At 56.3% G+C, this 57,671-nt stretch carries 40 protein-coding genes and 2 pseudogenes (2 of these 42 running past the window's edge); 13 read left to right on the forward strand and 29 right to left on the reverse strand.

The features are described 5' to 3' along the window. Nucleotides 1-1,361, reverse strand: partial view of a DUF4011 domain-containing anti-phage protein Hhe gene (gene hhe / locus FE788_RS13715; protein WP_138381172.1) — the start only. The gene continues 4,336 nt to the left of window position 1, outside the view; the window shows 1,361 of its 5,697 coding nt (coding positions 1-1,361); the start codon lies at nt 1,359-1,361; its stop codon lies beyond the left edge, outside the window. 331 nt (nt 1,362-1,692) lie between these two features. Between hhe and FE788_RS13720 the strand changes: the two are divergent. From FE788_RS13720 to FE788_RS13735, 4 genes and pseudogenes are all read left to right on the forward strand, one after another. Beyond that, nucleotides 1,693-2,443 (forward strand): annotated as a pseudogene (locus FE788_RS13720) (IS5 family transposase). Between the two features lie 595 nt (nt 2,444-3,038). After that, nucleotides 3,039-4,307, forward strand: coding sequence for a TolC family protein (locus tag FE788_RS13725; protein ID WP_138381173.1), 1,269 nt, complete (start codon nt 3,039-3,041; stop codon nt 4,305-4,307). Nucleotide 4,308: 1 nt separating this feature from the next. Further along, nucleotides 4,309-5,487, forward strand: a complete 1,179-nt coding sequence (locus FE788_RS13730) for an efflux RND transporter periplasmic adaptor subunit (protein WP_138381174.1) — start codon at nt 4,309-4,311, stop codon at nt 5,485-5,487. A gap of 11 nt (nt 5,488-5,498) precedes the next feature. After that, a complete protein-coding gene (locus FE788_RS13735) occupies nt 5,499-8,642 on the forward strand; it encodes an efflux RND transporter permease subunit (protein WP_138381175.1) in 3,144 nt (1,047 codons plus the stop codon). Here the strand turns inward: FE788_RS13735 and FE788_RS13740 are convergent. From FE788_RS13740 to FE788_RS13795, 12 genes and pseudogenes are all read right to left on the reverse strand, one after another. Further along, nucleotides 8,625-9,336: pseudogene (locus tag FE788_RS13740) on the reverse strand (IS5 family transposase); the annotation flags it as partial. The gene FE788_RS13735 and the pseudogene FE788_RS13740 overlap by 18 nt on opposite strands. 811 nt (nt 9,337-10,147) lie before the next feature. Continuing rightward, entirely contained in the window at nt 10,148-12,751 is a 2,604-nt protein-coding gene (locus FE788_RS13745; protein WP_138381176.1) for a M14 family zinc carboxypeptidase, read from the reverse strand. A gap of 33 nt (nt 12,752-12,784) precedes the next feature. Then, nucleotides 12,785-15,520, reverse strand: a complete 2,736-nt coding sequence (locus FE788_RS13750; RefSeq protein ID WP_168190437.1) for a M14-type cytosolic carboxypeptidase — start codon at nt 15,518-15,520, stop codon at nt 12,785-12,787. Between the two features lie 160 nt (nt 15,521-15,680). Further along, a complete protein-coding gene (locus FE788_RS13755) occupies nt 15,681-18,725 on the reverse strand; it encodes a TonB-dependent receptor domain-containing protein (protein WP_210414021.1) in 3,045 nt (1,014 codons plus the stop codon). 170 nt (nt 18,726-18,895) lie between these two features. After that, a complete protein-coding gene (gene dgcA / locus FE788_RS13760; RefSeq protein WP_138381178.1) occupies nt 18,896-19,900 on the reverse strand; it encodes an N-acetyl-D-Glu racemase DgcA in 1,005 nt (334 codons plus the stop codon). Between the two features lies 1 nt (nt 19,901). Continuing rightward, on the reverse strand, nt 19,902-20,912 hold the full coding sequence (dgcN, locus tag FE788_RS13765; RefSeq protein WP_138381179.1) for an N-acetyltransferase DgcN: 1,011 nt from the start codon (nt 20,910-20,912) through the stop codon (nt 19,902-19,904). A gap of 40 nt (nt 20,913-20,952) precedes the next feature. Continuing rightward, nucleotides 20,953-23,103 carry a CapA family protein gene (locus FE788_RS13770; RefSeq protein ID WP_168190438.1) on the reverse strand — a complete coding sequence of 717 codons (2,151 nt, stop codon included), beginning with the start codon at nt 23,101-23,103 and terminating at the stop codon, nt 20,953-20,955. Nucleotides 23,104-23,328: 225 nt separating this feature from the next. Next, nucleotides 23,329-24,243, reverse strand: coding sequence for a LysR family transcriptional regulator (locus FE788_RS13775; protein ID WP_138381181.1), 915 nt, complete (start codon nt 24,241-24,243; stop codon nt 23,329-23,331). Nucleotides 24,244-24,321: 78 nt separating this feature from the next. Further along, a complete protein-coding gene (gene gabT, locus FE788_RS13780; RefSeq protein WP_138381182.1) occupies nt 24,322-25,608 on the reverse strand; it encodes a 4-aminobutyrate--2-oxoglutarate transaminase in 1,287 nt (428 codons plus the stop codon). Between the two features lie 49 nt (nt 25,609-25,657). Continuing rightward, the gene (locus tag FE788_RS13785; RefSeq protein WP_138381183.1) at nt 25,658-27,112 is read right to left on the reverse strand and encodes an NAD-dependent succinate-semialdehyde dehydrogenase; all 1,455 of its coding nucleotides are present in this window, start codon (nt 27,110-27,112) and stop codon (nt 25,658-25,660) included. A 139-nt stretch (nt 27,113-27,251) separates the two neighbouring features. Beyond that, on the reverse strand, nt 27,252-28,103 hold the full coding sequence (locus FE788_RS13790; RefSeq protein WP_138381184.1) for a helix-turn-helix transcriptional regulator: 852 nt from the start codon (nt 28,101-28,103) through the stop codon (nt 27,252-27,254). 61 nt (nt 28,104-28,164) lie between these two features. Continuing rightward, entirely contained in the window at nt 28,165-29,271 is a 1,107-nt protein-coding gene (locus tag FE788_RS13795; protein WP_210414023.1) for an XdhC family protein, read from the reverse strand. 170 nt (nt 29,272-29,441) lie between these two features. Between FE788_RS13795 and FE788_RS13800 the strand changes: the two genes are divergently transcribed. The 4 genes from FE788_RS13800 (at nt 29,442) to egtD (ending at nt 32,720) form a co-directional block, all read left to right on the forward strand. Further along, nucleotides 29,442-30,020 (forward strand): UbiX family flavin prenyltransferase, encoded by a 579-nt coding sequence (locus FE788_RS13800; protein WP_138381186.1) that lies wholly within the window; start codon nt 29,442-29,444, stop codon nt 30,018-30,020. 60 nt (nt 30,021-30,080) lie between these two features. Further along, nucleotides 30,081-30,233: a hypothetical protein gene (locus FE788_RS14175; RefSeq protein ID WP_168190439.1), complete on the forward strand. Its 153-nt coding sequence runs from the start codon at nt 30,081-30,083 to the stop codon at nt 30,231-30,233. 195 nt (nt 30,234-30,428) lie between these two features. Beyond that, nucleotides 30,429-31,724, forward strand: a complete 1,296-nt coding sequence (gene egtB, locus FE788_RS13805) for an ergothioneine biosynthesis protein EgtB (RefSeq protein WP_138381187.1) — start codon at nt 30,429-30,431, stop codon at nt 31,722-31,724. A gap of 9 nt (nt 31,725-31,733) precedes the next feature. Further along, nucleotides 31,734-32,720, forward strand: coding sequence for an L-histidine N(alpha)-methyltransferase (gene egtD, locus FE788_RS13810; protein WP_138381188.1), 987 nt, complete (start codon nt 31,734-31,736; stop codon nt 32,718-32,720). 105 nt (nt 32,721-32,825) lie between these two features. On the opposite strand, the gene FE788_RS13815 is transcribed toward egtD, so the two are convergent. The 4 genes from FE788_RS13815 to FE788_RS13830 form a co-directional block, all read right to left on the reverse strand. Beyond that, nucleotides 32,826-34,628, reverse strand: coding sequence for a phosphoenolpyruvate carboxykinase (GTP) (locus FE788_RS13815; protein ID WP_138381189.1), 1,803 nt, complete (start codon nt 34,626-34,628; stop codon nt 32,826-32,828). A gap of 529 nt (nt 34,629-35,157) precedes the next feature. After that, nucleotides 35,158-36,363 (reverse strand): efflux RND transporter periplasmic adaptor subunit, encoded by a 1,206-nt coding sequence (locus tag FE788_RS13820; protein ID WP_138381190.1) that lies wholly within the window; start codon nt 36,361-36,363, stop codon nt 35,158-35,160. 10 nt (nt 36,364-36,373) lie between these two features. After that, the gene (locus FE788_RS13825) at nt 36,374-38,785 is read right to left on the reverse strand and encodes an ABC transporter permease (protein WP_168190440.1); all 2,412 of its coding nucleotides are present in this window, start codon (nt 38,783-38,785) and stop codon (nt 36,374-36,376) included. 4 nt (nt 38,786-38,789) lie between these two features. Further along, complete coding sequence (locus FE788_RS13830; protein ID WP_138381192.1) at nt 38,790-39,539, reverse strand: ABC transporter ATP-binding protein; 750 nt, start codon at nt 39,537-39,539, stop codon at nt 38,790-38,792. 443 nt (nt 39,540-39,982) lie between these two features. On the opposite strand from FE788_RS13830, the gene FE788_RS13835 reads away from it, so the two are divergent. After that, a complete protein-coding gene (locus FE788_RS13835) occupies nt 39,983-41,356 on the forward strand; it encodes a Na+/H+ antiporter NhaC family protein (RefSeq protein ID WP_138381193.1) in 1,374 nt (457 codons plus the stop codon). A 51-nt stretch (nt 41,357-41,407) separates the two neighbouring features. Here the strand turns inward: FE788_RS13835 and FE788_RS14180 are convergent, their stop codons facing one another. The 6 genes from FE788_RS14180 to htpX form a co-directional block, all read right to left on the reverse strand. Then, on the reverse strand, nt 41,408-41,560 hold the full coding sequence (locus tag FE788_RS14180) for a hypothetical protein (protein WP_168190439.1): 153 nt from the start codon (nt 41,558-41,560) through the stop codon (nt 41,408-41,410). A 60-nt stretch (nt 41,561-41,620) separates the two neighbouring features. Next, nucleotides 41,621-43,222 carry a bifunctional phosphoribosylaminoimidazolecarboxamide formyltransferase/IMP cyclohydrolase gene (purH, locus tag FE788_RS13840; RefSeq protein WP_138381194.1) on the reverse strand — a complete coding sequence of 534 codons (1,602 nt, stop codon included), beginning with the start codon at nt 43,220-43,222 and terminating at the stop codon, nt 41,621-41,623. A 196-nt stretch (nt 43,223-43,418) separates the two neighbouring features. Continuing rightward, nucleotides 43,419-45,122 (reverse strand): heparinase II/III family protein, encoded by a 1,704-nt coding sequence (locus FE788_RS13845; RefSeq protein ID WP_168190441.1) that lies wholly within the window; start codon nt 45,120-45,122, stop codon nt 43,419-43,421. A gap of 167 nt (nt 45,123-45,289) precedes the next feature. Next, entirely contained in the window at nt 45,290-45,982 is a 693-nt protein-coding gene (rpe, locus tag FE788_RS13850) for a ribulose-phosphate 3-epimerase (RefSeq protein ID WP_138381196.1), read from the reverse strand. 39 nt (nt 45,983-46,021) lie between these two features. Then, on the reverse strand, nt 46,022-47,326 hold the full coding sequence (locus FE788_RS13855; RefSeq protein WP_138381197.1) for an RsmB/NOP family class I SAM-dependent RNA methyltransferase: 1,305 nt from the start codon (nt 47,324-47,326) through the stop codon (nt 46,022-46,024). 108 nt (nt 47,327-47,434) lie between these two features. After that, entirely contained in the window at nt 47,435-48,397 is a 963-nt protein-coding gene (gene htpX / locus FE788_RS13860; RefSeq protein ID WP_138381421.1) for a zinc metalloprotease HtpX, read from the reverse strand. Nucleotides 48,398-48,557: 160 nt separating this feature from the next. Here htpX and FE788_RS13865 point away from each other — a divergent pair, with 160 nt between their 5' ends. The 4 genes from FE788_RS13865 to FE788_RS13880 all read left to right on the forward strand — a co-directional run bounded on the left by FE788_RS13865 (nt 48,558) and on the right by FE788_RS13880 (nt 52,685). After that, nucleotides 48,558-48,719: a DUF1674 domain-containing protein gene (locus FE788_RS13865; RefSeq protein ID WP_138381198.1), complete on the forward strand. Its 162-nt coding sequence runs from the start codon at nt 48,558-48,560 to the stop codon at nt 48,717-48,719. A 35-nt stretch (nt 48,720-48,754) separates the two neighbouring features. Continuing rightward, entirely contained in the window at nt 48,755-49,585 is an 831-nt protein-coding gene (locus FE788_RS13870; protein WP_210414027.1) for a sterol desaturase family protein, read from the forward strand. Continuing rightward, a complete protein-coding gene (locus FE788_RS13875; protein WP_138381199.1) occupies nt 49,582-50,097 on the forward strand; it encodes a SixA phosphatase family protein in 516 nt (171 codons plus the stop codon). The genes FE788_RS13870 and FE788_RS13875 overlap by 4 nt, the downstream gene beginning before the upstream one ends. 77 nt (nt 50,098-50,174) lie before the next feature. Beyond that, nucleotides 50,175-52,685 carry a patatin-like protein gene (locus tag FE788_RS13880; protein WP_138381200.1) on the forward strand — a complete coding sequence of 837 codons (2,511 nt, stop codon included), beginning with the start codon at nt 50,175-50,177 and terminating at the stop codon, nt 52,683-52,685. 66 nt (nt 52,686-52,751) lie between these two features. Here FE788_RS13880 and FE788_RS13885 read toward each other — a convergent pair whose 3' ends face one another. The 6 genes in view from FE788_RS13885 to sufB are tightly spaced (at most 50 nt apart) and all read right to left on the reverse strand, a layout consistent with a single transcriptional unit that may run on beyond the window. Further along, nucleotides 52,752-53,087, reverse strand: coding sequence for a HesB/IscA family protein (locus tag FE788_RS13885; RefSeq protein WP_138381201.1), 336 nt, complete (start codon nt 53,085-53,087; stop codon nt 52,752-52,754). A gap of 37 nt (nt 53,088-53,124) precedes the next feature. Further along, nucleotides 53,125-53,586, reverse strand: a complete 462-nt coding sequence (locus tag FE788_RS13890; protein ID WP_138381202.1) for an SUF system Fe-S cluster assembly protein — start codon at nt 53,584-53,586, stop codon at nt 53,125-53,127. Between the two features lie 31 nt (nt 53,587-53,617). Beyond that, on the reverse strand, nt 53,618-54,868 hold the full coding sequence (locus FE788_RS13895; protein WP_138381203.1) for an aminotransferase class V-fold PLP-dependent enzyme: 1,251 nt from the start codon (nt 54,866-54,868) through the stop codon (nt 53,618-53,620). After that, nucleotides 54,865-56,199 carry a Fe-S cluster assembly protein SufD gene (sufD, locus tag FE788_RS13900; protein WP_138381204.1) on the reverse strand — a complete coding sequence of 445 codons (1,335 nt, stop codon included), beginning with the start codon at nt 56,197-56,199 and terminating at the stop codon, nt 54,865-54,867. Before sufD ends, FE788_RS13895 begins: the two co-directional genes overlap by 4 nt. 33 nt (nt 56,200-56,232) lie before the next feature. Further along, nucleotides 56,233-57,000, reverse strand: a complete 768-nt coding sequence (gene sufC / locus FE788_RS13905) for a Fe-S cluster assembly ATPase SufC (protein ID WP_210414029.1) — start codon at nt 56,998-57,000, stop codon at nt 56,233-56,235. A gap of 50 nt (nt 57,001-57,050) precedes the next feature. Next, nucleotides 57,051-57,671: the 3' portion of a Fe-S cluster assembly protein SufB gene (gene sufB, locus FE788_RS13910; protein ID WP_138381205.1), read on the reverse strand. 834 nt of this gene lie beyond the right edge of the window; 621 of the gene's 1,455 nt are visible here — the last part of the coding sequence; the start codon falls outside the window, past its right edge; the stop codon is at nt 57,051-57,053.

Genomic DNA, 57,671 nt, shown 5'->3' on the forward strand with positions numbered 1-57,671 from the left:
CCTGCAAGTGCAGAGCCAATCATGTTTGTAATAGTTTGAGACTTTCCGGTTCCCGGTGGCCCCTCCACGACTAAGTTACGCCCTTGCAAAGCATCAATGATCACGCTGTGTTGGGAGCTATCCGCATCTGTTATCAAAGGAATGTTAGCGGCGTTACCTTCCAGGTTATCCACATCGTATTCCTGAGCAAACTCTAACCCGACGTCTTCCCCTCCAAGGAAAAACCTTTTAACCAAAGGATGATCTATGATATTATTTTTTACAGGCCATCGCTCTGGATCGATATCAAGGTAAAGCAACTGTTTACCAAACTGTAAAATGCTTAGAATGATATGTCGTCTTATTTTCCAGTTGGGCTTATTTCGGATGATCCTCTGCACCTTAGCCCAATATTTTTCAGGCATTTCATTTTCGATTTTTAGGTCAGGAAGATCGATGGCAAACTCTTTTAATTTTTCCTGGAGACTAAGGTTAACCTGCAAATCTTCCCCCGAATAGGATAGGGCATACCTAAACATCCCATCCCTACTCTTTTTTTGCCTTTCTAACTGGACGGGAAGCAAAAGTAATGGAGCAAGGAAGCTTTTTTCCGAATTATCGTCGTCTGTCCATTCTAAAAACCCAAAGGAAAGGAACAACATATTGCTCCCAGTTTCTTCAACAGCGGTTCGACTTAAGGAAGACAACCTTGCTGCAACAGCTTGAAGATCCTTTGGGTACAGCAAGGTTTGTATTTTATTATCTTGATGCTTTCTGGAGTTGGTTTCGTCTGTTTTTTGGGGAAGCTCATAGTCAACACGAATCCCTTTCCAACGCGCGTAGGCCTCGACCGGAGGTATAGGAATTTCTCTTTCGTTCCTGAGTTTTTCTAATTGGTCCGGCGTATCTAGAAGGTGCTTATGTTCTTTCCAAAATGATAGTTTCTCCTTCGCCTTAACCGGCAGAGGAACAGGCTCAAGAATGGATACGCCACCATTTATAAAATTTTCAAACAACTGGTCTGGCAATTCATCAATAACTCTCAAGGTCGAGCGAGCATAATATCGGAAATTCAAAAGGCGGTTGGATTTTGATAAATCTAGTAGCCTTTTGCGAAGTCGCTCCAACCCAGAAGCAACATCTCCCGTCAAATAGTCTGGTTTCTCCACAGATCCAGCATCGGCAATTGGTTTACCTTGAGAGAAATTCTCCGCAAGATTTACATTGTCTACAGCATTTTCACTCATAGCAAACAACCTACTTGTTTTGATTTCATCGCTTCCACAGACTGAAGTCCCCCTAAGATGAACTACATATTTCGGTGTGGAGTTTTTCCAAACAGAAAGGAATTTATCCAGCGTTCTTGGTAAAGCAGCCTGCATGCCCCATACTGTTCATGATCTGCTTCTATTTCGCTTATTCGGCCTTGACCTACCAAGCTGTCTGGAAGAGAAAAAAGCTAGAATCGTTTTCTTGCCCCCACGATCAAGCATTACACAAATTATGGAAACGTTCCAATTTTCAAGTTGTTCTCTTAAACCACCACTCCCCCTCTCTAATATAGTCATTATAAAAAAAACGATAAAACAATCAAAGCATTAAATGGCTAATCTCGGATACCACAACTCTACCTAGGCTCAGGACCTATTAATTTTTTTTAGGCTTCCCAAACAGGTGAAACTCTGATTCAAAGAGGTGGAAGGAGTATCCACCATATCAGATTTGTATTATTTGAGTGAAGAGCAGCTTGCCCGCATTCAGCCTTTTTTCCGCTATCGCACGGCGTGCCCCGTGTTGATGACCGCCGGGTGATCAGCGGGATCATCCATGTGCTGAAGCGGGGGCTTCAGTGGCGTGATGCGCCGAGAGAGTATGGCCCTCACAAGACTTTGTATAATCGCTTCAAGCGCTGGAGCGAGAGGGGAGTGTTCGACAGGATATTCACAGAGTTGGCGTCTCGGGATGTCCCGGACCAGCTCCAGATAGACGCCACACACCTGAAAGCGCACCGGACGGCCGTCAGTCTGGCAAAAAAGGGGATGTTCCCCGCCACATTGACCGCACAAAAGGCGGGTTGAACAGCAAGCTGCATGCTGTATGCGACGGCGAGGGCCGGCCTCGCCTCCTGTGTCTCACTCCTGGCCATGCCAGTGACGTCAAGGGGGCTGCCATCCTCGCCCCCAACTTACCCGCCGCCGAGCATCTGCTGGCCGACAGGGGCTATGACGCCGACTGGTTCAGGGGCCATCTGAAAGAGCGCGGCATCAAGGCTTGTATTCCGCCAAAGAAAAACCGCAAGCAGCCTATCGAGTTTGACAAAACCCTCTACCGCCAACGCCACAAGGTCGAGAATATGTTCGGCAAACTCAAGGACTGGCGCCGCAGCGCGACACGGTACGACCGATGTGCCCATACATTCATGGCCGCCATCAAAATCGCCGCCATCGTTATATGGTGGATTTAATGAGTCCTGAACCTAGGTCGTAAACTCATAAATATGATCCAGTTTAGGCTTGCATCCGTGCCATAAACCTGGTTTATTTGGTCTCGCAGTTGAGGTACATATCGGCGTATAAGGCCGGTAATGGTAATTGGTTATGTACAAAATCATGCCCCGAAGATGAGTTTGAGGCAGAGGGTATTACAGTGGAATGATCAGGTTAATCACATTGCTGATGATGCTTGCCTTGGTGGCAGTCCCGGTCGTTGATATCACTGTTCTGGATGCCGCTCCACTGGAAGTCTCCAATGTACATATAGACGCGAATCAAGATCGCAGTGACATTCCGGAAAACCTTCCCTTTGATAATTGTGTCAACCATTGTGGCTGCCACGCCCTTCATCACATGGCCTATCTTGTTCAGACGGTTAATATGCTCCCCTTACCGTTATCGGGGCCAACTTTACCTCATCAGAGCAATAATCTGGAATCCTTGAATTCGGGACCGCCCGTACCACCTCCATTAGCCTGAACTCTCAGCGTTTCGAATAATGCACGCGTTGTCATCGCTAGCGTGCACTGTCTTTCTAAAGACTTCCTGAAATTGAGAGTTTAATGAATGATCAGATTACAGACTGCGCTGTTGAGCGCATTTTTCGCAAGCATTTTGCTTGTCGGGTTGCCCGCGTTCGTACTTGCGGAAACTACAAAACACATTGATCCAGCTCTTCGCAAGTTCGCCGTTCAAATTCTTACTGAGCATCCTGCAATCAGAGCCGCCGAATCAGAAGTCGAATCGGCCAAGGCACACGCACGTGTTCAGGAACAACCGCTTTATAATCCCGAACTTGAAATCGGCTATGAGGACGTCGGTGACGAAGAGAAAACAAAAAAGCTTGGCCTCTCGCAGACCATTGATCTCTGGGGCAAGCGCTCTGCGCGATATGGTGTGGCCGAAGCAGAACTGAGTGCTGCAAACGCGCGGCTTGCCATCGCGCGCAAAACGCTTCTTGCAGACCTTTTAAAGGCGTTGTCTGGCTATGAAGCAGCAAAATCCACCCTAGCGATAGCGTCAAAACGGGTCTCGTTGAATCAGGAATTTGTAGAACTTGCCGAGCGTCGGTACGAGGCGGGAGACCTGACACAGTCCGATTTTCTCACTGCGAAATTGACTTTTGCTGAAGCGCGGGCCGCCGAGAGTGCTGCGATGGCCGATTTTTCCCGAAGAGAAGAACAGCTCTTGGCCATTACCGGTGGTAAGTTACCGCCTGCACTTCTTTCAGAAAGCCCGCCATTTGAAGATACGCCTTCGCCCGAGACTATCGTTGTAGAAACACTGCCCGAACTTCAAGTCAGCTCAGCCGAAGTGAAGGCTGCGCGGTCGCGCGTCCGGGTTGCTCGCAAGAACAGATACCCCGACCCAACACTCGGTTTCAGTATCGGCGAGCAGGAGACATTCGAGCCTCTAATGCCCAAAAACTCCCAGACAGTAATCGGTTTAAGGCTTTCGATCCCTTTACCGGTAAGAAACACCTATAATGCTGAAGTCGATGTTGCGAGTGCCGATGCGATTACACTGGAGCAAAACTGGCGCAATCTCCGGAGACAAATTGCAGCCCGGCTTGAAGCCAGCCACAAACGATATATGACAGCCCGCACTGCATGGGCGAAATGGGAGCAGCAAGGCGCTGTGCTGCTGGAAGAACAGAGGACACTACTTCAGAGACTCTTTGAATCCGGTGAGATCAACGCCGTCGATTATATCGTCCAACTGGATCAGACATTCGCGACTGAAAGCGCGGGCATTGAACTGCGTGACCAGCTTTGGGTCACTTGGTTTGACTGGCTTGAAGCCTCGGCATCGCTCGGCGAATGGATGGAGAACTGACATGAAAAACAAGATCAAACAACCAATATCCCTTCTAATTTTATGCGCACTCTTGGTTTTCGGTTCATTCTCGATTACGATCCCGGAGACTTCAGCAACAGCGCAGGCTTCGAAAGATACTTATGAGGAGCATGATGAGCATGAGGGGGAAAAAGAAGAACAAAGCATTCTCAGACTCTCTGCTGCCGAACGTAAAGCCAAAGGCATAACCAGCCAGTCGGTAACGTTACAAAACTTGACCGAAGAAGTCGTCGTGCCCGGTGAGGTCACGCTCGATCTATATCGATCAGTCCAAATCACGCCTCGAATTACTGCCCAGGTCGTCGCCCGCCACGCAAAACTCGGCGACAAAATAGAAGCCGGACAACCGCTCGTTACGCTAACCAGCGTAGACATGGCTGAGGCCCAAAGCGCGTTGATCGTTGCAACGCGCGAATGGAACCGTGTCCGTGAATTGGGGCGCAAGGTCGTTTCTGAGCAACGCTTCATAGAGGCGCAAGTTTCCGCCGAAAAAGCGCGGGCCAATGTTCTTGCCTACGGAATGGCCCCGGAACAGGTTGACACCTTTGTCAAAGCCGGGGACGCCTCAAAGGCAAGCGGCACTTTTGAATTGCTGGCTTCTCAGGCGGGAACAGTCGTCAGAGACGATTTCGTTATCGGCGAAGTTGTGGAGCCTGGACGCAAGCTGTTCCAAATCACTGACGAGAGCCAGGTCTGGGTTGAGGCCCAATTTACGCCGGAACAGGCTACTCATGTTGAAATCGGCGCGTCTGCCCGCATCATCATCAAAGACGGGCATGAAGTGCCTGGCAAAATCGTACAGGCGTATCATACGCTGGATGAAACAACACGTACGCAGCCCATTCGCATCGCCGTTGATAATACGCAAGACGTGCTGCATCCCGGCGAGTTTGTAAATGTCGCGGTTTCTATCGGGGACGGCAAGCCGGTGATCGCTGTACCCAAGAAAGCGGTAATACTGATGGATGGAACGCCAACCGTATTTCTGCTTGAAGGAGATGAATTTCACCCGACACCGATCAAAACTGGCGAAAGCCGGGCTGACTGGGTTGAAGTCATCGATGGCTTGCATGAAGGCGATGAGATTGCCGCCACCGAAGTCTTCCTCCTCAAATCGCTCATTCAAAAGTCACAGATGGGCGAAGGCCATGCGCACTGAGGAGAAAAGCAATGCTCAATAAACTTGTTGAAATATCACTACAGTACAAATTTCTCGTCATTATCGCCTTTTTGGTGATCGGTTTTTTCGGGTGGCGTGCTGTCAATACGGTTCCAATTGACGCCTTCCCAGATGTAACGCCGGTTCAGGTGAACATCTATACTGAATCCCCCGGTCTGGCTGCCGAGGATGTCGAGCAGCTTCTTACTTTTCCAATTGAATCCGGCATGGCGGGCCTTCCCGGTGTTGAACAAATTCGCTCGGTCAGCCTGTTCGGACTGTCCTATGTCGCAGTTTATTTTGAAGACGACATGGACATTTATTTCGCCCGCAGGCTGGTCATGGAGCGGCTGGCCGAAGTAGAGGACCGCATTCCCGAGGGTTACGGGACGCCGGAAATGGGGCCCAACACGTCAGGGCTCGGCCAGGTTTTCTGGTACACGCTTGAGCGGGCGGATGAAAAGCTGGTTGGCGACATCACGGACATGGATCTGCGGACTTTGCAGGACTGGTCCATTCGCCTAATTCTACGCACCGCAGCAGGAGTTGATGATGTGACTTCCTGGGGTGGGCAAGAACGTCAGTTTCAGGTCCAGATCGATCCGCTCAAGCTTATTAAGTACGGACTTGGCTATCGTGATGTCATGGAGGCAATTGAGACCAACAACCGTCAGGTAGGTGGCCAGTATATTGATCAGGGGCCAGAGCAATTTCTCGTTCGCGGCCTCGGTCTTGTAAAGAATGAACAGGATATCGGGAGCATCGTTCTCAAGGTCGAAGACGGAACGCCGGTTTACCTTCGCAACGTTGCGGAGATCAAGCAGGCTCCGGCGCTTCGTTTTGGTGCTGTGACCCGCGACGGCGAGGAAGTTGTCCTCGGCATGGCATTATCACGCATCGGCGAGAATGCGAAAAATGTTGTCGATGCCGTGAAGGGTAAACTTTCGATTGCCGAACAGGCCTTGCCCGAAGGCGTAAAACTACGGCCGATCTATGATCGTACAGACCTCGTCGAGAAGGCTGTTTCAACGGCGGAACGCGCATTGATTGAAGGCTCAATCCTTGTGGCTATCGTCCTTTTCCTGTTCCTGGGAGAGCTTCGGTCAGCCCTTGTCGTAATTGCGGCTCTGCCACTGGCCATGCTGATTGCCTTTATTTTTATGGAGCAGGCCGGGTTGTCGGCCAATTTGATGTCGCTCGCGGGCCTTGCAATCGGTATCGGTATGATGGTCGATGGCGCTGTCGTCATGGTGGAAAATTCATTCAGGATCATGGCGGAACGTAAAGCCGAAGAGGGAAAAGTACGACGCACAGCTGCAGTATTGACCGCTGCGCGTGAAGTCGCCAACCCGATTGCGTTCGCGATCCTGATCATCATTGTCGTATTTTTGCCTCTGTTTAGCCTTCAGGGGTTGGAGGGCAAGCTTTTCAAGCCGATGGCGTTCAATATCAGTTTCGCCATGGCCGGATCACTCGTGTTGACGCTCACGATCATCCCTGTACTTGCGGCACTGATTCTCAAGCCTAAGGAAGAGCGTGACACACTGTTGGTACGATGGATCAAACGGGGATACTTGCCTCTTCTGTCCTGGTCACTTGCTAACAAGCGGAAGGTTGTCTTGACGGCTATGGCGCTTCTGATCGGAAGCCTGTCGCTTTTCCCTTTTTTGGGGAAGGAGTTCATGCCGCAGTTGCAGGAGGGATCGATAATGTGGCGCGTCACGTCCATTCCTTCCACCTCACTGGATCAATCAATCAAGATTTCTAAAGACATCGAAATGGCGCTTTCCGAATATTCTGAAGTTGAAACAACTGTTGCCATGATAGGTCGCGCTGAAAAAGGTGAAACCGCCGATGTCAATTACATGGAAATATATACAGCATTGAAGCCTCATGATAAATGGAGCTCGGATCGCTCCTTTGAGGAGTTGGCCGAAGCCATGCGAGAAACGCTTGAAGAGGTTGTTCCTACTTCGGTCGTCGCGTTCACCCAACCGATCCAGATGCGTGTGGAAGAGCTTATCTCGGGTGTGCGCGCCACATTGGCGGCAAAACTGTATGGCGAGGATCTGGGAGAACTCGACCGCCTAAGTCGGAAAATTAAAAATGTGATAGCGGGCGTGCCCGGTGTTGCGGATTTATCTTTAGAAGCGAACCTGGGCAAACCGCAGGTCCGCATCGAGGTTGACCGCTCGCAGCTTGCCCGTTATGGGCTGAATGCCGATGACGTTCTGACTATTGTCCGAACCGGTATCGGGAACGAACCTGTTTCCACTCTCATCGAGGGTGTAAAGAGGTTCGATATCACGGCAAGACTTAGAGACTCTTCAAAGCAATCCGTTGATTCCATCAAAGCCATCCCCTTACGCACAGCGGACGGTGCGGTCATTCCCCTCTCCCGAGTCGCGGATGTTTCTGTCGCAGAAGGCTATTCCTTTGTTCGCCGTGAGCAATTGCAACGCTACTCCGTCATCCAAATGGATGTCCGTGGCCGCGACGTTGACGGCTTTGTGCGGGATGCCAACAAAGCGATTGAGCAGAATGTCAAACTCCCGCCGGGCTATTGGATCGAATGGGGCGGTTCCTTTGAAAACCAGCAGCGGGCGTTGACACGGCTGGCAATCATCGTTCCGTTGACGATTTTCTTTATCTTCGTTCTGCTCTATACGGCGTTCAATTCTATCCGCTACGCGACACTAATCATCGCCAACGTGCCTTTCGCCACAATTGGCGGCCTCATTGCGCTTGCGGTTACCGGCCAATATATCTCTGTGCCGTCTGCAATCGGTTTTATCGCTGTCTTTGGCGTGGCCATGCTGAACGGAATTGTGCTGGTCAGCTTTATCAACGAACTTCGTGAAAAGGGACTCGGCGTTGCGGAGGCGGTCAGGCGGGGGACAGAGCTAAGACTCAGGCCGGTGCTAATGACGGCCAGCGTAGCGATCCTCGGCCTTGTTCCGATGCTGCTGTCATCCGGTGTGGGGGCCGAAACACAACGTCCTCTCGCATCGGTCGTTGTCGGAGGACTGATCTCTTCGACATTTCTCACTCTCGTCCTGCTGCCGGTCGTCTATGAGTGGATGGAAACCCGAGACGCAAGACACAAACTCGAACGAGGACGTAGGTTCATAATTTCTAAGCCAAATGCGCATTGAAGCGAGGTGGAGGACAGCAAGAAAATTTTCCGGCTTTTTGTCGTACCGTGTCGCGCTGCGGCGCCAGTCCTTGAGTTTGCCGAACATATTCTCGACCTTGTGTCGCTGACGATACAGGGCTTTGTCATAGGCGATCTGCTGGCGTCTGTTGCGCTTTGGAGGGATGCAGGGGCTGATCCCGCGCTTGATGAGGACCTCCCTGAACCAGTTGGCGTCATAGCCCTTGTCGGCCAGCAAGTCCCGTGACGGCGGCAGGTGCGGCGCGAGCATGGCCGCGCCCTTGAAATCGCTGGCATTGCCCGACGTCAGGCACAGGAGACGCGGCCTGCCTTCACCGTCACAAACCGCATGCAGCTTGCTGTTCAACCCGCCTTTTGTGCGGTCAATGTGGCGGGGAACATCCCCTTTTTTGCCAGACTGGCGGCCGTCCGGTGTGCTTTCAGGTGTGTGGCGTCTATTTGTAATTGTTCGGGCACGCTGTTCGATAATAACTTTTTGAATATTCTATCGAAACACCCATTTTCAATTCAACGGACGAACCGGTTATAAAGGGTTTTGTGGGGACCGTATTCTTTCGAACCATCTCGCCATTGCAGCCCTCGCTTAGAACGTGAATCATCCCGCGAAAAACCCGACGGTCATCAACTCGTGGGACACCGTGGGACTTGGGAAAATAAGGGGAAATGCGATTAATCTGCTCTTCTGAAGATAATAAATGTCATTGAGGGCAACCTCCTTTGCCATAGTGGATCAGAAATCGGGAAATTGGGGAATCTCCTGATTTAATAGGTCCGGAGCCTAGGACGAATTCCACTGACACGTTGAAGTCTTGGAGACCAAGCACGTCTACACCAAACCGTGTTCCCCCTCAACTCAAGGGAATAGTAGAAAGGTCTCATAGAACCGATCAGGAAGAATTCTATCAATTACTGACATACAAAGATAACGCCGATCTGGAGAAAAGCTGACCGTGTGGGAACAATTCTACAACTTTACCAGACCTCACACAGCGTATATTGGCAAAACGTTCCATGGAGCGATGGGAGATCGGTTATTATGACAACATGAAGTGCCCGGCAATCCCGTACTCCATCACAGAGTCACAGTTAACTTTTTTCAGGTATAGGTTGAATTGTGTGCGTAAATAGGACAATCATATGCAGAATCAGTTTTGTACCAATTTTGTACCAAGATCACCTAACCGATTGAAATATATGAATTTTACTCCGCATTCGTAATGCGTGGGTCGTAGGTTCAAGTCCTATCATCGGCACCACTCCTCTATACCTCTCTTTTTCCCCTTAATTTCATGATCCTTCCCCGATGTCCTGAAGAAGCAATTGTGACACACCATCGGTTTATGACACAAACTCAAACGAACCATGCCCATACTCTGTACCCCCTAAAGTTGGTACATCTGTTGCGCAGCCCCCCGATGGAAAAATAAAGGCCGGGATGGTCCCGGCCTTATTGACAGTTTTACTCAGGAAAGTATCCCGCTTAAGTTAAGAAGGATCTTTTGGCTTTTCAAAAATCTTGGAGAAAAACAGGCTGTTGAGGAACAGCTTTTTGGTGCCATAGAAATAGGCCCGGAAATTGGGATTATCGCTGAACAGCACCACACTGCCCTGTCCGAGCCGTTCGGCCACCGCCATGGCCCGACCCGCCAGCTTGCGCTGATTTTCGGCGGAGGCATACCCGCTAAGCAGGGCGTTTTCCGGGATCTCCACCACTGTGGCGTATGGATTTTTCGGTCGCTCAAAGGCAATCAGCGTGTTGCGATGACTGGCAATATCCCGGCGGACATACCCATAACCAATGGGATGGGTGATATCCAGATCCCCAGCCATGATCGCCCCGCCGATAATTTCCAACGCCTCCAAGTCTTCCTTGTCGCCGTAATCCTGCCGCGCCGGGGGAGTGTCCTTTTCTGCTTCGTCTTTGGAAACAAGGGATGTTTCAAGCTCCAGAAGGTTTTCCCCCGCCCAGCGCGCGCCCTGACGCAACGCCACCAGCGTCCCGCCAGAACGGACCCAGTTATCCACTTTTTTCGTGATCGTCTCGTCTAAGGATTTATAGGAACCGCCCACCATGATGATATGGGTGTATCCGGACAGATCCAGCTTGCCCAGTTTCCGGCGATCATACAACACCACCGGCATTTTCATCTGGTGATCCAGCAGGTGCCAGACCTCGCCCGCATCATAGGCGCTCACCCCTTCTCCCACCAGCAGCAAAACCTTGGGTTTTGTGAGCGCCGCATGATACGGACTGCCCAGGTCCATGCCCGCCATCGGGGTATGGGAACTGTCCAGCGCGTAAACCGGGATCCCGTCCTCACGGGCGATGGTGCGGACCAGCTCATGAATCCTCTCGACATCCTGCCCGGCCTGCCAGCCCACCGGCACCACAATACTGCCCCGGCCCATCTCTTTCACACCATTCCCGGTGGTGATTTTGAAGGGTTTGGTGGCCACGCGCGCATTAACCCCCGCCTTAAGCAGCCGGTACAGCGCCCGCGGGGCGTAATACGGGCTCCAGGAAAAGACATAACCACTGCGGGCCTTTTCCGGCGCCGGCATTACAGGAAATTCCGCCCGGGCCTCCTGGCCCAGCGTATAAGACCGTCCCTTGACCGGCGTATAGTCCAGACCGAAGGCCAGCGGCAGAGTCCAGCCGGACACGTCATAAAAAGTATTGTTCTCAAAGGTAGTGATCTTTTCGAAAATACCCTTGATCAGGCGATACTGATCCTGACCGGTTTCCACCACATAGGAATTGACGGCCCGGAAAAGCTTGCCGTTCACTTTCAGGTCCCGGCCCAACCGATAAGTCCGAATTTGATGCCGTTCCAGAAGATCCAAAAAATGGTAGGCCCGCGCCGAATCCTCGGGCACGGCAAAAACATATGCCTTGATATCGTCGCGGGCCGCCAGCTTGCGGGTCTCGCGCACAAACTCCCGCTGATAATTCAGCAAGTCCTGCCGCATATCCGCGGCGGATTTCAGAAGCGCCAGGCTGGTGCGGAACTGGGTGCGGATATTGTCCCGGAAAGACAGAATGCCATAAGGCGTTTCCAGCAGCCCATTGGTGCGCGCCTGTTCAAACAGGATTCCGATGCTGCCGTTGACATGAGGATAGGTGGAGCCTTTGCCAATATAGAAGTTATCATAGGATTCTTCGTTGAAATACAGGCGGGATTCGTTGTCCATAAAGGCGCGCGGCCCATCCACCACCTTGTTCAGCAACTGCATGGACTTTTCCGGAATCAACGGAAAGATGCGGTCCGGGGCACCGGGATGAAAATAATAGGTCTTGTGAGAGCCCATTTCATGATAATCGGCCAGTATGCTGGGTTTCCATTCGTGGAATTTGGCGACCCAGCCCTTGGGCTCCGGATGCTGCAACAACAACCATTGCCGGTTGAGATCGAACCAGTAATGGTTGGTGCGCCCACCCGGCCAGAAGGTATTGTGGATGCGGGCGTTGGGATCGGTCACCGGCACATCCGCCCCGTGCATCCAGTTCCAGGCGGACTGGCGGCTGCTGCCGTCCGGATTGAAGGAGGCGGTGAGCAAAATCACGCTGTTTTTCAGAAGCCGGTCGATTTCCGCCCCTTGAGCCGCCGCCAGATGATAAGCTACAGGCATGGCGGCGTCGGTGGAGCTGACCTCGGCCCCGTGAACCCCATAATTAAGCCAACTGATGACCGGCGTATCTGGCCCTACCTGCTGCTCCGACTCCGGATCCCTCAGCGCCAAATGGGCCTGTCTGATTTCCTCAAGGCGGGCATGATTTTCCGGCGCCGTGATGGTGAGCGTGACAATGGGACGCTTTTCATGGCTATAAGCGATAATTTCAGAAGATACCCGATCGGAAACTTCCGCCAGTTTCAGCAAATACTGCACCAGCAGATCATTACGGGTAATACGATATCCCAGTTCATGGCCAATAAACGCCTTCGGCGTGGGAATGGCCGGATCATAGGTCACGCCTTGCGGATAAAAACTTTTGTCCCGGGCGGTTTGTGCCTGCGCCCCCACACCGGCGCTGACAACCAGAACAAGGCTGGCGATCACACTAAACAGTATTCGACTGATTTTTCCCATCGTTACAGAACCTTTTATCGGTATTTACATGACTTATTGTTGTTTTTTAAGGGCTTTGCCCGCTAGCATGCCTGTATATCGGCCCTTGTCAATAACAACCTGTCCATTGACCAGCAGCCATTCGACTCCCTCACTCAGTTTTTCCGGCGCCAGATAATCGGCTTTGGGTCGAAACCGGTCCGGATCGAAAATCACGATATCCGCCGCATATCCAGGCGCCAGATATCCCCGGTCCCTAAGCCCGAAAGTCTCCGCTGCAAATCCGCTGCTGCGATAAATAAAATCGGGCAGGGAAAGCAGATGCTCATCGGCCACATAGGTGGCGTATTTTTTCGGGAAGCTGGCATATTTTCGCGGATGCCCCGTGCTGCCATCGGACGAGGTCATCACCCAGGGCTGTACCATGAACCGGCGGATATCTTCCGCCGTCATGTTGAAACTGGCCACCCGGGCATTGCCGGAAAGGACAATATCCAGCGCCACACTCACCGGATCTTTCCCCTGTTGCGCAGCAATTTCCGCCAGGGTGCGGCCGCGCAGATCGGGCCGGCGCGGATCGGTAATCAACAGGGAATGTGCCCCGCCACGTCGGCGCAGATTATCGGTCATCTCGGCCCGGATGCGCTCTGCAAGAGCCGGATCCCTGAGCCGTTCATGGTATTTTTCGGTCGATCCGGCCATCACCCAGCGCGGAATGAGCGCCCCGGCGATGCTGGTGCCGGAAGCGGTCCAGGGATACTGGTCGGCGGTCACCCGAAGGCCATCCGCCCGCGCTTGTTCCACCATCGTAATGATTTCGCGGCTTTTGCCCCAGACATCCGCGCCCAACGCCTTGAGGTGGGCGATATGGACCGGTAGACCGGCGGCCCGGCCCACCTCAATCACTTCCCGAATGGCCGCCACAAGACCAATGTTGTAACTGCTTTCATCCCGGATATGGCTGTCATAAACACCGCCATATTGCCCTGCCACGCGCGCCAGGGCGACAACCTCCTCGGTGGTGGCGTAATTGCCGGGCACGTAATAAAGCCCGGTGGACAGGCCCAGCGCCCCCTCGCCCATGGCCCGGGCCACAAGTTTTTCCATACGGTCCAGTTCCGCAGGCGTCGCGGTCCGGTTTTCAGTGCCCATAACGGCACGCCGCACACTGCCATGTCCCACATACAGCGCCACATTGGTGCCAATGCCCTGGCTTTCATAAAAGGCGAGACGTTCTCCCACATTGACCGGCCCCCCGCCATCATTGCCACAAAAGACGGTCGTCACCCCCTGGGTCAGATAGTTGAGATTGGCCTTGCCGTTTTCCTGATCCAGATCGCCGCAGGCATGGGTGTGAGGGTCGATAAAACCGGGGGCGACAACCTTCTCCCCCGCCTCTATAATCCTGCGGGGCGCCAGCCCCTCGGGCAGGGTCGGACCACGATAGATGACTTGACCCTCATGCACCACAATCACGCCCTTTTCCGGCGCGCCGCCCTCTCCGGCATAAATGCGGCCGCCCCGGATCAGCAGATCAACCGGCCGAGCGGTGGCTGGTTTCCGGGGGCCGGTCTGACCGGCTTTGCGGGCGGCCAACATGAGTTTCATCATTTCCTCGGCCGCGACCACCGCCTGCCGACGCAATCCGGCCCGATCCGCCGTATCGGCAACTTCATAAGTGATGGCGGGCACTCCGAACCGACTATATACATAATTTTTCAGGGTCGGCTTGCCGGTTTGTTTACGCGGTTCCAAGGCTAAGGGCTGATCCGGCAGGCGTTTGCGAATGGCGTGATGCCATTGCCGGGCGAAATCTTCGGGGCGGGTCTTGTCTTCGGCCGCCTGAACATATAACAGGCTGTCCCAGGTGGAATGAAAGTCCAGCACCAGCGCCAATTGCCCGCCTTCCTCCGCCGCGAGCCGGTCCAGTTCCGCCTTGACAAGTTGCGTTTCCGGTTGAGTAAACGGTCCCCAATCCCGATTCAGATCCTTGCCCCGGGCATTGCTGCGCCAATGGCCGGACGCCACCCCGTCCGGATTGAGATTGGGCACGGCCACAATGCGGAAATTCTGGCGGAACTCCCGGGCCAGGGTGGAGTCTCCAAATACTGTTTCCGTAAACGCCAGCATGGCCTGCGCCCCGGTCACTTCCGGCGGATGCTGCCGGCCGATCAACAAAATGGTCTGCGCATCATCTTTATCCGGACGGTTTTCCAGTTTGAAGATTTCCCGTCCTTCACTGGATCGGCCCAGCCGGCTAAGCTCAAGGTCCGGCTTTTCCACCAGTTTCTCCTGCCACAGCATATAGTGCCGGTTGGTGAGAAGTTCCTGCGCGGCAACCCAGAGCGGTGCCTGATCCAGATCCAGAGTCATGGTGACCTGCCGCCCGTCATGTCGTACCGAAACATCCTTGTCCGGCAACCGTCGCCAGTTCTGGCCATCCCGGCTGACCTTGGGCCGATAACGATGTTTGCCCGCCGCGTAGTCCAGGGTCACTGTGATGGTTTGCGATGTTGCAGAATCAATACGGAAAGCATACCAGGGGCTGGGGTTGACGGGCTTCACTTCGGGCCGGATCAGGAGCCGGTAGCCCATCGCCGTCTTTTCACAGGCCGACAGCCGGGCCCCAGGAAAATCCGCGTGAAAGGCGATATCGCCGAAGGCGCACCCCTCAAGCGGCGCAGCCGGCGCCGACAATGCCGCTGCTGCATAGAGGATAATCCCCCCCAGACCCCGCATAACAACAGCCCGGACGAATGAGGGCTTCGTGACAATCCCTGATCTTTTCATCTGTTCCCCCTGTTTGATCTGTATCCTGTCTTTTGTGTGTCTTGTCTTATGTGCAATGGCGTGGGCGCCGCCCCCAAAAGGTGAAGAAAAAGGTGGCGATGGGAATCGCCACCCCAAAGTATACAAGATGCCTCTGATGACAAAGATCATCTTGTCAGACTTAGAAGTTCGCTCTCACTGACGCATAAAAGAACCGGCCTTCGGCGCTATGCAGGCTGGCCTCATAGCCATAGGTTTCATCCGTGACCGGCGGCTGTTTGTCAAAGATGTTCCTCACGCCGAGACGGATGCGGGTGCCTTCCAGCGTCCCTTCGTCAAAGGTGTACTGACCATAGAGGCTGAACGTCATCCAGTCATCCACCCGGAAGAATTCCTTGGTTTCATCCTGCTGCACGGAGGTATCGAAAAATGCCCCGACATATTTGCCGTACAGTCCCGCGCCCCAGTTGTCATACCGCCAGGTGATGGTCCCGGTGGCCTGCCATTTCGGCCGCCCATCCATTTCGATCAGATCGCCGGAATCCGCAACCACAATACCCAGCGCAGAGAGACGTTTCTCCGGCTCGGACGGTTCCTGGAACGCGGTGATCAGATAAGCTGCATTCACCTTGAAGCGGAAGTCGCCAAGCGGGGTATCATGCAGATTGTAATAGGCCCCCAGATCCAGCCCCTCCGTCGTGCGGGCATTCAGATTCTGGAACTGGCCGATCACTTCAATAATATCGCCCACCGGTGCCAGTCCGGACCCGGCATAAAAGTCGATATCGTCCTGGGTCACCTCGTCGCGGATGACAAAGTCGCTGGCCCCACCTTCCAGACGGTCGGCAAAATCCAGCGCCGCAATGGCATCGGCATCCAAAATGCCCACAAGGCCGTCCTGCTCAACCCGCCAATAATCTATGGTCAGGGTCAGGTCCTCGGCAAATTCCGGTGTGAACACCGCCCCGATGGTATAGTTCACATCATTTTCGGGCTCCAGATCTTCATTGCCAAGACGCACATTGGTCACGCTATCATTGCCGCTACAGGTCAGAATATCGTCCCGATCGCCCTTATTGACTTCGGCCTGGCAGCGATAAAAATCGTCTACCGTGGTCTGACGGGTAATTCTCTGGGTATGCAGCTGTTCCAGATTGGGGGCACGGAACCCTTCGGAATAGGCGGCGCGGACCTGCATCCAGGTGGTCGGGAACCAGGACAGGGCGAATTTCGGTTTAAACACGCTGCCTACATCGGAATAATGTTCAAACCGACCGGCAAGCTGCAGATCCAGACTGCGCACCAGCGGAATGTCCATGTCTTCATTCACCAGCGGCACGGCCAGTTCGGCAAAGGCGGAAAACACCTCCCTTGCCCCTTCAGCGTCCGGCGTATCGCTGGAGCCGACCACATCCGACCTGTTGACCAGTTCGCCGGTCACCTGATCCACAAAGGTGATGGTCCCGTCAAGACGATCATCCCGATCGTCCAGGAAAGTCTCGCGACGTCCTTCAACCCCGAGCGCGATGCCCACACTGCCGGCCCACAACTCGGTCAGATCCGGATTCGAGAGCTTGAAGTCCGCCAGTGCCAAGGTGGTTTTGCTGAAACGCGTTACGTCAATCAGAAAACTGTTGATGGTGTCCGGATCGTTGGGGGTCGCGTCTCCCACATTGACATTGTTCGGATCACCCCCATTAAACGGGTTATAGGCTGAAGGATCGGTGCGGTTGATGGCCTGTTGCAGCAGAGAGCTGCTGACCCGGTTATGGGTGGTGTCCAGGGTGGTGGCTTCCGAATAAAGCACCGCACTGTCCCAGTCCCAGGTGCCGAACGTGCCGCGCAGCCCGGCCAGGGTACGGAAGGTTTCGTTATCCACGTCAATTTCTCGCACCCCGGCATCCACCACGCGGTAGCGGGTCATTTCGATATCCAGTCCTTCGGCCGGAATGTCAAAGCCGTCTACCCGGTTCGGATTTCCAACCGCGCCGAGCGGATTCCAGTAGGCATCCTTGGAAATGGTGATCGGTGCCGAACTCAGCATGGCGCTTTCCGCCCGGTTTTTGGTGGATTCGGCCCGGTAATAGCTCAACTCGCTGTAAAATTCCAGACCGCTGTCGAATTCGTGATTAATGAACACGAACGCATTGCCCCGTTCCGTGTCGGGAATCATCTGACGGGAGGTGTTGGTGTCAAACCGCTGATCCCGGCTGATGGTGCCGCTGTCGATACACAGGCCGCCTGGCAACACGCAGTCCTGATTGCTGTCTTCGGGATCCACGGGTTCAATATGGAAAACTCCGCCTGACGTGGTCAGCCCGGGAACGCCCTGCGATGCCTCGAAACGTCCCCAGGGCGTTGTCGTGGACCGGTTGTCAAACTGGGTATCGCCGGCAAATTCCGTATCCTCAAAGAAGGGCCGCCGGTCCGCCGACGCGGAAAAAGGCAATTCACTGGCATCAACTCCCGTGCCTTTGTAATAGTTCAACGCCAGGGAAATATTGGTCTTGTCCTCATTAAGGTTCCAGCCTCCCAGGAAATCGGCCTTGAATTTGGATCGGCTAGTGTTTTCCGCTTCGCCATATTCCACATTCACGCGATAGCCTTCAAAGTTGTCTTGCATAACCGTATTGACCACGCCGGCCACCGCGTCGGTGCCGTAAATGGCAGCGGCGCCGTCATGCAGAACCTCGACCCGCTGGATTCCAGACACCGGAATGGTGTTCACATTCACGGTGGTCACAGGCACGGAATCTTCCGTCTGGGTGCCGGGATGCTGCACCAGACGGCGGCCATTGAGCAACACCAGCGTATTTCCGGTTCCAATACCACGCAAATTGATGGAAGCCACATCCCCGCGTGCCGCGTTCACCCCGCCGCTGACCGTGTCTGTCCCGTTAAAATTGATATTGCCGTTGGATGGCAGGGAGCTGAACAGTTCCGACCCAGAGGTGGCGGCAATGGCGTCAATATCTTCCTGACGGATCAGGGAAACCGGCAAAGAGTCCGTCACCTTGGCGCCCTTGATCTGGGACCCAACAACGATCACTTCTTCCAGTTCCGTCGCTTCATCGACCATTGCCACCTGCTGGAGCTGTTCTTGCTCCTGTTCTTGTTCCAAGGCCTGGGCCTGGGCGGCAGCAAATCCCATACCGCAGACCGACGCCAGCAGCACAGAGGTGAGAGTCCTGTATCCGGATTTGTTGTGTTCTGGTTTATTGCTCATTGTAGCGTGTTTCCTCCATTTTCGGATAAGCTGAATTTTTGTGGCGACGGCCTGAGCGCGGCGCGCGAACTTTTACCGAATTCTGTTATCGCCGATCCGCTCAGCACATACCAATAATAGTCGTTTTGTTTTCCATAACCTCAGGTTATGACATGCAGGCCAGCGGCGCATCAGACAGCCCCTCCGGCCCCGCTTCCCCACAAACCGGTCGGCAGGGGGCCGATGATGCCATCTTGGATACTCAAGCCCGGGGTGCGGTCCCGGGCCATCCACAACGGCCCGTCCAGATCTACAAAATCCGCATCATGCGCCAGCATCAAGGCCGGCGCCATGGCCAGCGAGGTGCCAACCATACAGCCGACCATAATCCCGAACCCCATTTTCCGGGCCTGTTTCTTCAGCGCCAGCGCCTCGGTAAGCCCGCCGCTTTTGTCCAGTTTGATATTGATGACCTGATATTTGTCCTTGAGCCCCGCCAGATCCTGTCGCGTGTGACAGGATTCATCAGCACACACTGGCACCTGTCCCTGAAACTCCGCCAGACCGTCATCTTGTTCCGCTGGCAAAGGCTGCTCCAGGAGATCCACCCCCAGCGCCGCCAGCGGGGCGTCCACCTCGCGCAGGACATCCATGTCCCAGCTTTCATTGGGATCAAGGATCAGCCGTGCCTTTGGCGCAGCCTTACGGATCGCGCTCACTCTGGCAATGATGTCCTCCCGATCCAGCTTCACTTTAAGCAGCGGACAATGGCGCAGCCGGGCGGCTTTTTCCGCCATCCTTTCCGCACTATCGATGCCCAGAGTGACGGCCGTAACCACCTTCTGGTTCTCAGGCACCTCCAGCAGGCGTGCCACCGTCGTGCCTTTCCAGCGGGCCTGTTGGTCCCACATGGCGCAATCCAGCGCATTGCGTGCCGCCCCCGCCGGCAGACTGTCCAGAAGATCCTCGCGGCTGAGTCCCCCCGCCAGGTCATCCCGCAGCCTTTCCACCGCCTCGAGAACCGTCTCCACGGTCTCGTCATAACGGGCATAGGGCACAGCCTCGCCGCGTCCGCGCACGCCCAGACAGTCGAGCATTGCCACCACCACCTGTGCCTCGGTCTTCACCCCGCGGGAAATCCTGAATGGCGCCACCAGCGGCCAGGTTTCGGACATGACAAACAGTTTCTGCTCCATATTACCGGTCACCTCCGTCAAGGCCGTCCACAATTGCCGCCACCCCAAAACGTAGCGGGTCCACGCACGGCACCCCAAATTCCCGGGCATAACGGGCGCAGATGTCCCGGGCTTCCGCTTCCGACACGGCGGAACTGTTGAGCGCAAGGCCCCCCAGCCGCACCCGGGGATTGGTCCGGGCCGCCAGTTTCAGGTTCAGCTCTATCACCTCTCCCAGCGGCGGCACATCATAATCGGGCAGCCCCCGCATATGCGCACGCCCCAGTTCATGACACAATACGATTACATCCGCCTGCGCTCCGTGCAGCAGGCCCAGACTGACCCCGGCATAAGACGGATGAAACAGCGACCCCTGTCCTTCAATCAGGTCCCAGTGGTCCTCCTCTTGGGCCGGGGAAAGATGCTCCACGGCTCCGGAAATAAAATCGGCCACCACGGCATCCACGGACAGGCCGCTGCCCGCAATCAGGATACCAGTCTGGCCGGTCGCCCGGAAGTCCACCTTCATACCGCGGGCCCGCATTTCCTTTTCCAACGCCAGCGTCGTGTACATCTTGCCGACGGAACAGTCCGTGCCCACTGTCAAAAGCCGCCGGCCGGAACGGCGGGCCCCGGTGCCCACGCCCAGCGGAATTTGCGGATGACGCACGTCAAAAATATGGCGCCCCAGCGCAGCCGCCCGGTCACGAATTTCCGGAATATCCGCGAGCTTCTGGTGCAGGCCGCTGGCCACATCCAGGCCAGCCTCAAGCGCCTCAAGCACCACGGCGATCCAGCGCTCGGACAACACGCCCCCGGCATTGGCCAGGCCGAGAATAAAGGTCCTGGCCCCCCGGGCTGCCGCCTCTTTGACGTCAAGCTGCGGCAGCCCTAGGCTTATTTCGCATCCCTCCAACCGCACCTCGCCCACACATTTTTCGGGCCGCCATTGGGCAATCCCGCGCGAGGTTTTCACAGAAAGAGGATCTTTTGCATCACCCAGAAACAACAGATAAGGTGCAGCAATTTCCATAATATGATCAGTCCTTATAATTTTTTGTTGATGATTTATGTTATTTGCCCGCCGCCAGCGGCAGAAGGCGACCCAATATCGTCAGTTTTGTTATGTTATTGTCCGGTTTTTCCGTCCGCAGATAATCAGCCCGCGTAATGGCAACAGGGGCCCGTTCAGAAGAGTCGGCTTCCGGGGTCATCTCTCCATCGACCCCGAACCATTCCACCAGCGCCAGATCATCCAGATACACCATCCCCCCACGATCCAGCTCAACCACCGGCATGAACCCGCGTATGCGACTGTCCGGCAGCCTGAAATCCAGGGCAAAAGGCTGCCAGCCAGACCGGGCCAGGGTCACCTGGCCCACCACATCACCGGCGGGCTGCCGTAAGGCCCTGGCGCGGGAGCTGCCGTTCTCCCACAATTTAAGTTTGACGCTCAGACGCTGCCCGGGCTGTCCGTATACGTAACCGACAAGGCTGAGACGGGCCCCCTCGGCAAAATTCATCCGCCGCAGAAAGGACCTCGGTTCCAGCTGCGCCCCCTTACCGGAAAGCTGATACGCCCAGACGCCGCGATGGACTTGTTCCTGGGTGAACCGGCCCGCGCCGGTGTCCCGCCAGCTGCGATCCTCAAGACCCCACAGGCCCTGTTGCTCAAAATCCCCGAAATACATATGGTTGTGTCCCAGCAGAAAGGGCAGGCGTTGCCCAGCTTCCCCGTCAATCCGGACCGGAAAAATCAGCGGGACGGAAAAACCGGTGCGCTCCGGACTCTGCGCGGCGGCCATGGCGATAATGCCGGTGGACGGCACCCCAACCTCCAGCCGCGTCACGGGAATACTGTCCGGCTGCTGGGGCAGGATCACGCCATGCCCTCCGGAGCGCCCCATTATCAGCCCGTTTTCCCCAGACAGGCTGGCCAGCCGGCGCAATACGGTCCGACGCACCTGTCCCACCGCCGGCGTCGGGCGATAGTTTTTGAGATAAAGCGGCACCACCTCCGCCCGGTGAAAGTGCTCCCCATCCATCCACACATAAAGCAGCAGGGACGGAAAAGTTTCATACCGGTATTGATCAAACACAAAATTTCCCAGGGAATAGGCCAGAAGCTTGCCTTTATACAGATCGAAACCCTGACTGACATGGGGATGATGGCCGATCACCAGGTCCGCCCCCTGATCCACAGCCAGGCGCATGCGCTCTAGGGTGGTTTCACTGGGCCGATAGCTATATTCCCGGGACCCGTGATACTGGACCACCACCGCTTCACCGTTTTTCGCTACAGGACTTACTGCCCGGATAATATTTTCCGCCCGGCCATGCGCCGCGCCACCTTTGGCTTTCCCTTCAGCTGCCTGATGCGGCGTGAAATTGCCTTTCCAGCCCACAAACCCGAGATGATGGGTCATGACCCCGGCGATCATCTCCCGGTGCGCCCGAAGCGCTTCCGTCTCATGACGCCCGCCGCCGGAAAACCCCACAGAGGACTTTTTTAGCGCTGCCAGCGTCGAGGCCATGCCCTCGTCCAGATAATCATAAACATGATTGTTGCCCAGGCTCACATGATCGACACCAGCCCCTTCCAACGCCGCCAGAAAGGCGGTCGGGGAATAAAAGGTATAGGCTTTGCCGGCCTTCTTCCTGGGCGGAGTGTCCATCAATGCGGTCTCCAGATTGACCGAGGCAAAATCCGCCAGTTCCAGATACTCCCGCACAGACGCCAGAACAGCCCGCGCTGCTTCCACCTCATGGCCCGGCCGAAGTATCTGTTCCTCCCCGGCGAAAGGGGTACGATACCGACGCCCCATCATGGCGTCACCGCCAAAGACCATCAACATCCGACCAGCTTGGCGCCGGACCAGTACGACAGGGGGAAATTCCAGCCCCTCCTTGCCGGCAGCCAGTTCGGCCGGGGAAAAACTCTGCACCATATCATAATATCCCGGTGCCGAATATCTAAGCCGCATCACTGCCCGGGCAGTCTCGGAAAACTGGAACCGTCCGCCATGGCCGTCAACCACACGACCGTTTTCCAGCGTCACCTGAAAATTCCGAAGCGGCGCACCGTTTTCGTCCACCACCTGCCCAGCAAAGACTATTGCTGTCGTTTCAGCAGATGCCGGCAGAGACGCGGCCGCCAGAGACGAAACCCAAGAACCTGAGATCAGTCCCCCCCACAGCAACACGCCGGCAACAAACCGTCTCACCTGATATCCGCGCGCTCTATCCTTACACCGGAAAGACGGGGAAGCTGTTTGGGGACCGGTTCCGAAATCTGTGGTGTTCATCATGTTTCCCTGAAACCTGTTGCCTGAGTCTGTCAATGAGTCTGTCAAAGCAGCACTTGTTGCGGCACAAAATTCATGCCCCCAGCTTAACGGCCGTGTCCCGTCCGGAAAAATTCATTCCTTTGGAGCGCTCATAACCGCAGGCTATAGCGCCTGGGCATCCGGAGCCACCAACAGGGTGGATTGATAGGTTGCGCGAAAATAGTCCAGAAACCGCTCACACACCTTGGACAGCGGCCGGTTTTCCGCATACAGCCCCTTGACGGTATAGCGGATCGCCGGATCGAACCCCGTATGATGCACTGTGCCGGGACCCGCCGCCTGGGCCGTCAGGTGATCCACGATCGCCACACCCACGCCATACCCCACCAGATTCTTGGCGATATAATAGGTCTGGGCGGTCACAATGGACTCGAAAGCCAGGCCCCGGGACATGATTTCGTGAAACAGAATGTCTGACAGTGGGCCGCTGTCCTTGATGCTGATCACTTCTTTGCCTTTCAGGTCTTCCAGTCGCAGGCGGGCGGGCGGATCAGGAAAATCCTTGTCGTTATAGACACAAACAAACTCCCCTTCGCCAATATCATATTCGCGAATGCCGGCCACGGCGGGTGGGCTGAACGCCAGGCCGATGTCGTTTTCCTGTTCATAAAGGGAGCCGATCAGGCCTTCAAAATGCTGGGTGCGGATGTCAAAGGTCACATGGGGATAACGTTTCCGGAAGCCGGCAATCGCCCGCGGCAGGATATCCAGCCCCACGGCTGGCATGGCCGCCAATCGGATATGGCCCGATTTGCCGTCGCGCAGATTGCGGGCCTTGTTCTGCAGGGAGAGGACCTTGTCATAAACGGTCTTGACCTCACCAAATAACGCATGGGCCTCTTCCGTGGGGATCATCTTGCCCCGGATACGCTGAAACAACGGATAGCCCAGCTGATCCTCCGCATGGTGCAACACCTTGCTGATAGACGGCTGGGATACATTCAGCTTGCGGGCGGCCCCGCTGACCGTACCGCAGCTGTAAACGGCATAAAAAACCTCGATATGGCGCAAACGCATGTTGTAACCCCGCTCCTGTTCACCGCAATTGATTTTGAACAGATCAGGGCCGCTTGCAACTTCTTTTTTTAACTCCTGTCACACCAACCGTTTCAGCACCTGGTGCAGAATATCCATGCCTTCATGAAGCAGCTTATCGGAAATGGTCAGCGGACACAGGAAACGGATCACATTGCCCCGTGTCCCGCAGGACAGCAGGATCAGACCATCTTCCGCCGCCTCCCGCACCACAGCACGGGCCAGATCCGCATCCGGACGCTGCGCCTCCCGGTCCTTGACCAGTTCCACCGCAACCATCGCCCCCAGTCCCCGGACTTCTCCAATACAGGTCAGTTGGTTGTCTTCAGCCATTTCCTGCAGACGTCCCCTGAGAAGGGCGCCCACCTCGTTGGCGCGCGCCATCAGATTGTCTTCCTGGATCACCTCCAGCACCGCCAGCGCCGCCGCGCAGGCCAGCGGCGATCCCGCATAGGTCCCGCCCAAACCGCCGGGTTGGGCCGCATTCATGAGGGCCGCCTTGCCGGTCACTGCCGACAGTGGAAAACCGCCTGCCAGGCTTTTGGCCAAGGTCATCAGATCCGGCTCAATGCCGGCATATTCGGTCGCAAACATTTTACCGGTGCGGGCAAAACCCGTCTGGATTTCATCCACGATCAGCAAGATCCCGTGTTCATTGCAGATTTTCCGGAGCGCCTGCAAAAATGTCGGCGGAGCCACATTGAAACCGCCTTCCCCCTGAACCGGTTCGATAATGATCGCCGCCACCCGCGAAGGCTCCACATCCGCCTTGAACAGCTGATCCAGCGCCTTCAGGGCCGCATCCTCACTGATCCCCAAATAGGCATTGGGGAAGGGGGCATGATAAATTTCCGCCGGAAAAGGCCCGAACCCAGCCTTATACGGCGCCACCTTGCCGGTTAGCGCCATACCCAGCATGGTGCGGCCATGAAACCCGCCGCCAAAAGCAATGACGCCAGAGCGGCCAGTGGCCACCCGGGCAATTTTGATGGCATTTTCCACGGCTTCCGCACCAGTGGACAGGAACAGGGTCTGTTTCGGGCTGTCGCCGGGCACAAGGGTATTGAGTTTTTCGGCCAGTTCGATATAGCCGTCATAGGGCATGACCTGAAAACAGGTGTGGGAAAACCGGTCAATCTGGGCTTTTACCGCCTCAATGATTTTGGGATGATTATGCCCCGTATTCAACACCGCAATGCCGCTGGCAAAGTCAATATACCGTTTGCCTTCCACATCCCAGATTTCGCTGTTGCTGGCCCGGGCGGCAAATTTCGGCAACAGGGTGGCGACGCCACGGGGCACGGCCTGTTCGCGACGATTTTGCAGATCTGTGTTCTTCAAGGTCATGATATTTCCTTTCAACCAGTTCGTTCGGCGGCATCGCAGCGGGAGCCGTTCACAGACCGCCCAGACAGAGATATTTCAGTTCCAGATAGTCCTCGAGACCGTATTTGGAGCCTTCGCGGCCCAGGCCGGATTCCTTGACGCCGCCAAACGGCGCGGCTTCATTGGACAGGATGCCTTCGTTAATGCCGACCATGCCATAGTCCAGTCCTTCGGATACCCGCCAGATACGGCCCATGTCCCGCGCATAAAAATAGGATGCCAGGCCATAAGGGGTATCATTGGCCAACGCGATGGCCTCCTCTTCGGTGTGGAACCGATACAGCGGGGCCACGGGACCAAAAATTTCTTCCGAAAAGATTTCCATCTCGGCAGTGACATTGGTCAGAATGGTCGGAGCATAAAACAGCCGCCCCGCCGCCGCACGCTCTCCGCCGGTGATCACCTCGGCCCCCTTGCGGACCGCATCATCGACCAGCCGCTCTACCTTGGCCACCGCGGATTCGTTGATCAACGGCCCACTGGTGGCATCGGGCTGCGTATAGGGGCCGGGATTCAGGCCCGCCACCGCCTCTTTCAGCCGGGCGGCAAAGGCATCATAGATGCCGTCCTGCACCAAAATCCGGTTGGCGCAGACACAGGTCTGTCCCGAATTGCGGTATTTGGACGCCATCGCCCCGGCGACAGCGGCATCCAGGTCGGCATCGTCAAACACGATAAAGGGCGCATTGCCGCCCAGCTCCATGGACACTTTCTTGACCGTGTCCGCCGCCTGCTGCATCAACAGCTTACCCACCCGGGTTGAGCCGGTGAAGCTGATTTTCCGCACCAGCGGATTTGACGTCATCTCACCGCCGATGGCCGTCGCGTCGGTGCCGCAAACCACATTAAATACCCCGGCCGGCAGCCCCGCCCGGTCCGCAAGTTCCGCCAGCGCCAACGCCGACAGCGGGGTTTCCTCACTGGGTTTGACCACAATCGGACAGCCGGCAGCCAGCGCCGGGGCCGCCTTGCGGGTGATCATGGCACTGGGAAAATTCCACGGGGTAATGGCCGCCACCACACCGACCGGCTGTTTCAGGGTCAGAATGCGTTTATCCGCCGCCGGCGCGGGGATCACATCCCCATAGATGCGTTTGGCTTCTTCCGCATACCATTCGATATAGGACGCCCCATAAAGAATTTCCCCCCGGGATTCGGCAAGGGGCTTGCCCTGTTCAGCGCTCATCAGCACCGCTAGATCTTCCTGGTGTTCGATCATCAGCCCATACCACCGCCGCAGCAGTGCCGCCCGCTCCTTGGCGGTTTTGGCCCGCCAGGCCGGGAAGGCTGCAGCGGCGGCCTGAATGGCCGCCCGGGTTTCTTTCACTCCGCCGTCCGCCACATCGGCCACCCACGCCCCATCCGCCGGATTGGTGACGGCAAATGTTGTCCCCATGGCAGACTCCTGCCAGGCCCCATTAATATAGGATTTATCCCTAAGCAGCGCCGGATCCTTCAGCACCATGCGACTCTCCATATGTTCTCATACTGATCGTTCCGGATGATAAAAAACCTGATCCCCCAAAACCATATATCCAAGGTTATAGAGCGAAACATTTCGACAGGGTTTCAGCAGCGCCGGCCCCCACAAAGAAATGCGCCGGTCAGGAGGTTTCGGGCCGCGCCTGATAGGCCAACAAAGGATCCTCGTCCCCGTCTCCGGGCATGGTGGACATCGCCCCGATAAACAAGGAAAACAGTTCCGTCTGGGAACCGATATCCAGCTTGGCATAAATATTGTTGCGGTGAATTTTCACGGTTCCGGGAGAAATGCCCATGCGGGCCGCTGTGGATTTCACGGAATGCCCCATCAGCAAAAGCTGCATCACTTCCCGTTCCTTGACAGACAGGACGGAACTGGCAAAGCGGGACATGCCCCGCAAAAACCGGCGGTTGGCGTCCTGACCCGCGGCCGTCTCCATACCCGCCCCCGGCCCCGCCCAGTGGCGGCGACACAGTTCCGATAGAACCGGTTCCATATTTTCAAGAAGAGTCCGTTCCTGTTGCGAAAAAGCCGGCTTGCCCCGCGCCCGGCCCAACGCCAAGGCAATCAATCCCGCCGGTTCTGCGTTAATAAAAATATTCACCTCATCATCCAGATCAGCATATTTGTAATAACTGCGGAAATAGTCGCTCTGGGTGAAATGATCGGGAGCCACGGCCGCAAGCGGATAAACACCGCTACAGGCCCCCTCCAGAAAAAGGCGATAAAACGGGTCCAGCAGATAAGCCCCTTCAAGGTAAAAGCGTACATCCCTGCGCCGGCCTGAATGCAGCCGGGCATAAAGTAGCTCGGGGCGGTCTTCCCCCCGATAGGAAAAAACCAGAAAACTGTCCAGCGCCAGCACCCCGGCCAGACATTCCGCCAGTAACGCCGGGAATTCCGCACGACCCGCCACACGGTACAGACGGACAATATTTTCATTCCATTCGCGGGAACCGGGATCCAGGTTCATGCCAACCTCATGTCCTTGCCTCTAGACCTTATCCCGAAAGCGTAATCACAGGACGGGACTATTATGCTTCTTCTTCCATAATCTTTTTAACCGGGGACTGTCGAGCAAAAAGCTTTTCTATCCCGGCGGACAAGGAACGGGAAGCCGGCCTCTTCCGCCCATAAGAGGCCGCCACCATTTCAGCCAGGATGGAAACGGCAATTTCCCGGGGCCCCGTCGCACCGATATCCAGCCCCACCGGCCCGGAGAGGCGCGCCAGTTCCGGGGACGATACCCCGGCGGCAACCAGCCGGGCCAGACGTTTTTCCTGGGTCCGACGACTGCCCAACGCACCAATATAAAAAGCCGGCGTCTCAAGGGCCCGCAACAGCGCCGCATCATCGAGTTTTTCATCATGGGTAAGCGCGACCACGGCCGTGCGCGCATCCACTCGGTGGCGGTCAAGTCCCTCATCAGGCCAGTCCGCGCATAAGAGAGCGTCAGGAAACAGATCTTCCCGCAAATAGGCCGGCCGCGGGTCCAGAATGATCACCTCATAACCGGCCAGCGCCGCCATGCCGGCCAGATATTCGGCAATGTGCACCGCGCCAATGATAATCAACCGCCGCCGCGGCAGAATAGGGTGCAGAAAAATTCTTTGCGGCCCCTCCTCAACCAGCTGACAATGCCCGCTTTTCATGGCGGCCTCAACTTTTTCCAGCAGGGCCGGCATGGCTTTATAATTGTTACGATCTCGTAACGGGGTGTCCTGTAGCCGCTGCGCGCCTGTCGCAAGATCGGTCATCAGCAAACAGGGGGTGCGCTCCCTCAGATGATCTTCAAGGGTGCGAAACAGGGGGTAATCCACGGCCGGGATCAGCGGCTGCAGGAAAATTTCCACCGCCCCGCCGCAGGGCAGCCCCACCGTCCAGGCCATATCGCCATCCGGCCCGAACCGCAACCGCTTCGCACGCCCCTGTTCCAGGACATCCGTCACTTCGGCCATTACCGCCCCTTCCACACATCCGGCGGAAACGGAACCGATAAATTCCCCTGTCTCGCGAATGAGCATGCGGCTGCCCGGCGGACGCGGCGAAGAACTGGAGACCTCTATAACGGTCGCCAGCGCCAGTCTTTGCGGGGCCTCAAGCCAGGCCCAGATCTTGTCATGCAAGTCAAACAGCATCATCCGCATCCTTTGTTTGAGCAGAGCATAACAACAAAAGACCCTTTCTTCAGCAAAAGACTTTTCCCTCACCGTCCGACTCTCTATTCAGGCCCTATATTCAGTCTTGATGGCGAGACGACGCCTGTATATGGTGAGACTGAACATTGTGGGCGGAAACAGCGGACAGGCTTATGAAACTGATTATCGGCATTGCCGGCGCCAGCGGCGTCATTTACGGTATTCGTCTTCTGGAAGCGCTGCGGCAGATGAAACAGGTGGAAAGCCATCTGGTCATGACCGCCACGGCGCGCATGAATATTGGCCTGGAAACCGATTACACGCCGCGCGCGGTAGAGGCGCTCGCCGATGTGGTCCATAAAAACGGCAATCTGGCCGCCAGCATCGCCAGCGGCTCTTTCCGCGCCGACGGCATGATCGTCGCCGCCTGTTCCATGAAAACCCTGTCCGCCATTGTGCATTCCCATGCCGATGATCTGCTGACCCGGGCGGCGGATGTGATCCTGAAGGAACGCCGCCGGCTGGTGCTGATGCCGCGCGAGACGCCGCTGCATACCGGCCATTGCAGGCTTCTGTATGAGGCCAGCCAAATGGGCGCCGTTATTGCCCCGCCAAGTCCGGCTTTTTACATTCGGCCCCGCTCCCTTGAAGATGTCATTGATCATGCCGTGGGCCGCATTCTGGATCTGTTTGACCTCGACTGCGGGCTGGTCCGCCGCTGGCAAGGCCCCCCGGCTTCGCCGGAAACCTAGAGTGAATTGTGCATAGGTTGACCCATTCTGCCGGTCAGGTCTGGTTCAGGAGCCAGGGGTTTGGCGCAGGCCATACTGGCGGTACGGCCAAGCCAAAGGCCGCCGGAACTGGACCAGATCGGCCCGGCCCTTCGGGTTGGCGGCTTGGGGCCGCTCACCTTGTCAGACGCCTGGCCCGATGCCCCGCATCGCCCGGCGCCGTCTTCCGCGTGAGGCGGGCCACAATCCGCCAACAGAATTGAGCCAACCTATTCACAATTCACTCTAAAATACCTTACTCTGGCCTCAAAGGTGAGGGAAAGGGCGTCGCGGATGCACCGCAGAAAATTTTATGGTACAGTGGGGCTCAGGTGATCCTTCTGACTCACCACAAAACAGAGACCCGTACCGGGTTTCGGGGGAGCGGTCATGACCACACTCGACCCAATATCTGCACTGATAGCTAGCGCCCTTCTGGAACAGTACAGGGCCGTCAGGGCATATACCGAATCCCTCTGTGTCCCTCTGGAAATTGAAGACTACGTGATCCAGCCCAGTCCCGAGGTCAGCCCACCCAAATGGCATCTGGCCCATACCACCTGGTTTTTTGAAAACTTTATTCTCAACGCCTTTGATCCGGACTATACCCTTTTTCACCCCACCTTTCCCCGACTGTTTAATTCCTATTACAAATCCCAGGGCGACCACTGGCTTCAGGGCGAACGGGGCCAGCTGTCCCGGCCCACCGTGGCAGAAATTTACCGTTACCGCCATTCTGTGGACCGAAAGCTGGCCGCCTTTCTCGCCCCGTCCCGCCATCCTCCGGAAACGGCGAAACGTCTAGCCGAGATCCTCGAAATCGGTCTGCATCATGAACAGCAGCACCAGGAACTGCTGATCATGGACATCAAATATATTTTTGGGCACGACTCGCTCAAGCCGGTCTATGCGGACAGATCACTTGACGACCCGCCCCCCCTTCCCGCCGCACGGTTCATTTCTGTAGCCGGCGGCCTTGTGGAAATTGGCCATGATCCCGCCGCCGGTGGATTTGCCTATTGCAACGAAACCCCGCGCCACCGGGTGTTTCTGGAAGATTTCCAACTTCAGAACCGGCCCGTCTCCAACGGGGAATATCTCGCCTTCATGGAAGACGGCGGTTATGAAAATCCGCTGTTGTGGAAAAGCGACGGCTGGGATCATCTGCACCAAGGCGGCGACAAAAAACCGCTCTACTGGGTCAGGCAGGACGGCGCCTGGTATGAATTCACCCTGTATGGCCTGTCCCCGCTGCGCCTGAATGCCCCCCTGTCCCATATCAATTTTTACGAAGCCGATGCCTATGCCTGCTGGGCCGGGGCACGGCTGCCTACGGAATTTGAATGGGAACGGGCGGCCACCCTTCATCCCTCCGACGACACAATACAACCGCAGCAGGACATCCATTATGAAACCCGTTATCAGGACAGCGGCAGTGATTTTTTCAATCTGCACGGTACGTGCTGGCAATGGACGTCAAGCGCCTATCTGCCCTATCCCCGCTATCGGCGTCCGGAAGGGGCACTGGGAGAATATAACGGCAAGTTCATGATCAATCAAAAAGTGCTGCGCGGCGGGTGTTATGCCACACCCCCAGGGCATTACCGCCCCACCTATCGCAATTTCTTTTACCCCCATCAGAAATGGGCCATCACCGGCCTCAGGCTTGCCAAGGATATGACGTAAGGATATGTCATGCTGACACAAAAGACTGCTGCCCGGGATCTGGACTATCTGGAACAGGATGACTTTGCCAAGGCGGTCCGACAGGCCCTATCAGGCCGCAAAAAACGCCTGCCCAGCAAATACCTGTATGACGACCGCGGCAGCGCCCTGTTTGTGGAAATCACAAAACTGCCGGAATATTATCTGACCAATTGTGAAACGGAAATTTTCCGCACGCTGTCCCCGGCGATTATCGACTGCCTGCCGGACAGCGTGGATGAAATTGTCGAACTGGGCTGCGGCGACGGCCAGAAAACGGAAATCCTGCTCAACTCTTTTGCGCGCCGCAAACCAGGGCTGAAATTCGTACCGGTGGATATTCACCCCGCCTCGGTCAAGAAGATTGGAACGCGCATCTCATCGGTTCTGTCGGATGTCGAGGTTTCGGGATATGTGGGCGACTATTTTGCCTATCTGAATGAAAAGCCCCCAATCCCTGATCACGCGCGCCTGTTTTTGTTCCTGGGCTCTAATATCGGCAATTTCGATCCGGATGAGGCGGTGCATTTTCTCTGCAAATTGCATGACCTACTGGATCAGGAGGATTATCTTCTGATCGGCATGGATCTGAAAAAGGAGGTGCCGGTTATGCAGGCCGCTTATGACGATTCACAGGGCGTGACCACCGCCTTTAACCTCAACCTGTTGCACCGGATGAACCGGGAACTGGACGCGGATTTCGATCCCGGCAGCTTTTATCACCATGCCTGCTATAACGCCGAACTGGGCGCCATGCAGAGCTTCCTGCTGTCCCGCAAGACACAGGACGTACATCTTGCGGCCCTAGGCATGACTGTCCATTTTGACCTGCTGGAGGCCCTGCATGTGGAAAATTCCTTTAAATACAGTTTTCAGGACATCCATGCCCTGGCTCAACATGCCGGCTTCCATGTGGTAGAAAACTTTCTTGATTCAAAAGCCTATTTTACAGACTCGCTCTGGAGGAAAAAACCCTAAACCTTGTCAGGTTTGAACCTCATCCGGCTTTTGGCACGAGACATAAAAAGGGCCTTCCCGAAGGAAGGCCCTGATAGCCTGTCAAATAAAGAACAGGCCTATGGTTCAGGCGCTAAGCCGGGTTTTGGCCTGCTGGCGCTGTTCCTCCAGCGCCGTCGGCAGACGGTCACTGAGTTTATCAAATAGGTTTTTCTGATCTTCCACCTCGATCTCGGTGCTTTCCCTGTCGAACTGCATCAGCTTGTTAAACCTGTCCGCGCCGTAATCCAAGCCGGTCCAGTTCAGATCGTCATAAGAGGGTACCTTGCCCAACGGCGTGGACTGGGCGCCCTTGTCCCCCTTGATGCGGCCCACGATCCATTCCAGAACCCGCATGTTCTGACCGAAACCGGGCCACATGAACTTACCGTTCTCATCCTTGCGGAACCAGTTGACCCGGAAGATTTTCGGAAGGTGAGTGGCCCGGTCTTTCATGTCCAGCCAGTGCTGCCAGTAATCGCCCATATTGTATCCGCAGAACGGCAGCATGGCCATGGGATCGCGGCGAATCGCGGCCTGGTTGTCAGCAGCGGCGGTGGCTTCGGACCCGACGGTCGCCGCCATGTAAACGCCCTGCTCCCAGCTTTCGGCTTCATAAACCAGCGGGAAGGTCTTGCTGAGCCGGCCGCCGAAAATAAACGCGTCAATCGGCACCCCATTGGGGTCTTCCCAAGCGGGATCAATGCTCGGACACTGGCTGGCCGGGGCCGTGAAACGGGCATTGGGGTGTGCGGCGGGACGGCCGCAATCCGGGGTCCAATCATTCCCCTGCCAGTCAATCAGATGGGCCGGCGGTTCCTTGGTCATGCCTTCCCACCACACATCGCCGTCATCGGTCAGCGCCACATTGGTAAAGATGGTGTTGCGGGAAATGGTTTCCATGGCCGCCGGGTTGGAGTCATAAGAGGTGCCCGGCGCCACCCCGAAAAATCCGGCTTCCGGATTAATCGCATACAGACGGCCGTCTTCCTTGGGCTTGATCCAGGCGATGTCATCCCCCACAGTCCAGACCTTCCAGCCTTCATACCCTTTCGGCGGAATCAGCATGGCCAGATTGGTTTTCCCGCAGGCGCTCGGGAAGGCCCCGCTGACATAGGTTTTTTCCCCGTCCGGCGATTCAATGCCGACAATCAGCATGTGTTCGGCAAGCCAGCCTTCATCCCGGGCCATAACGGAAGCAATGCGCAGCGCCACACATTTTTTACCCAGAAGCGCATTGCCGCCATATCCGCTACCATATGACCAGACTTCGCGGGTTTCCGGGAAATGGGAGATGTAGCGGTTGTCCGGATTGCAGGGCCAAGGCACATCCTGCTGCCCGTCTTCCAGCGGGTAGCCCACGGAATGCAGACATTTGATGAACGGCTTGTCTCCCAGCACATCGAGCACCCGAGAGCCGATGCGGGCCATGATTTTCATGTTCACCACCACATAGGGGGAGTCGGAAATCTGCACCCCGATCTGGGCAATGTCAGAGCCCAGCGGCCCCATGCTGAACGGGATCACATACATGGTCCGCCCCCGCATGCAGCCCTTGTAATGGCCGATCATTTCCTCTTTCAGCTGTTTCGGGTCCCGCCAGTTATTGGTCGGGCCAGCATCTTCTTCCCGGGCGCTGGCGATAAAGGTGCGGTTCTCCACCCGGGCCACGTCCCGTGGATCCGACCGACACAGAAAAGATCCCGGACGCTTTTCCTCATTGAGTTTGATAAACACACCCTGGTCCACCAGGTCCTGACAAAATCTATCATATTCCTCTTGGGAGCCATCACACCAATATATCCTGTCCGGCTGGCATAATTCGGCAATTTCCTGCACCCAGGCAATCAGCCCCTGGTTGGTTACATGTTCGGGTATGTTCAACGTCATTCTTCAGGCTCCAGAATAGAATAAATTTAATGCATTATTTTATCGGATTGAGTGTCATCAAAGTGATGTCCGCATTATCAGGGTCAGACCCCCCTTAACTACAGCACGGACATAACCCGTGTCATGTCCGTGTCCCTCCCGGCGTATCCAGAAGCCTGCACCCGCGCTTACCCGGAAAACAGCTATTTCCCCAGCCATTTTCCCAACACCTGCCGTGCAGTTTTCGCGGCCGGTAAATACGTCATTAATTTTTTATTACATGCGGTCATGATTTCTAAGCCATGCCTTGACATCCTGTCAACCCGCAGAGGCCAAGATTCTGCACCCGGGCGGTGAAAAGTCCTGCCCCGTGAAAGGCCCCGGAACGCCCCCACGATTAAAGCCAAGATGGAAAGGGAGATATCGGGGTATTGTGTCAGGGTATTACATTATTACGGAATCGAAATAATATTTTTCCTCTCACACCGCTTATCATCCTATTGTTACGGAATCGAAACATTAAGGGTTGTCTTCACATAGGATCGGATATCTAACGCGATACGACCCGAATGCCATCAACCACGTCATTGCCGGGGTGCAGGATGATGGTCTCCCCCGCCGCCAGACCGGCCAGGATTTCTGCCTGTCGGTCATTGCGCCGGCCCACCGTTACCGGCCGCAAAATTGCCCGGCCGCCTTCAACCGCAAAAACCGCCCAGCCTTCTTCCTGTCGAAACAGGGCCGACAAAGGCACCTGCACCACATTTTCCGCCCGGTCCACAATGATTGTGGCCTCCACCCGGTAGGCATCACCCAGACTGGCCCATTTTTCCACCGGATCCGTGAAATCCAGAATGACATTCACCCGCTGTTCCTCAACCCCTAGCGCCGAAATCTTGGTAAAGCCCGACGGTTCCACCCGGCGCACCACCGCCTTCAGATCCTCCCCGCCGCCCCAACGACGGATCAGGGCTGCATCGCCCGGCTGAACCCGCACCGCATCGGTCGACAATAGTTCGATGACAATTTCCAGATCCCGCGGATCACCAATTTCCACCAGCGGTGTGCCACGCGCAATCACCCCTTCATTTTCATGATAAAGGCGCAGAACCCGGCCATCCACCGGAGCCCGCACACACACCTGACAGGCCGCCTGCTCCGCGGGCGGGGGCGTTCCCGGCTGCACCAGCCGCGCCTGGGCCGCCGCCAAGCGCCCCTCATTCAGGCGCCGGTCGGAAATCGCCTTTTCCAGCTCCGCCTCTTTGCTGCGCAAATCAGCCTGGGCTCGCTCCAGCGCGGCATCGGATACATTACCCCGTTGATACAGCACCTTGGTGCGGACATAATCGGACCGTGCCAATTCCAGATCTGCTTCGGCCTTTTTGACCTGCGCCCGGGCCAGGGCCAGGGCAGCTTCCGCCGCCTGCACTTCGGCGCGGGCTTCCTGCTCTGTGCGCTGGTCCAGGAAATCCGGATCGGCGGGACTCATATTGGCAATGACTGTTACGCCAGAACGCACTTGATCACCCGGGTCGATCTCCACCCGGGTAACCCGGCCATCAATGGGGGCGGACACCACATAAATATCCCGGATCCGGGTCTTGCCTTCACCATCCAACCCGATCACCACATCGCCGCGGGTGACTTGCGCCATATCCACCGGTAACGGCCGCGGCCAGAAAGCAAAGGCCAGAAGGGCCAACACCACAACGCCGGCCAGAAGTTTTATGCCCTGTTTCAGTAATGCACGTGTCATGACCTCCCCTTTATTCAAAGCCCTTCAAGGCAGTTACCAGATCCAGGCGCGCCACCTGCCGCCAAACCAGAAAAAACGACACCAGCGAACATCCTGCCACAATTAGCGCCGCCAGCCCATAGGTCTGCGGCGTGATGATCACCGGCAGCCGAAACAATTCGGCTTCCAGCGAGGCCGCCAGCGCTTCCGCCAGGCCGCGCCCCAAAACCATACCCAGGGGCAGCGCACACACGACAATCACGGACATTTCCCCAAACAGCAACCAGGCCACCTCCCGATTGGTCAGGCCCAGCACCCTGAGCGCCGCCAGTTCCCGCCCCCTTTCGGACAGGGCGATACGGGCGGTATTATAAATCACCCCGAAGGAAATGATCGCCGCAAACAGAACATTGACGGTGACCGTGATCATCAGGCTTTCAGCCACGGTTTCCTTGAAACTTTGTCGCGCCTCCTGCAACAGCGACAGAGCGGCCACCATCGGGGTTTCCCTTATTTCTTGATACAGTGCCGCGCGGCGGGCGGGATCCAGCATCAACGCCACCCCGGTGATCCGCGGCGGATCGTTCAGATACGCATTAAGCCGGTCCAGATCCATAAAGGCATTCAGCCCCATGAAATCCTCGACGATGCGCGTGACCGGCAGAAAAAACACCGGGCGGCGTTCTTCCAGCACGTCGACCATCAGAATATCTCCTGTCCGAACCCGCAGGATTTTCGCTAGTGTCGCCGACAACGCCACCCCATGCTCTGGCATGGACACCGGATCGAGGTTTTTATCCAGAATCCGGTGCAGCTCCAGCTCCCCCAAACCATCCCGCACCAGATGCGGGTCCGGCCGCAGACCCGTCAGCGCCAGGCGTTTTTGATAGGGCCCGTGGTTCAGGGCCACGCTTACCTCGCGTATTGGTTCGACCCGCATCACTCCTGGCATCTGACGAATTTCCTCCAGCGCGCGCACCGGAACCGCTTCCACAAAATTGAGCGCCGCATCTTCCCGTTGAATCAGATCAAACTGCACGTCCAGCAGGTGATCCAGCGCCTCATCCATGAACATGGCAAAAATCAGGATCGACACGGAAAACCCGATCCCGAGCACAGACAGCAGCGCCCGCCAGGGCCGGCGTTCCAGTTGCCGCAGCACAATCCGGGTCAGATGCGAAAAAACATTTTCCAGACCCAGACGTTCCACCAGCGTCTGTCGGTAGATGGCCGGGGCTTCGGGCCGCATGGCTTCCGCCGGAGGCAGCACCGCGGCCCGCCGGATCGCCAGCAACGTCCCCATAACTGCGGCCCCCGCACAGATAAAGACCGCCAGAACCATCACCTGCGGCGCGAAGGAATATCTGAGCAACGGAAAATGGAAAAATTCCGCATACAGCCGGGTCAGGCCCGCCCCCATCCATGACCCCACCAGAATGCCCAGAACCCCGCCGAGCAGCACCAAAACCAGAATCATTTTCAGATAATGGGCGGAAATCTCCAGATTGCTGTAACCTGTGGCCTTGAGCATACCGATCTGTTCCCGCTGGGTCGCCACCAGGCGGGTCATCACCACATTCAACAAAAACGCCGCCACACTGATGAAAATCACCGGGCCGATCACCCCCATCGAACTGAGTTGCTTGAATTCATTATCCAAAAACCAGTTGGAGATCTGTTCTTTGCGAGTATAGGACAAAAGCCCACCATACGGGGCCAGAATCCGGTCCAGTCGGTCTTGCACCTCCGCGACATTGGCATTGCGGCGCAGGCCCAGCGCCACGTCATTGAACGCCCCGTCCATATCTACGGCAGCTTCCAGGACCCGCCGGCTTATCCAGAAAATGCCGAACCGGCGATTGTCAGGAAACAGGCTGCCCGGCGCCAGGGCATAAACATATTCCGGCGACAACGCCACACCCACGATCGTAAAGGAACGTTTGTGTCCATTGATCACCAAAGTTACGGGATCGCCAAGGTTAAGACCGTGCGCTTCAACAAAGGCTTCATTGGCGAGGATGGTGTCCTGCTCGTCTGGCGCCGGGAATCGCCCTTGACGCAGGAACAGATTATTCAGCAGCGCCTGCCGTTTGTCCGACAGGGAAATCAGCCGGCCGGTCACCGGTTCGGGCAGGTGCGCCATCTGTACCGTGGCGCCAAATACGATCCGGGTTTCCACGGCGGAAACCCCGGGAATTTCCTGAATCTGGCGTTTGATGGACTCTGGCGCCCGTTTAAGCCCGGCAAACACGTCCGCAAATTGATACTGGTCATAATAGACGTCCCGGGTCAGTTTGAGGCTGTCCAGAACCCCAAAAGACAAAATGAAAGTGGCGATGCTGCAGCCCATCACTAGAATGATGGCCAGAAGCTGTCCCTTGATATGCCACAGATCCCTGACCAGTTTGCGATTAAGCGGGGAAAGGGGAAAAAGTGCCATCATGACGTCACCATGACAGTTCTTTGGGAGAGACAGGAGACGCATTGAGGGTCATGTCACGCACCCGGCCATCCAGAAAATGAATGACTCGGTTGGCTATTCTGGCAATGGTCACATTATGGGTGATGATGATGGTGGTGGTGCCAAAACGCCGGTTAACCTCCTGCAAAGCTTCGAGCACCACAATCCCTGTTTCCACATCCAGCGCGCCAGTGGGCTCATCACATAACAGCACCTCCGGCCGCTTGGCCAGCGCCCGGGCAATGGCGACCCGTTGCTGTTCGCCGCCGGACAGCTGCGACGGAAAGTGATGAGCACGGGGCGAAAGCTGCACCGCCGCTAGCGCCGCCATCGGCGACATGGGATGAAGCGCGATATCGGTCACCAGCGCCACATTCTCCACTGCCGTAAGCGAGGGCACCAGATTATAGCTTTGAAACACAAAACCCACATTTTCCCGCCTGAACAGGGTCAGCTCCCGTTCCGAATAAGTGGCCAGGTCCCGGTCCCTGAAATAAACATGTCCCGAGGTGGCCACATCCAATCCGCCGATAATGTTCAGAAAGGTGGATTTGCCGCTGCCCGACGGCCCCAGAAGAACCACCAGCTCCCCTTTCGGAATCTCAAGGGTCACGCCGCGCAGGGCATGCACCACCATCTCTCCGCTGCCGTAATCCTTGGTGAGATTTTCAGTGCGGAACGCGATGCCATCCGACCAGGACGGCGCTCTCGTCTTGTGCAGGACCCGCTCCGGCATGGGTGCCCCTTTGTCTGTTGATTGATCTACTATAGGGAAATATTGTGCCGAAATACAGCCCACCCGCCCATGCGCCAGATCAATTGCCCGAAGGCACCCCCGAATATGTCCCGGACCCCGCCATATACGCCGGCTCCTCCCTAGTGTGGTTTCTGAATTTGAAGTTCCTGTTTTTGATTATGTCATATGACTTAGGAACTTCAAATTCAGAAACCACACTAGAGTCAAATAATTAACCAGTCTTCTTGTTGACTCTGAAATTCGAATAGCCTGCTACAAATATGATACGAATTTCAGAGTCACAAGACTAGAGTGAATTGTGAATAGGTTGACCCATTCACAATTCACTCTGGCCAATATTAGGCGCCGATATTCCCGGTTGACCGGACCGGGCGGCTCTTTCATACTACGCGGCAGAAAAGATAAAAATACAGGACGTTTCTATGGACTGGGTCTCCATCCTTCCACCAGTCGTGGCCATCATCATCGTTGTCTGGCGCCGGGAAGTTATTCTGTCCCTGTTTCTGGCACTGTTGACCTCGGAAGTCCTGCTGGTCGGGTCTGCCGACTTGTTTCAGGACCTGTTCGCCGGGTTTCTGGGCAGTCTGGAACGGATCGTGGCCGTGTTTCAGAATGAAGGCAACACCCGCATCCTCATGTTCAGCCTGCTGGTTGGCGCGCTGTTGGCTTATCTCAGACAATCGGGCGGGGTGAGCGCGCTGGTGGAGCGGCTGATCAACCGGGGGCTGACCCGAAGCCGCCGGCAGGTGGGGCTGATGACCACAATTACCGGCCTTGTCCTGTTTATTGAGTCCAATCTCAGCGTGCTCACCGCCGGCATTGTCTCACGGGGCTTGTTTGATAAATTCGGCATGAGCCGAGCACGGCTCGCCTATATTATTGACAGCACCAGTGCCCCGGTCTGCATTCTCCTTCTGCTTAACGGCTGGGGGGCCTATGTGCTGGGCCTGCTTGGCGGTTATGATCTGGCGGATCCGGTGGGTATTCTGATCGGGTCCATTCCGTTGAATTTTTATGCCTTGGTGACGCTGGCGTTGGTCTTCTACACGGTGCTGAGCGACCGGGTCTATGGCCCGCTGGCCCGCGCCGACAGCCGCGCCGCCATCGAAAGCGAGGCGCAACCCGAAATCCCGCCCACTCGCGCCCGATACATGATCCTGCCGCTTATGGTGATGATCGGTGGCATTTTTGGTTTCATGATCTGGACCGGCGAGGGGGACATCACCAAGGGGGACGGCGCACGCGCCATCCTTTATGCCACGATCCTGGCCTGTCTGTGTGCTTATATCCTGATGCTGCTGAGCCGCCGGTTCACCCATCACGAACTGGTTAAAACCGGCTTTCAGGGCATGGGCGAACTGTTGCCACTGGTGACCATTGTGCTGTTGTCCATGGCGCTGGGCAGCAGCCTCAAGCTGCTCGGCACCGGCACCTTCATCGCCGGATTGGCCGGGGCGCATCTGCCGCTGTTTCTGATTGTGCCCATGCTGTTTCTGGCCGGCTCCCTGATCAGTTTCACCACCGGCACCAGCTGGGGCACCTTTGCGCTGCTGATCCCGCTGGGCATGCCGCTGATTGATATGCTGGGCCTGCCGCCGGCGCTGGTGCTTTCCGCCATTCTCGGCGGCGGCGTGTTCGGGGATCATTGTTCCCCGATTTCCGACACCACCGCCGTTTCTTCCATCGCCGCCGGCTGTGACCTTCTGGAACATGTCCGCACCCAGCTGCCCTATGCGCTGACCGCCGGCGGAATCAGCTTCGGTCTGTATATCCTGGCCAGTCTGGTGATGCTCTAGAGTGAATTGTGAACAGGTTGGCTCAATTCTGTTGGCGGATTGTGGCCCGCCTCACGCGGAAGACGGCGCCGGGCGATGCGGGGCATCGGGCCAGGCGTCTGACAACGTGAGCGGCCCCAAGCCGCCAACCCGAAGGGCCGGGCCGATCTGGTCCAGTTCCGGCGGCCTTTGGCTGGGCCGTACCGCCAGTATGGCCTGCGCCAAACCCCTGGCTCCTGAACCAGACCTGACCGGCAGAATGGGTCAACCTGTTCACAATTCACTCTAGTGGCGGAAATGACGCATGCCAGTGAATACCATGGCCAGGTTGCGGTCATCCGCGGCGGCGATCACTTCCTCATCGCGGATCGACCCACCCGGCTGAATGATGGCCGTCACGCCCGCTTCGGCGGCACTGATCAGGCCGTCGGCAAACGGGAAAAACGCATCTGAAGCCACCACGGAGCCTTCCGTCATGACCACATCCAGCCCGGCAGCACGGGTGGCGTCTTCGGCCTTGCGCGCGGCGGTGCGCGCACTGTCCACCCGGCTCATCTGCCCGGCGCCGATGCCCACTGTAGCCCCGTCCTTCACATAAATAATGGCATTGGATTTCACATGTTTACAGACGGTGAAGGCAAACAGCATGTCATTGAGCTCCTGCTCGCTGGGCTGTCTTTTGGTCACCACCTTCAGATCTTCGCGGCGCACAATGCCATTATCCCGGCTTTGCACCAGATACCCCCCAGCCACGGATTTTACGATCTGTCCCGCCTCGCGCGGATCGGCCAACCCCCCGGTCAGCAGCAGACGCAGGTTTTTCTTGGCCGCGAGAATGGCGCGGGCTTCTTCATCGGCGTCCGGGGCAATGACCACTTCGGTAAAAATGGAGGAAATTTCCCGGGCCGTGGCTCCGTCCAGGGTCTGATTAAGGGCAATAATGCCGCCAAAAGCGCTCACCGGATCACAACGCAGTGCCTTTTCATAGGCCTCTGCCAAGGTTTTTCCCCGGGCCACGCCACAGGGATTGGCATGTTTGATGATCGCCACCGCCGGACCGTCCTGGGGGTCAAATTCACTGACCAGCTCAAAGGCCGCATCGGTATCATTGAGATTGTTATAGCTCAGCTCCTTACCCTGAAGCTGCCGGGCCGTGGCGATGCCGGGACGGGGTCGGGCACTGCGGGTCACATAAAAGGCTGCGTCCTGATGTGGGTTTTCCCCATAGCGCAGGGTCTGCTGACGGGTGGCGGTGATGTTGAGGCGTTCCGGATAAGTCTCCCCCAGTTGAGCCACAAACCACTGGGAAATGGCGGCATCATAGGCGCCGGTGCGGGCAAAGGCCCGGGCTGCAAGTTTTCGGCGCAACTCATGGTCCGTGGCCCCGCCATTGTCTTTCATTGATGTCATGACAGCATCATAATCCCCGGGGTCCACCACCACAGTGACGAATCTGTGGTTCTTGGCAGCCGAACGGATCATGGCCGGCCCGCCAATGTCGATATTTTCGATACAGGTGGCAAAATCGGCGCCTTTTTCCACAGTTTCCTCAAAGGGATAAAGATTGACCACCAGAAGATCAATGCCGCCAATATCATGATCGTGCATGGCTTTTGTATGGTCCGCATTATCCCGCAGCGCCAGAAGCCCGCCATGAATTTTCGGATGCAGGGTTTTGACCCGGCCGTCCATCATTTCCGGAAAACCGGTGTGTTCGGCCACTTCCTTGACCGCAATACCGGCGTCCGCCAAGGTGCGCGCCGAGCCGCCGGTGGACAGGATTTCCACGCCCATCTCCTGAAGGAATTTGCCGAACTCCACAAGCCCGGTTTTATCTGAAACAGAAAGAAGCGCCCGTTTTACGGGCTGAAGGTCCACGTCGCTCATCGCCAGCTCCTCGATCACCAATTAGTCAGAAAGTCGGTCTATAATCCACTCTGGAGTGAATGGGGTAACTATTCACAATTTATTCTAGGGGCGGCTTACTGGATCACGCCCCACAACGCAAGTTTTATTTGCCGTTCTTTCGGTTGCCCATACCGGGCCCAACGCGCCCCATCCCCTCTCATGTGCCCAGCCCCCCTTATGCATCCATAATGCGCCGGATAGACCATTTGACCGCCTGTTGTGGGCCGTCGATGCGGGTGCTGAGCACGATCTGACGGGTCTGTTGCACCCGCCCGGGCGTGCCCAGATAGACACTGTCCTCCAGCCGAAGATGGGCCCCGCGAGCCTGAAACAGCCACACCTCATCATTGACCAGCCTGAGGCGCACCTTGCGCCCTGCTTCTTCTGCACCCGCTGTTCTTTTTCCCACATGATCCATCAGATGGGCGCTCACCGCCGGATGCACATGAAAGCGGATATCCGCCATGACCGGCTCAGCCCGGTCCGATACCTGTTCCAAAATGTCTTCGCCGCGAATATCATCCCCGGCCCCGTTCATATAAATCAGACGCCAGTGTTTGCGCCCGAAACGGCTGACATAACCGTCATGGCTGAGTTCCAGCAGCACATCCCCCCGTTCCTCGATGCGCCGGCTGGTGGCCACGGTCGGCCCCGCCCCGATCAGGCCGTTGTCCAGAAGTTCGGCGCTATTGCGGTTCTCCACCACCAGTGTGCTGTGCGCTGCCGTGGTCCGCGACAAATCAAAAAGATCCGCATCTCCCCTTGACCCTTCGCCAGGCAACACCCCGGCCCCACTGCCACAATTGACAATGATCCGCATGGCCCGGCTGGACAGCTCAAACGACAGGGTCCCCGCATGACAGCGACGGCTAAGGGGCGTAAAGGCTGGTGGGCCGCTGTCCACAATCAGACAGGTCCCATTTTTTTCCAGCCGGCGAAATCCGCCCTGTAGCGCGTCCTGAGCCGGCTCGGAAACCGGCACCAGCCGGGAAAGAAGGGCGTCAACCTCCTGTTCCGATCGTTCCGACGCGCCATTAAAGAGGGCCAGACGGCCATCGCCGTGCCTGAGCAGACGCAATAAGCCGCCAAGGCGGCCCAGCGCCGCTTCCACCTCATCCGGCACATCATGCCCCATCGCTTTGAGCGATGTTTTAAGCATCACAAGGGCCTTCAACAGACGGAGCACATCTTCCGGGTTGCGGCTTTGCACCCCCCCATCCGGCAGCACCTCTTCAGGCAGCTGGCGGACCAGCAGATTAAGCCCCCGTTTCAGCCAGTCTTCTCCGTGGGGAATATACAGCCCGGCCTGAGCCAACCCGGCAAGGGCATAAATCTGATCCGGCCCTTCCGGCAGGGTGGGGCTTTCATACATCAAATGCCGCGCCTGGCGCGCCAGACTGTCCAAAACCCGGCTGCGGTAGATCAGATCGTCCGTGTCCATGATCAGCGGGGCATAAGCCAACCAATTGATCAGTCGCCGGCCGACCAGATCGGGCCGCCAGGCCAGCTCCTCCCAGGACTCAAACCGGTCCAGCCAGCCGCGCACAAGATCCTCGGCCCGTTTGCGGGCGCTGAGCCGGTCCACCGCCTGCCCCAGATCCCGAAGCCAGGCAAAACTATGCAGATGTTCCTGCCACGGGGCCGGCAGGTCCGCAGCCGACCAGATTTCCGCAGCCGCCCACGCCCCCTGTTCATGATGTGGATGGCGCAGCACATGCCCATTCAGGACAAACCGCCCGGCCAAAAGATGCGCGCCGGCTACCCTGTCGCCGGGCCAAGGGTCCTTGGGCGTGCCCAGGATTCGCAGCGGATGCTTGCCCCTCAGGCGCAGATCATGAGCCCGGCTCCTGTAGCCGGCCTGACGCATGACGGTTTTCAACCGAAATGGCATCCTCGCGGAAAAAGATCGAACTGAAGGACGGCGAAGTTCTGCCATAAAATGCGCTGCTCCGGGATCACTAGTCGTTAAGGGAGATGATACAAAAGGGAGAATAGCACAGGCGGCCCAAAAGAGAAGAGCCCGTTGTGGCTTTTCTTGGCCGGGGACTATTCTCCCTCGAGCGCGTCTCCCCCAAGCGCGTCTCCCCTGAGCGCGCGGATATTTTGCGCATAATGCCCCGGCCCGCCCGTAAAGGTCGCCGTGCCCGCCACCAGCACGTCCGCCCCTGCGGCCACGGCCTCTTTGGCGGTGTCCACATTAATACCGCCATCCACCTCAAGATCAATCTGTCGGCCGGTGGCATCAATCATCCGGCGCAGCCGGCGGATTTTTTCCAGCTGGCTCTTGATGAACTTCTGCCCCCCAAATCCCGGATTGACACTCATTACCAGGACCAGATCCACCAGATCCAGCACGTTTTCCACCAGGTCCACCGGTGTGCCGGGATTAAGCGAAAGCCCGGCTTTTTTGCCCAGGGAGCGGATCAATTGCAGGGTGCGGTGAAAATGCGGTCCTGCCTCCGGATGAATGGTGATGATGTCCGCGCCGGCCTTGGCAAATGCCTCCACATAGGAATCCACAGGGGAAATCATCAGATGCACGTCAAAGATTTTTGTGCTGTGGGGTCTGAGCGCGGCCACAACAGACGGCCCGATTGTGATATTGGGGACAAAATGGCCATCCATGACATCCACGTGGATATAATCGGCACCGGCCTTGTCCACGGCGGCCACTTCTTCCCCCAGCCGGGCGAAATCCGCGGAAAGGATGGAAGGGGCAATCTTTACGGGCTGCTGCATGATCTCACCTGTCAAACATCTGTGGGTTATGAATATGGGTTACGAAATCCGTTTCAAACGGCAGATGTAAAAGCCGTCCATGCCGCCGGGATACAGATGGGGCAGGGTCTGCACATCCCCCTCCGGACCGATGGCGGCTTCCAGTCCCGGCAGTTCCTCGGGCCTGATTCTGTCCCGTTGTACCGGCACCCCGCGATCCAGTAAAGCCTTAATCTGGTCCGGTCCTTCCGCCGCCTCCAATGAACAGACACAATAGACCAGCACCCCGCCCGGAGCCAGCATATCCACCGCCGCCCCCAGCAATCGCGCCTGAAGCGCCGCCAGGGTGTGAACATCCTCGGGGCGTTTGATCCAGGCCATATCCGGATGCCGCCGCAACGTGCCACTGGACGAACAGGGGGCATCCAGCAGAATGTAGGGAAACGGCCGCTCCGGACGGTATGCGGCAGCATCTGACGTCACGACGTCACAATTAAGGCCAAGCCGGTCCAAATTGTCCCGCAGGCGCCTCAGCCGCCGCTCTGAAACATCCACTGCGGTTACCCGGCAGCCGCGGGCCGCTGATTGCAGCGTCTTGCCACCCGGCGCCGCACACAGGTCCAGTACCCTCTGACCCGCCTCCGCGCCCAGCAGTCGCGCCGGCAGCATCGCGGCCAGGTCCTGCACCCACCACACCCCGTCCGCATAACCGGGGAGCTTTTCCACCGGACCGGCCTTTTTCAGACGGACGCCGCCCGTAGGCAGAATGTCGCCCCCCAGGTGCTGGGCCCAATCGGCCGGGTCCAGTTCCGGTTTGAGGCTGATGTCCAAGGGGGGTTCCTCAAGCAGCGCCCGGACCAGACGCCGGGATACGGCCTTGCCATAGCGATTGATCCAACTGTCGCGCAACCAGCGCGGCAGATTGAGAAAAGGATCGGAAAACTTATCCAGAAAGTCGTCTTTTTCCCGATCTATCCGCCGCAAGACCGCATTGACAAACGCCTTTTGGCTGTTCAGTGCTGGATGTTTTTGTTGGACCACCAGACGCACGCTGCTGTCCACAGCGGCATGGGCCGGCACATTCATATACACCAACTGCGCCACGCCCAGCTGCAGGATATGACGCAGTCGCGCCTGTTTCGGGCCCAATCGTTTCGGGGTGCAGAAGTTGATCATGGCGTTGATCTGGCCGAGCCGGCGCAGGGTGGTGGTGGCAAGATGACGCAAAAAGGCCCGGTCCCGGTCCGCCAGATCAGGAAAACGGGCGCAACCTTCCGTAAAGGCCCCGTCGAAAGTCAGCCCCTTGTCCAGTATGCGTTCCAGAAGATAAAGCGCCGCCCGGCGCGACTCGAGATCCTGTGCCATGCTTTTTTTCTCTTTATCTCGCCCCGGCAGTAGCACAGGGAGGGGTTGCTGCCAAGGAAATAGTGGATCCCGCAGGGATAACAGCCGGTAAAAAGACAGAATCTCTTGTCAGCTCCAGGGACCTCCCCGGCCAGAGCTCTTGCCTGAATTAGGCACGCCCGAGCGACCAGAAGAACGGGGAGAGGAAGCACGGGACCGATAGGGTGAGGATCCCGTTCCAGAGCTGCCCCCCGGAGACTGGGCCGCCATCTCGTAGAGCCGGTCGATACGGTTTTGCATGCTGGGGTGAGTGGAAAACAGGTTATCCATCCGCTGCCCATGCAACGGATTGACAATGAACAGATGGGCGGTTGCCGGGTTTTCCTCAGCCCGTTCATTGACGATCCGCTCGCTGGCCTGGTGCAGCTTGGCCAGAGCCGACGCCAGCCACAGCGGCTGACCACAGATTTCCGCGCCGATCCGGTCGGCTTCATATTCCCGGCTGCGGCTGATGGCCATCTGTACCAGTGCGGCGGCCAGCGGGGCCAGAATCATAATCAGGATGCTGCCCACAATGCCTAAGGGATTGTTGCGGTTATTGCCCAGGAACAGGGCGAAATTCGCCAACATGCTGATGGCCCCGGCGATGGTCGCCGTAATGGTCATGATCAACGTGTCCCGATTGCGCACATGCGCCAGTTCATGGGCCATAACCCCGGCCACCTCTTCACGATTGAGAATATTCAGCAGCCCGGTTGTCGCCGCCACGGCCGCATTTTCCGGGTTCCGGCCCGTGGCGAAAGCATTGGGCTGCGGCGTGTCGATAATATAGACCCGCGGCATAGGCAGCCCCGCCCGCCGGGCAAGGTCTTCCACAATGTGATAAAATTCCGGGGCGCTGCGGGCATCCACCTCGCGCGCACCATACATTCGCAGCACGATTTTATCGGAATTCCAGTAGGCAAAGGCGTTCATCGCCAGCGCCACCATAAATGCGATGACCATGCCGCCCTGGCCGCCCAGCATATAGCCCACCGCCAGAAACAGCGCCGTCATCGCCGCAAGCAATACTGCTGTTTTCAGATATCCCATCGTTTTCGTCATCCTGAAAATCAAGTTAAGCTATCTTTGGCTACCTTACTGCGCCACCTGTCCCACAAACTTTCCCTGCCGGTTCTTTCCGGCTGGTCTTGTGCGGATATTTTCAGTACTTATATGGAAATGACACCTTAACTTGGCAAGAGTATAGCCGATGACAGATACCAAAAAAACGCCCCCAACCGGCAAAACGCCTGAGACGCCGAACCCCCCAGAGAAAGCTCCGGAACGTCCCCGGGAAATCGGCGGACGGGAGGGCCCCGACCCGGTGCGGTATGGCGACTGGGAAAATAATGGCATTGCCTCCGATTTTTAAGGAAGGGAGAGACCATTGAGGAGTGCCACGGGTCGATGACAGACTGGTTGATCGCACATGAAGACGTTATTCGCCTGAGTGTTTTTTTCGGGTTATTTGCAATCTTTGCGTTGACGGAGCATGTGCGGCCCCTTCGCATCCTGGTGTTGCCGCGACAGTTTCGCTGGCTGACCAATCTGGGCCTGATTGCGGCAGGTACGGCCTTGTTGCGCCTGGCGCTGCCGGTTCTTGCTGTGGGTGCGGCTTGGTTTGCCGAAAACGCCGGAATCGGCCTGTTCGCCTGGGTTGCCGTACCCTACTGGGCAGAAGTCCTTCTCACGCTGGTGCTGCTGGATCTTTTTATCTATGCCCAGCATGTGGTCTTTCACCATGTCCCGTTTTTGTGGCGGCTTCATAAAATCCACCACACGGATCTGGACCTGGATGTCACCACCGCCTTGCGGTTTCATCCTCTGGAGATTCTGATTTCCATGGGATTGAAAATTATCGTGGTGCTCGTGCTGGGGGCGCCGGTGGCGGGAGTTATCCTGTTTGAAATGATCTTGAGCGGCATGGCGCTGTTCAACCACAGTAACTGGCGGCTGCCGCCAGGCCTTGAAACTGTGCTGCGCCGCGCGGTTGTAACCCCAGCCATGCATATCATTCATCACAGTTGTCATAAGACTGAAACCAACAGCAATTATGGTTTCAATCTGTCCTGCTGGGACAGGCTGTTCGGCACTTATACCCATCGGCCGCAAGAGGGATATGAGGGCATAACCCTGGGCCTCGAAGACCATCGGAAAATCGGCGATCTTGGGTTTTGGGCCTTGCTTATGATGCCTTTCGTCCCGCAAGATAAACCATATAAGGGAGGGTCGTTATGAAACGCGTATATCTGCTCCGCCATGCCAAATCCAGCCATGACGATCCCGATCTCAAAGACATCAACCGCCCGCTGAACAACCGGGGGGTGATGGCGTCTCACCTGATGGGGCGATATCTTTATGAAAACGCTCTCCTGCCGGACTATATTCTGTGTTCCCCGGCAGTCCGCACCCGACAGACCCTGAAAAATGTCCTGGCGCAGCTGGACCGGAAAATCCCCTGTGTGTTTGAAGACAGCCTTTACCTGGCCCAGCCCGGCCGGGTGATTGAGTTGATCAAAGCCGTGGATGATAAATTCGGGGCGCTGATGATTGTCGGCCACAATCCCACCATCAATATTCTGGCCCATGATCTGAATGACGGCAAAAACCGGGAAGATCACCGCCGGTTGATCGAAAAATATCCCACCGGGGCGCTGACAGTTCTGGATTTCCCGACAGACCACTGGTCCGCCATAGAACGCAAGGCCGCCCAGCTGGAACGATTTGTCTGTCCCAAAGATTTGATTTAATCCTGCTGCAGGATGGGCTATCCTGTTCCTGACGCATAATTTGATATTTTTTACGCCAGATTTTTTAAAAGGACACAATGCGGGAAAAGGAACTCAGACTAGCCCTGGTTTGTTTTGGCGGCATTTCCCTGGCTATTTATATCCATGGGGTGACCAAAGAAATACTCAAACTGGTCCGGGCCTCAAAAGCCTATCATTTCAGTCCTGACCTGCTTGCCGAAAGCCGCCAGCGTTACATTTATCCCAATGACGCGATCACCGACACGCCTGATACGGAACTTGTCTATTTTGACATTCTCAAAGCCTTTTCCCCGGAACTGGATCTGCGGGTGATCGTTGACACCATTGCCGGCGCCTCGGCCGGCGGCATGAACAGCATCTTTCTTGGTCGGGCCCTGGCCCATGACCTTAATCTGGATCATCTGCGCGAACACTGGTTGACGGAAGCCGATGTCAGCCGGCTCGTGGGCCGCAGCAAACCGCCCGGACGACTGGACAAACTGCTGTCCGTCCCCTTGATCAACTTTCTAAGCCGCAAATATCTGGGGGATGAAATTCTGCGCGAGAAGGTCAAGGAAAAACTGCCTGCGCTGCTCAAGATCTGGTCGCTGAAACCCCCTTTCGACGGCAAACATCTGCTCGGTCTTATTTATGCCGGGCTGGATCACATGGGTACCAGCGGTGCCCATTCCCTGCTGCCCAAGGGACACCGCCTCGACCTGTTTGTCACCCTAACCGATTATCACGGCTTCCGCCGCAACATTCCCCTGCATGACCCGCCGATCATTCATGAACGCGAACACCGTCACCACCTACGCTTTTCCTATTTTCGCGGCCTGCTCACAACAGAAATGCCGGTAGGCTTCAGCGATTTTGAGGAAAAAGACCTGCCGGCATTGGCCTTTGCTTCCCGCGCCACCGCCTGTTACCCCGGGGCCTTCCCTCCGGCACAACTTCGTGAAGTTGTGCAATTCCTGAAAGAAAGGGGAGAGGAATGGGCCAATAAAGACAACTTTATAGATAAAAACTTCAAGGAACATCTGCTCAGCGGCCTGGATCCGTTCAAAACCTCCTTTCTGGATGGCAGTATTCTGAACAACAAACCGTTTGATCAGGTGATCGAGGCGATTCAGGGGCGGCCGGCCTTTCGTAAGGTGGACCGCCGGCTGGTCTATGTTGACCCCAACCCGGAACTGCCGGAAATCGCGCCAACCGGTGCCCCGCCCAGCATGCTCAGCACCATCAAGGCGGCACTATCTGACATTCCCATGAATGAACCCATGCATGACGACCTGATGAGCATTCAGGCGCTGAACCAGCAGGTGCGGATCGTCAAATCCGTTGTCGACAGCATCAAACCCAACGTGGAACGGCTGGTCAAGGAGCTTTCCGCCGACCGTATTGAAAAAATCACCAGCCCGGCGGAAATTGCCTATTGGCGCAGCCTGGCCAACGCCCGGGCGGTCAAGGATGCGGGGTTTTCCTATGAAGGATATGCCCGGCTTAAGATCAGAAGTTGCCTAACCCATTTGACGCGGCTTATTGGCGACATCTGCGCCTGCCCACCAGGCAGCGAAAGCCGCCGCCAAATTTACGCCATTCTGCAATGCTGGGCCTATCAGGACAAGGTGGACTTTACCGGGCTTTACGGTCATCTCCTGCGCGAGGCCCGCTCCCGGAAAACCCTGATCAGCTGGGTGCGCGAACTTCTGGATTTTCATCCCAATGGTCAGGATCTACCGGCCTGGGCCCGGTTTCTGATTGATTTCGACATCAGCTATCACCGTCGCCGGCTGCAATTTATGATCCAGGAACTGAACACCCTGTATGGACAGAAACAGCATGCGGCCAAGGAACTGGACCGCCTCAAAAGCCGGTTTTATGAGATCTTGCAGAAAATGGATCGCCTGAAAAACCGGGAATGTCTTAGTGAGGCCACCGCAGATCTGATCCGACGCGTTTTTGCGCAACTTCTTGAATACCCTTTTGACGATAACCCGCAAAATCCGGACAATCTCTGTTCCCTGGCCATGAGCGGCCCGGCGCTCTCAAATGCGCTTGAGGCGCTGGCCCGGGATATCAATCTGCAACAATATCGTGACGCCACCGACCAGCTTATTGCGGAACAGAACAATTCGGCCTGGAAAGACACGGTGGGGCATGAAATGACCATTAATTATCTGGGATTTGCGTTTTGGGACGTGATCACCTTTTCTATTATGGGGGCCAAAAAGGATCTGGGCGAATTTAACGAAGTGCTGATTAACCGCATCAGTCCCAACGACAATTCGGTGCTCAAAAAACATGAAACCGAGGTGGTGTTGCGGGGAACGGCGCTGCGCCGTTTCGGCGCCTTTTTCAGCCGGGCGGACCGGGAAAATGATTATTTTTGGGGGCGGCTCAATGGGGCGGAACGGCTGATCGACCTTCTTGCTCATCAGGCCAAGCTCGAAAATGTGGACCATAAAATCGACGTCCGGGCCTTGAAAAAACGCGCCTTCCAAGCCATTTTCGAAACCGAAAAAGACGCCCTGGTCAACATCCCCAACGTTCTTGCGGACCTCAAAAACCGCATTGCGGCGCTATAAGCTCTTTTTTATCTAGAGTGGATTGCGAATAGGTTGGCGCAATTCTGTTGGCGGATTGCGGCCGCCTCACACGTTAAAGCTCTCGCCGCAGCCGCAGGAGCCCTTGGCGTTGGGGTTTTCGAACACAAAACCGGATTCGAATTTATCTTCCCGGTAGTCCATGGTGCTGCCAATCAGATACATCATGGACATGCCATCCACATAGACGGTCACCCCCTTGTCGGTGACCTTTTCATCGCCGGGGCGTTCCTCGTCCACATAATCCACGGTATAGCTCAGCCCGTTACAGCCCCGGGTTGTGGTCCCGAGCCGCACCCCAAGCGACGGTTTACCGCGTTTTTCCAGCAGCAGCCTGATACGTTCGGCGGCGGCCTCGGAAATTTTCAGCACCGCGTCTGACATCACCTTTTCCTTCATATTTTCTTTCTGTTCACACCTCTTACATAAAGCCCATCTCAAGGCGAGCGGCTTCACTCATCATGCTCATATCCCAAGGCGGATCCCAGACAAGATCCACCTTAACATCGCCAATATTTTCCACCTCGCGCACCCGCATCTCCACTTCCCCGGGCATGCTTTCGGCCACCGGGCAATGCGGCGTGGTCAGCGTCATCACAATATTCACATCCCCGTAATCGGAAACCACCACATCATAAACCAGGCCCAGTTCGTAAATATTCACCGGAATTTCCGGGTCATATATTTCCCTGAGCACCTCCACCACAGCCTGACCGAGGGTGCGTTTTTCCTCGTCCGTCAGCGGCTTGCCTCGAGTATGGTGGGTTTCTTCAGCCGGACGGCCTTCCGGGCGGAGACCTGCGGTTTTGTTTTCCTCCTCAGGCGTCCCATCCGTTTCCGCCGGTTTTGACTTTTTGTTTAAAAACCCGTCCAGATAACTCATGTCCGTACCCTTAAGTCCTTGTTCCCTGCGCTTATGCGAAAATCCTGTTGACCTTTTCCAGCCCGGCCACCAGGCGGTCAATATCCTCCATCGTGTTATACAGCCCGAGCGAAGCCCGCGCCGTGGCAGACACGTCAAAGAAATCCATCAAAGGCTGCGCACAATGATGGCCGGCGCGGATCGCAATGCCGTCCTGATCCAGAATGGTGCCGATGTCATGGGGATGGGCATGATCCATGGTAAAGGACAAAATCCCCCCCATATGATCGGCCCGGCTGATCAGGTTAAGCCCCTTAACCTCTTTCAGACGTTCCCGGGCATAGTCCAAAAGCCGTTCTTCATGGGCGCCAATGGCGTCCAGGCCAATGGCGTTGATATAGTCAATGGCCGCGCCAAGGCCGATCCCGCCGGCAATATTCGGGGTTCCGGCCTCGAATTTATGGGGCAGGTCGTTATATATGGTTTTTTCAAAACTGACCGAGCGGATCATGTCGCCGCCGCCCTGATAAGGGGGCATGGCCTCCAGCAGCCGTTCCCGGGCATAAAGCACGCCGACCCCGGTGGGACCATACATTTTATGGCCGGAAAACACATAAAAGTCCGCGTCCAGCTCCTGTACATCCACTTTCATATGGGGGATGGCCTGACAGCCATCCACCAGCACCAGCGCGCCGACCTGATGGGCTGCCCGAATAATGTCGCGGATCGGGGTAATGGTGCCCAGCGCATTGGAAATATGGGTAATCGCCACCAGTTTAGTTTTCTCAGACAACAATTTTTCATAGTCATCAAACAGGAAGTTGCCGCGATCATCAATGGGGCTGATCCTAAGCACAATATCCTTTTCATCCCGCAACATCTGCCAAGGCACAATGTTGGAATGGTGTTCCATCTGGCTGAGCACCACCTCGTCACCTTCTTTCAGGAAGGTGCGGCCCCAACTCTGGGCCACCAGATTGATGGCTTCCGTCGCCCCGCGGACAAAAACGATCTCCTTGGAGGAGCGAGCATTGATGAAATCTTTCAATTGCTCCCGCACCGCCTCATATTTCTGGGTGCCAAGCTGCGATAGATAATAGATTCCGCGATGAATATTGGCATATTCTTTGGCGTAATAGTCGCTGATCCGCTCGATCACCTGGCGCGGTTTTTGGGCGCTGGCGCCGCTGTCAAGAAAGGTGAGCGGCTTGCCGTAGATTTCCTGTTCAAAAATTGGAAAATCCCGGCGAATCTCTTCCACATTATAATTGGTTTGCGGCAGGGAATTCAGCATTGAAGTCATGACGTCACCTTTTGTCCGGCCTGATCCAGCCAGTCCTCGGCATAAGCGATAAACTCTTCCCGCACAGCGGTTTCTTCAATCTCTTCAAAAATTTCGGCAATAAACGCCTGCACCAGCAGGGCTTTTGCCTCCTCCAGCGAAAGCCCGCGACTTTGCATATAGAACAGTGCCATCTTGTCCAATTCGCCCACCGTGGCCCCATGGGAGCATTTCACATCATCGGCATAAATCAAAAGTTCCGGCTTGGCGTTGGCCTCAGCCTGGCGACTGAGCAGCAGATTCTTACAGGACTGGTCCGCATTGGTTTTCTGCGCATCCCGCTCCACAATCACCCGCCCCTGAAAAGCGCCCTTTCCACCTGTATCAAGGACCCCGCGAAAGACCTGCTCACTGTCACAATGGCCGCTGACATGATCCATACGGGTAAAAATGTCATGGGACTGCCCCTCCCGGCCCATATAGGCACCTTTCAGGACAACTTTTGCACCTTCCCCCAGAAGACGGGGAAAGATTTCCGTCCGGCTGAGTTCGGCCCCGAGCTGCAAACTATGGTTTTCATACCGCGCGCCCGCCGCCAGTTCCACATTCTTGCGCGCCATATGAACGGCTTTCTCGCCTTCCTGTTGCAAACTGTAACTGATCAGCCGGGCATCTTCCTCCAGAACAATCCGGCTGACATCCTGGGTCCAGTAAAAACACGCCGCCGCCCCCGCATATTTTTCCACAACTGTGGCTTTTGCGCCTTTTTCCAGATGGATCAGGTTACGACTGCGCCGGGCCTTTCCTTCCGCGGATCGGTCCGCCAGATGCAGAATTTCCAGGGGCTCGGCAAGCTCCACTCCGGCGCCAAGTCGAAGGATCATACCGTCGCTGAATAATGCCTGATTGAGCGCCAGAAGGCTGTCGCCATCGTCGGCTTCAACCAATTCGTTCATATAACCGGCTGATTTCTCATCATTTTTCAGTTCTGAAAGTGCCTTGACCTCGATCCCTTCGATCTGAGGCAGCCGGGACAGGTTTTGCACAAAATAGCCATTGACAAAAACCAGCCGTCCCCCGAACGGTTCATCTTTCAGCACGTCTTCAGACAGTTGTGCCGCCTCCACCGTTTCCCGCGGGATGGGCAGATAAGGCCGGTCGGCCAGACGGGTCAGATTGCAGTATTTCCATTCCTCTACCCGCGGACCGGGCAGGCCATCCTGCATAAACCGCTCAAGCGCCGTCAGACGGGCCTGATCCAGCGCCGCAAGACCGGCACCGGCAAGCTGGGGGCGAACCTTATGGAACGCGTCATCATAGGCGGGACTATCTATATATCGTTTTTTGGTCATGTTTTTCCAACTCGGGTGATCCTGATATTTCCGTCAGGCGGCATCTTCTTCGATGCCCAGGCCGGCATATCCTTCTTTTTCCAGTTTCAGCGCCAGCTCCTTGCCCCCGGATTTGACAATCTTTCCGGCGGACAGCACATGCACATAATCCGGCACCACATAATCCAGCAGCCGCTGATAATGAGTGATCAACAAGATGGCCCTTTCGGGACCACGCAGCCGGTTAATGCCTTCAGCCACCACTTTCAGGGCATCAATGTCAAGCCCGGAATCGGTCTCGTCCAGCACCGCAAAGATTGGATCAAGCACGGCCATCTGCACCATTTCATTGCGCTTTTTCTCTCCTCCGGAAAATCCCACATTGACAGGGCGTTTCAGCATTTCGGGATCCATATCAAGTTCCGCGGCCTTTTTCCGCACCAGCTTCAGAAGCTCCACCGCCGGCATATCTTCTTCGCCGCGGTAGCGCCGGATGCTGTTGACCGCGGTTTTCAGGAAATTCATGTTGGACACGCCGGGGATTTCTACCGGATATTGAAATCCCAGATACAACCCTTCTCCTGCGCGTTCATGGGCGTCAAGCTCCAAGAGGTTTTTGCCCCGAAACAGCACCTCACCCCGGGTAATCTCATATCCCTCGCGCCCGGCTAAGGCATAGCTGAGTGTGGATTTACCGGCCCCGTTGGGCCCCATAATGGCATGGACTTCCCCCGGCTTTATGTTGAGGGACAGGCCTTTGAGAATTTCCTTACCTTCGACCTCGACATGTAGGTCTTTGATTTCAATTATATTTTTTGGCATATTTTTTGGCATTTCTTCTGACATGATTTTGGTCTTTTCTGTAAGTTGTCTTAACCAACACTGCCTTCCAGGCTGATGCCCAGTAATTTCTGCGCCTCCACAGCAAATTCCATCGGCAGGTGCTGCATTACATCCTTGCAGAAGCCGTTGACAATCAGGGCCACGGATTCTTCCGGATCCAGCCCGCGTTGCTGGCAATAAAACAGCTGGTCATCGCTGATTTTCGAGGTAGTGGCCTCATGCTCCAACTGGGCCGTGGGGTTTTTGGCTTCGATATAGGGCACCGTATGCGCCCCGCATTTATCCCCGATCAGCAGGCTGTCACACTGGGTGAAATTGCGGGCGTTTTCTGCCGCCCCCAGCACCCGCACCAGACCGCGATAGGTCTGCTGCGCCTGTCCGGCGGAAATGCCTTTGGAAATAATCGTGCTGGAAGTGTTTTTGCCAATATGGATCATCTTGGTCCCGGTATCGGCCTGCTGGAAATTATTGGTGATGGCGACAGAATAAAACTCGCCCACCGAATTGTCCCCCTGCAGGATGCAACTTGGGTATTTCCAGGTTACGGCGGACCCGGTTTCCACCTGGGTCCAGCTGATTTTAGAGTTTCTCCCGCGGCAGGCCCCCCGTTTGGTGACGAAGTTGTAAATGCCGCCCTTGCCCTCCTTGTC

It is taken from the genome of Luteithermobacter gelatinilyticus (assembly GCF_005849285.1).
GTDB lineage: Bacteria > Pseudomonadota > Alphaproteobacteria > Sphingomonadales > Emcibacteraceae > Luteithermobacter > Luteithermobacter gelatinilyticus.

Coding starts and splice junctions, on each gene's coding strand:
- gabT (WP_138381182.1), bottom strand. CDS start 25,608: ATGACCTTGAAGAACACAGATCTGCAAAATCGTCGCGAACAGGCCGTG.
- FE788_RS13785 (WP_138381183.1), bottom strand. CDS start 27,112: ATGGTGCTGAAGGATCCGGCGCTGCTTAGGGATAAATCCTATATTAAT.
- FE788_RS13800 (WP_138381186.1), top strand. CDS start 29,442: ATGAAACTGATTATCGGCATTGCCGGCGCCAGCGGCGTCATTTACGGT.
- FE788_RS13895 (WP_138381203.1), bottom strand. CDS start 54,868: ATGACTTCAATGCTGAATTCCCTGCCGCAAACCAATTATAATGTGGAA.
- FE788_RS13880 (WP_138381200.1), top strand. CDS start 50,175: ATGCGGGAAAAGGAACTCAGACTAGCCCTGGTTTGTTTTGGCGGCATT.
- htpX (WP_138381421.1), bottom strand. CDS start 48,397: ATGGGATATCTGAAAACAGCAGTATTGCTTGCGGCGATGACGGCGCTG.
- FE788_RS13750 (WP_168190437.1), bottom strand. CDS start 15,520: ATGAAAAGATCAGGGATTGTCACGAAGCCCTCATTCGTCCGGGCTGTT.
- FE788_RS13795 (WP_210414023.1), bottom strand. CDS start 29,271: ATGATGCTGTTTGACTTGCATGACAAGATCTGGGCCTGGCTTGAGGCC.
- FE788_RS13875 (WP_138381199.1), top strand. CDS start 49,582: ATGAAACGCGTATATCTGCTCCGCCATGCCAAATCCAGCCATGACGAT.
- FE788_RS13825 (WP_168190440.1), bottom strand. CDS start 38,785: ATGATGGCACTTTTTCCCCTTTCCCCGCTTAATCGCAAACTGGTCAGG.
- FE788_RS13815 (WP_138381189.1), bottom strand. CDS start 34,628: ATGACGTTGAACATACCCGAACATGTAACCAACCAGGGGCTGATTGCC.
- sufC (WP_210414029.1), bottom strand. CDS start 57,000: ATGCCAAAAAATATAATTGAAATCAAAGACCTACATGTCGAGGTCGAA.
- FE788_RS13745 (WP_138381176.1), bottom strand. CDS start 12,751: ATGGGAAAAATCAGTCGAATACTGTTTAGTGTGATCGCCAGCCTTGTT.
- FE788_RS13730 (WP_138381174.1), top strand. CDS start 4,309: ATGAAAAACAAGATCAAACAACCAATATCCCTTCTAATTTTATGCGCA.
- FE788_RS13755 (WP_210414021.1), bottom strand. CDS start 18,725: ATGAGCAATAAACCAGAACACAACAAATCCGGATACAGGACTCTCACC.
- sufD (WP_138381204.1), bottom strand. CDS start 56,199: ATGACCAAAAAACGATATATAGATAGTCCCGCCTATGATGACGCGTTC.
- FE788_RS13885 (WP_138381201.1), bottom strand. CDS start 53,087: ATGTCAGACGCGGTGCTGAAAATTTCCGAGGCCGCCGCCGAACGTATC.
- purH (WP_138381194.1), bottom strand. CDS start 43,222: ATGAGCGACGTGGACCTTCAGCCCGTAAAACGGGCGCTTCTTTCTGTT.
- FE788_RS13835 (WP_138381193.1), top strand. CDS start 39,983: ATGGACTGGGTCTCCATCCTTCCACCAGTCGTGGCCATCATCATCGTT.
- FE788_RS13775 (WP_138381181.1), bottom strand. CDS start 24,243: ATGCGTTTGCGCCATATCGAGGTTTTTTATGCCGTTTACAGCTGCGGT.
- FE788_RS13865 (WP_138381198.1), top strand. CDS start 48,558: ATGACAGATACCAAAAAAACGCCCCCAACCGGCAAAACGCCTGAGACG.
- egtD (WP_138381188.1), top strand. CDS start 31,734: ATGCTGACACAAAAGACTGCTGCCCGGGATCTGGACTATCTGGAACAG.
- dgcN (WP_138381179.1), bottom strand. CDS start 20,912: ATGGAAATTGCTGCACCTTATCTGTTGTTTCTGGGTGATGCAAAAGAT.
- FE788_RS13790 (WP_138381184.1), bottom strand. CDS start 28,103: ATGAACCTGGATCCCGGTTCCCGCGAATGGAATGAAAATATTGTCCGT.
- FE788_RS13735 (WP_138381175.1), top strand. CDS start 5,499: ATGCTCAATAAACTTGTTGAAATATCACTACAGTACAAATTTCTCGTC.
- FE788_RS13820 (WP_138381190.1), bottom strand. CDS start 36,363: ATGACACGTGCATTACTGAAACAGGGCATAAAACTTCTGGCCGGCGTT.
- dgcA (WP_138381178.1), bottom strand. CDS start 19,900: ATGGAGCAGAAACTGTTTGTCATGTCCGAAACCTGGCCGCTGGTGGCG.
- egtB (WP_138381187.1), top strand. CDS start 30,429: ATGACCACACTCGACCCAATATCTGCACTGATAGCTAGCGCCCTTCTG.
- FE788_RS13870 (WP_210414027.1), top strand. CDS start 48,755: ATGACAGACTGGTTGATCGCACATGAAGACGTTATTCGCCTGAGTGTT.
- rpe (WP_138381196.1), bottom strand. CDS start 45,982: ATGCAGCAGCCCGTAAAGATTGCCCCTTCCATCCTTTCCGCGGATTTC.
- FE788_RS13830 (WP_138381192.1), bottom strand. CDS start 39,539: ATGCCGGAGCGGGTCCTGCACAAGACGAGAGCGCCGTCCTGGTCGGAT.
- FE788_RS13855 (WP_138381197.1), bottom strand. CDS start 47,326: ATGGCACAGGATCTCGAGTCGCGCCGGGCGGCGCTTTATCTTCTGGAA.
- FE788_RS13890 (WP_138381202.1), bottom strand. CDS start 53,586: ATGAGTTATCTGGACGGGTTTTTAAACAAAAAGTCAAAACCGGCGGAA.
- FE788_RS13725 (WP_138381173.1), top strand. CDS start 3,039: ATGATCAGATTACAGACTGCGCTGTTGAGCGCATTTTTCGCAAGCATT.